At 58.3% G+C, this 57671-nt stretch carries 41 protein-coding genes and 1 riboswitch (1 of these 42 running past the window's edge); of the genes, 15 read left to right on the forward strand and 26 right to left on the reverse strand.

The window, feature by feature from the left end; translation table 11 throughout:
* The 3 genes from VN622_03810 to VN622_03820 all read left to right on the forward strand — a co-directional run.
* Positions 1 to 652 (forward strand): O-antigen ligase family protein (locus tag VN622_03810; protein HWR34982.1); only part of this gene is annotated, 652 nt, incomplete at its 5' end.
* Between the two features lie 140 nt (positions 653 to 792).
* Entirely contained in the window at positions 793 to 2667 is a 1875-nt protein-coding gene (locus VN622_03815; protein ID HWR34983.1) for a nucleoside-diphosphate sugar epimerase/dehydratase, read from the forward strand.
* A gap of 58 nt (positions 2668 to 2725) precedes the next feature.
* Positions 2726 to 3589, forward strand: a complete 864-nt coding sequence (locus tag VN622_03820) for a class I SAM-dependent methyltransferase (GenBank protein ID HWR34984.1) — start codon at positions 2726 to 2728, stop codon at positions 3587 to 3589.
* A 60-nt stretch (positions 3590 to 3649) separates the two neighbouring features.
* On the opposite strand, the gene VN622_03825 is transcribed toward VN622_03820, so the two are convergent.
* Both VN622_03825 and VN622_03830 read right to left on the reverse strand, forming a co-directional pair.
* Positions 3650 to 6778 carry a multidrug efflux RND transporter permease subunit gene (locus VN622_03825; GenBank protein HWR34985.1) on the reverse strand — a complete coding sequence of 1043 codons (3129 nt, stop codon included), beginning with the start codon at positions 6776 to 6778 and terminating at the stop codon, positions 3650 to 3652.
* A gap of 16 nt (positions 6779 to 6794) precedes the next feature.
* On the reverse strand, positions 6795 to 7898 hold the full coding sequence (locus tag VN622_03830; GenBank protein ID HWR34986.1) for an efflux RND transporter periplasmic adaptor subunit: 1104 nt from the start codon (positions 7896 to 7898) through the stop codon (positions 6795 to 6797).
* Positions 7899 to 8192: 294 nt separating this feature from the next.
* Positions 8193 to 8276, forward strand: a riboswitch (cyclic di-GMP riboswitch).
* A gap of 46 nt (positions 8277 to 8322) precedes the next feature.
* Here VN622_03830 and VN622_03835 point away from each other — a divergent pair.
* From VN622_03835 to VN622_03860, 6 genes are all read left to right on the forward strand, one after another.
* Entirely contained in the window at positions 8323 to 9657 is a 1335-nt protein-coding gene (locus VN622_03835) for a S8 family serine peptidase (protein ID HWR34987.1), read from the forward strand.
* A 141-nt stretch (positions 9658 to 9798) separates the two neighbouring features.
* A complete protein-coding gene (locus VN622_03840) occupies positions 9799 to 11841 on the forward strand; it encodes a DMSO/selenate family reductase complex A subunit (GenBank protein ID HWR34988.1) in 2043 nt (680 codons plus the stop codon).
* A complete protein-coding gene (locus VN622_03845) occupies positions 11784 to 12059 on the forward strand; it encodes a molybdopterin dinucleotide binding domain-containing protein (protein HWR34989.1) in 276 nt (91 codons plus the stop codon). The genes VN622_03840 and VN622_03845 overlap by 58 nt, the downstream gene beginning before the upstream one ends.
* Positions 12060 to 12064: 5 nt before the next feature.
* Positions 12065 to 12628, forward strand: coding sequence for a 4Fe-4S dicluster domain-containing protein (locus VN622_03850; GenBank protein HWR34990.1), 564 nt, complete (start codon positions 12065 to 12067; stop codon positions 12626 to 12628).
* Positions 12621 to 13496 (forward strand): DmsC/YnfH family molybdoenzyme membrane anchor subunit, encoded by an 876-nt coding sequence (locus VN622_03855; GenBank protein HWR34991.1) that lies wholly within the window; start codon positions 12621 to 12623, stop codon positions 13494 to 13496. Before VN622_03850 ends, VN622_03855 begins: the two co-directional genes overlap by 8 nt.
* Positions 13497 to 13546: 50 nt before the next feature.
* Positions 13547 to 14176 carry a YkgJ family cysteine cluster protein gene (locus tag VN622_03860; protein HWR34992.1) on the forward strand — a complete coding sequence of 210 codons (630 nt, stop codon included), beginning with the start codon at positions 13547 to 13549 and terminating at the stop codon, positions 14174 to 14176.
* Between the two features lie 27 nt (positions 14177 to 14203).
* On the opposite strand, the gene VN622_03865 is transcribed toward VN622_03860, so the two are convergent.
* The 4 genes from VN622_03865 to VN622_03880 all read right to left on the reverse strand — a co-directional run bounded on the left by VN622_03865 (position 14204) and on the right by VN622_03880 (position 19966).
* A complete protein-coding gene (locus VN622_03865; GenBank protein HWR34993.1) occupies positions 14204 to 15892 on the reverse strand; it encodes a VWA domain-containing protein in 1689 nt (562 codons plus the stop codon).
* A gap of 194 nt (positions 15893 to 16086) precedes the next feature.
* Positions 16087 to 17601 carry a pitrilysin family protein gene (locus VN622_03870; GenBank protein HWR34994.1) on the reverse strand — a complete coding sequence of 505 codons (1515 nt, stop codon included), beginning with the start codon at positions 17599 to 17601 and terminating at the stop codon, positions 16087 to 16089.
* Positions 17601 to 18977, reverse strand: coding sequence for a pitrilysin family protein (locus VN622_03875; GenBank protein HWR34995.1), 1377 nt, complete (start codon positions 18975 to 18977; stop codon positions 17601 to 17603). Before VN622_03875 ends, VN622_03870 begins: the two co-directional genes overlap by 1 nt.
* 167 nt (positions 18978 to 19144) lie before the next feature.
* Complete coding sequence (locus VN622_03880; GenBank protein HWR34996.1) at positions 19145 to 19966, reverse strand: class I SAM-dependent methyltransferase; 822 nt, start codon at positions 19964 to 19966, stop codon at positions 19145 to 19147.
* Between the two features lie 139 nt (positions 19967 to 20105).
* Here VN622_03880 and VN622_03885 point away from each other — a divergent pair, with 139 nt between their 5' ends.
* The gene (locus VN622_03885) at positions 20106 to 20591 is read left to right on the forward strand and encodes a DinB family protein (GenBank protein HWR34997.1); all 486 of its coding nucleotides are present in this window, start codon (positions 20106 to 20108) and stop codon (positions 20589 to 20591) included.
* 62 nt (positions 20592 to 20653) lie between these two features.
* On the opposite strand, the gene VN622_03890 is transcribed toward VN622_03885, so the two are convergent.
* From VN622_03890 to VN622_03900, 3 genes are all read right to left on the reverse strand, one after another.
* A complete protein-coding gene (locus tag VN622_03890) occupies positions 20654 to 21151 on the reverse strand; it encodes a CoA-binding protein (GenBank protein HWR34998.1) in 498 nt (165 codons plus the stop codon).
* A 230-nt stretch (positions 21152 to 21381) separates the two neighbouring features.
* Positions 21382 to 23637, reverse strand: coding sequence for a Tex family protein (locus tag VN622_03895; protein ID HWR34999.1), 2256 nt, complete (start codon positions 23635 to 23637; stop codon positions 21382 to 21384).
* Positions 23638 to 23798: 161 nt separating this feature from the next.
* Positions 23799 to 25007 (reverse strand): ATP-dependent 6-phosphofructokinase, encoded by a 1209-nt coding sequence (locus tag VN622_03900; GenBank protein HWR35000.1) that lies wholly within the window; start codon positions 25005 to 25007, stop codon positions 23799 to 23801.
* Between the two features lie 296 nt (positions 25008 to 25303).
* Between VN622_03900 and VN622_03905 the strand changes: the two genes are divergently transcribed.
* The 4 genes from VN622_03905 (at position 25304) to VN622_03920 (ending at position 29698) form a co-directional block, all read left to right on the forward strand.
* Positions 25304 to 26653: a sensor histidine kinase gene (locus tag VN622_03905; protein HWR35001.1), complete on the forward strand. Its 1350-nt coding sequence runs from the start codon at positions 25304 to 25306 to the stop codon at positions 26651 to 26653.
* Entirely contained in the window at positions 26650 to 27303 is a 654-nt protein-coding gene (locus VN622_03910) for a response regulator transcription factor (GenBank protein HWR35002.1), read from the forward strand. The genes VN622_03905 and VN622_03910 overlap by 4 nt, the downstream gene beginning before the upstream one ends.
* A gap of 140 nt (positions 27304 to 27443) precedes the next feature.
* The gene (gene otsB, locus VN622_03915) at positions 27444 to 28238 is read left to right on the forward strand and encodes a trehalose-phosphatase (protein ID HWR35003.1); all 795 of its coding nucleotides are present in this window, start codon (positions 27444 to 27446) and stop codon (positions 28236 to 28238) included.
* Positions 28235 to 29698: a trehalose-6-phosphate synthase gene (locus VN622_03920; protein ID HWR35004.1), complete on the forward strand. Its 1464-nt coding sequence runs from the start codon at positions 28235 to 28237 to the stop codon at positions 29696 to 29698. Before otsB ends, VN622_03920 begins: the two co-directional genes overlap by 4 nt.
* A 130-nt stretch (positions 29699 to 29828) precedes the next feature.
* Here VN622_03920 and dinB read toward each other — a convergent pair whose 3' ends face one another.
* Both dinB and VN622_03930 read right to left on the reverse strand, forming a co-directional pair.
* Positions 29829 to 31070 carry a DNA polymerase IV gene (gene dinB / locus VN622_03925; GenBank protein HWR35005.1) on the reverse strand — a complete coding sequence of 414 codons (1242 nt, stop codon included), beginning with the start codon at positions 31068 to 31070 and terminating at the stop codon, positions 29829 to 29831.
* A gap of 117 nt (positions 31071 to 31187) precedes the next feature.
* The gene (locus VN622_03930; GenBank protein HWR35006.1) at positions 31188 to 33317 is read right to left on the reverse strand and encodes a S46 family peptidase; all 2130 of its coding nucleotides are present in this window, start codon (positions 33315 to 33317) and stop codon (positions 31188 to 31190) included.
* Positions 33318 to 33568: 251 nt separating this feature from the next.
* Here VN622_03930 and VN622_03935 point away from each other — a divergent pair, with 251 nt between their 5' ends.
* Positions 33569 to 34624 carry an SDR family oxidoreductase gene (locus VN622_03935; protein ID HWR35007.1) on the forward strand — a complete coding sequence of 352 codons (1056 nt, stop codon included), beginning with the start codon at positions 33569 to 33571 and terminating at the stop codon, positions 34622 to 34624.
* Between the two features lie 126 nt (positions 34625 to 34750).
* Here the strand turns inward: VN622_03935 and VN622_03940 are convergent, their stop codons facing one another.
* From VN622_03940 to gatE, 15 genes are all read right to left on the reverse strand, one after another.
* The gene (locus VN622_03940) at positions 34751 to 35761 is read right to left on the reverse strand and encodes a dihydroorotate dehydrogenase-like protein (protein ID HWR35008.1); all 1011 of its coding nucleotides are present in this window, start codon (positions 35759 to 35761) and stop codon (positions 34751 to 34753) included.
* Positions 35758 to 39378 (reverse strand): pyruvate:ferredoxin (flavodoxin) oxidoreductase, encoded by a 3621-nt coding sequence (gene nifJ / locus VN622_03945; protein ID HWR35009.1) that lies wholly within the window; start codon positions 39376 to 39378, stop codon positions 35758 to 35760. The genes VN622_03940 and nifJ overlap by 4 nt, the downstream gene beginning before the upstream one ends.
* Positions 39379 to 39725: 347 nt before the next feature.
* Positions 39726 to 40853, reverse strand: coding sequence for an ABC transporter permease (locus tag VN622_03950; protein HWR35010.1), 1128 nt, complete (start codon positions 40851 to 40853; stop codon positions 39726 to 39728).
* Positions 40854 to 40855: 2 nt separating this feature from the next.
* Positions 40856 to 41989: an ABC transporter permease gene (locus VN622_03955; GenBank protein ID HWR35011.1), complete on the reverse strand. Its 1134-nt coding sequence runs from the start codon at positions 41987 to 41989 to the stop codon at positions 40856 to 40858.
* On the reverse strand, positions 41986 to 42951 hold the full coding sequence (locus VN622_03960) for an ABC transporter ATP-binding protein (GenBank protein ID HWR35012.1): 966 nt from the start codon (positions 42949 to 42951) through the stop codon (positions 41986 to 41988). Before VN622_03960 ends, VN622_03955 begins: the two co-directional genes overlap by 4 nt.
* A 4-nt stretch (positions 42952 to 42955) precedes the next feature.
* The gene (locus VN622_03965) at positions 42956 to 43867 is read right to left on the reverse strand and encodes an ABC transporter ATP-binding protein (protein ID HWR35013.1); all 912 of its coding nucleotides are present in this window, start codon (positions 43865 to 43867) and stop codon (positions 42956 to 42958) included.
* Complete coding sequence (locus tag VN622_03970; GenBank protein HWR35014.1) at positions 43840 to 44871, reverse strand: efflux RND transporter periplasmic adaptor subunit; 1032 nt, start codon at positions 44869 to 44871, stop codon at positions 43840 to 43842. The genes VN622_03965 and VN622_03970 overlap by 28 nt, the downstream gene beginning before the upstream one ends.
* The gene (locus VN622_03975; GenBank protein ID HWR35015.1) at positions 44868 to 45551 is read right to left on the reverse strand and encodes a TetR family transcriptional regulator; all 684 of its coding nucleotides are present in this window, start codon (positions 45549 to 45551) and stop codon (positions 44868 to 44870) included. The genes VN622_03970 and VN622_03975 overlap by 4 nt, the downstream gene beginning before the upstream one ends.
* Positions 45552 to 45685: 134 nt before the next feature.
* A complete protein-coding gene (locus tag VN622_03980; GenBank protein HWR35016.1) occupies positions 45686 to 46249 on the reverse strand; it encodes a hypothetical protein in 564 nt (187 codons plus the stop codon).
* Between the two features lie 105 nt (positions 46250 to 46354).
* Complete coding sequence (locus VN622_03985; protein ID HWR35017.1) at positions 46355 to 48811, reverse strand: protein kinase; 2457 nt, start codon at positions 48809 to 48811, stop codon at positions 46355 to 46357.
* 111 nt (positions 48812 to 48922) lie between these two features.
* On the reverse strand, positions 48923 to 52306 hold the full coding sequence (locus VN622_03990; protein HWR35018.1) for a UvrD-helicase domain-containing protein: 3384 nt from the start codon (positions 52304 to 52306) through the stop codon (positions 48923 to 48925).
* Entirely contained in the window at positions 52296 to 55007 is a 2712-nt protein-coding gene (locus tag VN622_03995; protein ID HWR35019.1) for a PD-(D/E)XK nuclease family protein, read from the reverse strand. Before VN622_03995 ends, VN622_03990 begins: the two co-directional genes overlap by 11 nt.
* A gap of 254 nt (positions 55008 to 55261) precedes the next feature.
* Positions 55262 to 55708, reverse strand: a complete 447-nt coding sequence (locus tag VN622_04000) for an OsmC family peroxiredoxin (GenBank protein HWR35020.1) — start codon at positions 55706 to 55708, stop codon at positions 55262 to 55264.
* 246 nt (positions 55709 to 55954) lie between these two features.
* The gene (gene gatD / locus VN622_04005) at positions 55955 to 57379 is read right to left on the reverse strand and encodes a Glu-tRNA(Gln) amidotransferase subunit GatD (GenBank protein ID HWR35021.1); all 1425 of its coding nucleotides are present in this window, start codon (positions 57377 to 57379) and stop codon (positions 55955 to 55957) included.
* Positions 57376 to 57671, reverse strand: the end of a protein-coding gene (gene gatE, locus VN622_04010) for a Glu-tRNA(Gln) amidotransferase subunit GatE (GenBank protein HWR35022.1). 1624 nt of this gene lie beyond the right edge of the window; the window shows 296 of its 1920 coding nt (coding positions 1625-1920); its start codon lies beyond the right edge, outside the window; the stop codon is at positions 57376 to 57378. Before gatE ends, gatD begins: the two co-directional genes overlap by 4 nt.

Raw genomic sequence — 57671 nt, forward strand, 5'->3', positions numbered from 1 at the left:
CGGAGGCATGGTGGCCTTCGCTTTGCAATGCGTCTTTGTGGCTGTCGTGCTGTTGGTGCGGTCGCGATCCACAGTGCCTGCGCTGACGGTTACTTGCGCACTATTGCTGACAGTGGGCTTAGGTCTATGGCTCTCGTCAGACCAGGTGATTGGACGCCTAACGAGCATTGGCCAGGAAGCCGATTCAGTGAGCCGCCTACAGGTTTCGAAAGACAGCTTGCAAATGGTGAAGCTACACCCGGTGTTAGGCTGGGGCTTGGGAACATTCCCGACCGTCTATCCGCAATATCGGAGCTTCGCGACAGATCTGTTCATGAACGAAGCGCATAACGACGTTGTGCAACTGCTGGTGGAGACAGGCGTGACGGGTCTCTCGCTGGCGCTGATGCTGATGCTGATTGTCTTTCGTGAAGGCATCCGGCAGCTCAATCGGGCCGCTTTCGAAACGTGGCACACCACGGGAGTCGTCGCCGCATTAACGGCCTGCGTCGGCCTGAGCCTTCACAGCCTGTTCGATTTCAATCTGCACATTCCGGCGAATGCGATGTTGTTCTACGTATTGTGCGCGCTTGCGGCATCGAACGGGCGCGAAGAAACGCCAGTCGTCCGCAGGCTTCGCCGAAGCGGAGAAACTGCGATTGTTGAGGTCTAGCAGGACTGGCGTAAGTGGCGGGTGACATTTTTCATAACTGCGTTTTTGTTTTGTGGGCTGAAAGTAATGGACCCAGTTAAATGAACGGTGAGTCCGTCGTAGAAGTTGGTAGATCAGATAACACCATTTTCAAGAATTCTTTGCGACGCGTTTCGCAATTCCTGAATCAATTGCCATCCGGCTTTTACTCGCGCCCGATGCAGTTGGTGATCGATCTGGTTCTTTCGTCGGTGGCAGTCTTTGTCGCATTCCACGTGCGGTTCGAGAATGGTTTAGCGCCCGGCTTCCGATTCACCATGTGGGCGATGATCGTGCTGGTTCCCATCGTGCGATGGGGGTCGATCACTGCTTTAAACGGATACGAAATTCTTTGGCGGTATTTCAGTTTCCGCGACGTGCAGTTGCTCGCATTCGCATGTCTCCCGCCCACCATGCTTCTCCTGCTCATACGCGCAACGCGTCCAGCGAGCTTCCCCATTTCGACGGGCGTGGTCGTGATCGAGTACGCCACATTCCTGTTCATGGCGGCCTCGGCACGGGGAATGCGCCGCCTGGTTTTTGAACTGTCTCGTGGCGACGGCTCCGACCGAAAGCGCGCACTGGTGATAGGCAGCGATGACACCCTTGCGGCTGCACTTCACGATCTGCAACAGAATCCGAACATCTCGATTCTTGGGCTGCTCGCCCCTGAACAACGGCTGCACGGAAAAGTTATCTGTGGCGTAACCGTTCTTGGCGGCCCCGAGCAACTCGCCACGGTGCTGGTGCAACACTCGATCGCGCTGGTGCTGGTGGCGGATGCCAGCATGCCCTGCGTCGGTGAATGTGTTGCGACGGCCGCAGAATGTGGGACTGAGGTGCGGTTGCTGCCCTCGGCTAACAACGTTCTGCGCGGCGACGTGAAGGTTCACGCCAGTCCCAATCCAGAGGTTGTCCTTGCCAAAGCTGCCGGCAAGGGAGAACAGCGCACCGAAGTGATTGAAGCGTTCCGAGGACGTTCCGTGCTCATTACCGGCGCGGGTGGCTCTATCGGGTCCGAGCTGTGTAACCAGGTTTCCGCATTTCCGGTGAAGCGCATCATCCTGCTCGATCAGGATGAGAACTCGATCTTCGAGATTCACGCGGAGTTGCGCCAGCGCAATACCAAAGCTGAATTGGTTCAGGTTGTCGGCGATATCCGAAACACAAGTCAGATGCGCCGCGTCTTCTCAACCTACTCGCCAGACATCGTGCTGCACGCCGCGGCTTACAAGCACGTTCCTCTGATGGAAGTGAACCGTTCGCAGGCGGTGATGAACAACGTTATCGGCACGCGCGAGATCGCGGACCTGGCCATTGAGCTTGGCGTTGAGAGATTCCTGATGATTTCGACCGACAAGGCCGTGCGCCCAACCAGCATCATGGGCGCGACGAAGCGCGTTGCCGAGATACTGGTACACAACCGCGCCGTGCGTCCCGGCTGCAAGACTAAGTTTGCATGCGTGCGCTTTGGCAACGTACTCGGAAGTCGTGGCAGCGTGGTTCCTATTTTTCTTCGGCAGATCGCAGAGGGCCGCCCCGTGACCATCACGCACGAGTTGATGACGCGCTACTTCATGACCATCCCAGAAGCCGTTCAACTCGTACTGCAAGCGGTAACGCTAGCGTTGAGGGGGGAAGTTTATATGCTCGATATGGGCGATCCTGTCGAGATCATGACACTGGCGCGAAAACTGATCCAAGCGGCTGGCCTTCGGCCAGGGATCGATATCCCAATCAACATCACGGGAATTCGTCCCGGCGAAAAATTGCACGAGCAGCTATGGAGCGAAGGCGCCCACGTCACGCCAACCAGTTTCAAACGCGTCTTCCGCGTTGTGTCATCCGCGGTTCCTCCCAAGATCGATGGCGAGTTGGTCGCCTTGGAGCGGCTGGCTTCGGCAGGTGCCGAAGGCGAAATACTCGGCGTACTGAAGCGACTGCCCATCGACTTCCTCCAACAGCATCACACGGCGGTAGCGAGCGCACGCAAATGACAGGCAACTAGCAACGAGTTTGCGTGCGCTCTGAAGTCCACTTTGACATAATGCTCGGGTGAATACTTCGCCGGAATCGAACTGGAATACCTTCGCGCGCGTAAATGCCAGCCAGCGCTGGCGCAAGCCCTCGGCCGCAATGGGAAAGCAAGTAACGGAGACCCTCGTCGCGGAGGCTCGCGTCGAACCAGGGATGGAAGTGCTCGATATCGCCTCGGGTACGGGCGAACCGGCAATCTCGATTGCCACCTTGCTGCAGCAATCGAGCACCCAAGGGTCGCCGGGCCGGGTCGTCGCAACAGACATCTCGCCTGACCCGCTGAAGGTGGCGGAACAGCGTGCCCGCGATCGCGGCCTTACGAATATGGAATTCACTCCCGCCGACGTCCACCAACTGCCGTTCGAAGATGGGCGTTTTGACCGCGTCACCTGCCGACTGGGCGTAATGTTTTTCGCGGACTTGCCGCGCGCGCTTCGAGAGATCCGCCGTGTGCTCAAACCAAACGGCCGCGTTACCCTGCTTGCCTGGGGGCCGCTGGAGCAGCCTTACTTCGGCGTGACAATCGGCGCCATAGTCCGTGCCGCGCCTGGTCTTGCTGTACCCACTTCTGGCGAGAAGATGTTCAAATTCGGAGAGCCTGGAACTCTGACAAAAGCGCTGCGCGAAGCAGGTTTCGGACATGTGGACGAGGTCACGAAGGACGTCCCATGGAATTGGCCGGACACGCCCGAGGAATTCTGGGCGTACTTTCAGGAAGTTACTATTCCATTCAAACCACTCTTCCAGGCCATCCCCCCTGAGCGCCACGACGACGTTCACCGGCAAGTCCTCGCGGCGATTCGCAATGTTTATGACGGACTAGAGGTGAAGTTCAACGCCCGAGTTGTGCTGGCATCCGCGACGCCCAGCCTGCAAGGTTAACAAAAAGATGGGGACGCCGTTCGGCGTCCCCATCTTTTTAGTTCTCGAGTGTTTCGCGTCCTAGTCTCCAGTTTGGGGCGCCGCCTGGAGCGCTGGAACCTTGAACGGCAGCCAACTCCGCACCATGACGTAAAGCACCGGAATGATGAACAGATTGAGGATTGATGACAGAATCATGCCGCCGAAAACGGACGTTCCCACCGAGTGGCGTCCGGCAGCACCGGCACCGGTTGCGAAGACCAGCGGCAGCATGCCGAGGATGAATGCAACCGAGGTCATCAAGATCGGTCGCAGACGAAGGCGGGCTGCTTCGATTGCCGACTCGACCAGTCCCATGCCCTTGGCCTGAAGCTGCTCCGCGAACTCCACAATCAAAATCGCATTCTTACTTGCCAAGCCGATTAGCATCACGAGTCCAACCTGGCAGTAAACATCGTTTTGCAGGCCCCGCATCCATTGTGCTGCGAGAGCTCCCAGCACCGCCATCGGCACCGCCAGCAGAATAATGAACGGCAGCACGAAGCTTTCGTACTGCGCCGAAAGTGTGAGATATACCACGACCAGTCCCAAACCGAACAGAATCATTGACTGGCCTCCCGATTGAATCTCCTCCAGCGAAAGCCCCGTCCACTCGAACGAATAACTGGCTGGCAGCGTTTCTTTTGCTACTTGTTCCATCGCCTGGAGCGCCTGACCTGAGCTGTATCCCTGTGCCGCGCTACCATTGATCTCCGCCGTGCGGAACAGGTTGTAGTGGCTGATGATGCTGGGATTAGTCGTTTCGCGAATGTTAACAACGCTATCCAGCGGCACCATGCGACCGTCGCCCGAACGAACGTAGAATTGCCGCAGATCACGAGGCTGCGCACGAAACTGCTTGTCCGCCTGCACATATACGCGGTAAGAACGATTATTGAAATCGAAATCGTTCACGTACTGCGAGCCCATGTAGATCTGCAGTGCTGACGTGATTTGCGTGAATGGTACGCCGAGGCTCTTCGCCTTCTCGCGATCGATCTCAACCAGAAATTGTGGATCGTTCGCAGTGAAGCTGCTGAACAATCCTGACAGGTCCTTGCGCTGGCGTGCCTTGTTCAGGAACGTTTGCAGCACCCCATCCAATTCTTCCGTTGTGCCGCTTCCAAGCTGTTCGAGTTGGAATTGGAAGCCACCGAAATTGCCTAGACCTTGGATTGGCGGCGGCAAGAACGGAACGACGACCGCTTCCGAAATGCCCATTAACGGGCCGCGAACGGAATCGATGATCGCCTGCGCAGAGTGACTCCTGCCTTTTCGTTCTGCTATATCACGCAAGTTGATGAAGATCAGCGCACGGTTCGGAGCTGCACCGGAAAAGCTATATCCCGGAACCGAGAAGACTCCCGTGATGTCCTTGTTTTCTGCAAGGATCTGGCTGGCACGTGTCGCGACCCGCGTCGTGTAATCCAGCGATGCACCCGGAGGAGCCTGGACCAGCGTAATGAAGTAGCCCTGATCCTCGTCGGGAACGAAGCTGGTGGGCACAGTTCTGTAGACCCAGTAAGTTGCCCCAAGCCCGGCCAGGAATACCAGCACCACCAACACACGCCGTCGCTCCAGGCGATTCAGGATGTTGACATAGGACTGAGTTCCGCGTTCGATCATTCGGTTGATGACGCGAAAAAACGCATGTTGTGGTTTTTCCGTGTGTCGCAGCAGTATTGCCGACAACGCAGGCGTCAGCGTGAGTGCATTAAATGCTGACAGCGCGATGGAGAATGCGATTGTCAGAGCGAACTGCTGGTACATCCTTCCGGTCGTGCCCGGGAATAACGCCACCGGAACAAAGACAGCAATCAGCACGATCGAAGTTGCGATGACCGCGCTGGTCACCTCGCTCATGGCAACACGCGACGCTTCCGCTGCGTCGTGAATGCCTTCGTGAATATGGCGCTCAACGTTCTCAATGACGACGATCGCATCATCGACTACCAGCCCCGTAGCCAACGTGATTCCAAACAGCGTAAGCGTATTGATCGAGAATCCGAATAGCTTGACGAATGCGAATGCGCCGATCAGTGAGACCGGAATCGTGATTGCCGGAATCACCGTGCTACGCCAGCTTTGCAGGAACAGGAAGATGACAAGCACGACGATCACGATTGCTTCGACCAGCGTCTTCAATACCTCGTTGATCGATTCGCTCACTGCTCTCGTCGTGTCAAATGCAACCTGGTACTTCAGTCCCGGCGGGAACTGATGTGAGAGGCGCTCGAGTTCCTGAAGCACTCCTTTATCAACGTCCAACGCGTTGGCGTTAGAGAGTTGCAACACGCCAAGGCCAATTGCCTCGTGGCCGTTGTACGCCAGGTTCGATCCGTAGCTCTCTGCGCCGAGTTCGGCACGGCCCACGTCGCGCAACTGAATCAACGAGCCATCCGGCGCGCGCTTGATGATGATAGCCTCAAATTGCTTCGGGTCCAGCAGTCGCCCGACAGCGCGAACGCTGATCTGGAACGCCTGTCCAGACATGGACGGTGGTTCCCCAACTTGTCCCGCCGCGACCTGTACGTTCTGCTCGCGGAGGGCATCCACAACGTCCTGTGCCGTGAGGTCACGCTTGGCCAATCGGACGGGGTCCAGCCAGAGGCGCATCGCGTATTTGCGTTCGCCAAAGATTAGTACATCGCCGACACCCTTCACCCGCTTAAGCGCGTCCTTCACGTAGACGTCGAGATAGTTGCTGATGAATAAGCTGTCGTACCGGTTCTCGTCCGAATAGAAGCCGGCGGCCAGAACAAACGATCCGGAGTTCTTGTTGATCGACAGCCCTGTTGTCTGCACTTCTGCAGGAAGGCGGCCGAGTGCCGTTGACGCCCTGTTTTGAACATCCACGGCTGCGATATCCAGGTTACGGCTCACATCGAACGTGGCAGTAATCGAGCTTGAGCCATCATTGCCGCTGGTTGAACTCAGGTAGTCCATACCCTCCGCGCCGTTGATGACCTGCTCGAGCACGGTAGTGACGCTGGTTTCGACGGCCCGCGAATTCGCGCCCGTGTAGAAGGCGTTCACCGACACCTGCGGCGGTGCGAGCACCGGGAACTGCGCAATTGGCAAAGTCGGGATCGCCAGCGCTCCGGCGAGAATGATGAGGAGCGAACAAACGGTGGCAAATACCGGGCGTCGTATAAAGAAATTTACGAACATTGGTTTTATATCTCGCTCAGGCTTGTGGCACGACAGCCATGCCGTCTTGCAGCATCTGCGTCCCGCTAATGATTACTTTGTCGCCGGACTTTATTCCGTCCAGAACCACGAAATCGTTGCCGACGATATCGCCGACACGGATCGCCCTCTGCCGGGCGAAGAACTGATCACCCTGCTTTTCCGCTACGAATGCGAATGTCTGTCCGTTAAGCAGGGAGATGGCCGTGACAGGAATCACCGGGCGCTCGAGTTCGCTCCAAACTACCCGCACGTGTACAACCTGGTTGTTGCGGAACAAACGCTTCGCGTTCGGCACCTGGGCTTTCAGGAGAAGCAACTGCGTTTGCGGGTCCACGCGGGGAGAGACGAACGTTACCTTGCTGCGAACGACCGATGCACCGGCATCGTCCACGATATCGACAGGAGTGCCAACTCGGACCTTCGACGAGTTCTCGGACGGGATCGAGACGTAGAGTTCAAGTTCGCCGCCCTTGTCGAGCGTCGTCAGCAGTGTCGAATTCGTCACACGATCGCCAACGCGCACCGGAATATCGCCGATTGTTCCAGAGGCGGGTGCCTTGACGGTGAAATAGCGTAGCTGAACCCGCTGCTCACGCACCGTAGCTCCGAGCGCATCGACGTCGGCCACGGAGGCTTCGTACGCAGTCTGCGCCTGGTCGAGCTCCTGGCGGCTGATCACGCCAGCGGCATGGAGTTTTTTCCTTCGCTCAAGTTCATCGTGGTTGAACGCCAGCGCGGCCAACTTTGACCGCCGCGTCGCTTCCTGCGAATGAACGGTTGCCTGCTGTTTGCGGGGATCAATCTCAAGCAGTGGCTGTCCCGCGCGCACCTCATCGCCAGCGCTGACCAATATCTCCGTGATCTGTCCTTCGACCTCCGGCTGTAGAACCGACGAATTTCGAGACTTCATCGTGCCTATGTACTCGGTGTATTCCGGAACGCGTTGCGCCTTGGCTTCCAGCACTTTAGCTGGACTTGCTGGCGGCGCGGCTTTCGCCTCCGTCGTGCCCTTCTGCGCGCATCCGCCCAACAGCAAGGCGGTCGCGATTATCGCAACCAAAGGCAAATACCCGAAGTCGTTTACGTCACGAATGCGCATCCACTTCTCCCCCACACTCTTTCTATACGTGAACAGTAACAGACAGAACGCACCCCACGTGCGCATGTTGATGAAGCCGGAGTCTTACGTGATGCAATGTATTCAGATTGAAGCTGCTTACCTTCTATGGGTTAGGAGAAGGTGCCCGTCTGCGAACAGTATAGTGCGAAATCCTAAGGATTTCAGTTGAAGTGAGTCGATGCTGGCGTGAGATAACTGATCCATAACCTGTTTTCACATCAGTAACTGCATTGACGTAAGTAGATCCTTGCTTCACAATCCCCACCGCTCAACCGCACGAAAAGGCAAACCACCTGCAGGTGGGGACGCAAAGCCGCGGGTCTCTCCCTCTCCCTGAGAGACAGCCAGGCTGCCGAATGCGGAGTTCCGCTTAACTACTTCAGCAGTCAAGGATCAGGCGACCATGAAAAGGCTTTCTCTTCTTCTTGCCGTAGTCCTGGTGCTTTCGCTTAGCGCATTCAGCGCACAACATATTGTCAGGTTTGCAAACGGAATTCCAACGAACTTCGCTGCTCGTGTGAATGCGCTTGGCGGCACAGTCGTAACCCAACATCCATTGCTCGCCGTCGTTGAGGGACTAAGTCCCGAAGCAGCAGCGACTCTCCGCGGCAGCTTCGGCGTCTCAGAGGTGAACACGGATGCCGAGTTCACACTCGACGCTTCAACCGGCGAAACCACTCAGGCGGACTCTACACCGACGAGTGTGTCCAACCCTGCGACCGCCTTCTTCTACCCCCGTCAGTGGCATATGCGCGCGATCGGCACGCCGTATGCCTGGGCGGCCGGACGCCTCGGCTCGCCCAACGTCACCGTCGCGATCATTGATAGCGGCATCGATTACACCTATCCGGACCTAAACGGCCTGATCGATCTCAGCCGCTCGGTATCGTTCCAGCCCGCTGAGGACGCAGTTGTCGCCGCGACCTTCCCCGGAAAGAATCCCGTCACCGACATCTATTTTCACGGCACGCATGTTGCCCACACCGTGGCGAGCAAGGCTGCTGTCGCGGCGGGTGTCACTTCCAAAGTGACCCTGATCGGCGTGAAGGTGCTTGCTTATAAGCCCTCAACGGGTAGTGCGAGCGGTTTGCTCTCGGCAGTGCTGAACGGTATCCTCTGGGCGGCCGATCACGATGCCGACGTCGCAAACATGAGCCTTGGCGGAGGTTTCAGTAAGGTAGCCGCCGGCCCATACGTCAGCCTGATCAATTCTGTTTTTGCCTATGCATATCGTAAGGGCATGCTGATTGTCGTCTCCGCCGGCAATGAGGCGAGCGACCTCGATCACAATGGTAACTACTACTCCACATACTGCAGTTCGCCGCATGTTGTCTGCGTGGCGGCTACAGGTCCAACATCGTCTGCCGGCACCAATGGTCCATGGGTCAACGTCGACGCGGCCGCGTACTACACGAACTTCGGCCGATCGGCAATCGACATCGCCGCTCCAGGTGGCAACACCGGCGGTTACGTATATCAGGGCTGCTCGCAAACCTCCGTCTACCTTCCCGTCTGCCGGACTGGCACATATGTGATTGGCTCGATGGGGACTTCGATGGCCTCTCCTCTCGTCTCTGGGCTTGCTGCTCTACTCGTCGAAGACATCGGCAAGGACAAGCCCTCGGAAGTGAAGGCGCGCCTGTTGCAGTCTGCCGATGATCTCGGCCAACCCGGTACCGACCCATACTATGGCAAAGGTCGCATCAACGTGCCGCACGCCATCGGCATCTCCTACTAAAACGTAAGCAAGTTGAAGGGGAGGACAGCTTCGCTGTCCTCCTTTTTTCGTTTCCAAGCAGTTGAAGAGACACTGTCACTGCAACAAGTGATATCGGAACACCGAACGAACTGCGGGTGCAGCTAGAATTTGTCTTCGCGAATGAAGACAACGAGTTCCCCGTTACAGACCGAGCGCAAAGCAGGCGACGGCATTGAGGTCGTCCCCGTCTTGTGCAACAACAACTGCGGCGGGCGCTGCCTGTTGAAGGCGCACGTCAAAGACGGCGTCGTACTTCGCATCACGACGGACGACTCACCCGACGTACCCGAGAGCCCGCAACTTCGTTCATGCCTGAAGGGCCGCAGCCTGCGAAACCGCCTTTATGACCCGAATCGGTTGCGCTACCCCATGAAGCGCATTGGGCCCCGCGGCGAGGGAAAGTTTCAGCGAATTTCGTGGGATGAGGCCATCACCACAATCGCCACTCGACTGAGACGCGTGCTCGACCTGCACGGCCCGCATTCCGTTTACATACAGTACGGAACTGGTGATTGTGGCGCTGTTCGAGGTCGCGAGAGCGCACAGCGTCTCATGAATTTGTTGGGCGGCTATCTTGGCTACTACAACAATTACAGCGCCGCCTGCCTGGAGTACACCGCGCCGTTCATCACAGGTCGTCGCGACACCAATTCTTATCAAACACTGCACCACTCGAAACTGATTATCCTGAACGGCTTCAACCCGGCGGACACGGTCTTCGAGACGAATTCCAACTACTATCTCGCGCGCGCGAAAGAAGCAGGCGCAAAGATCGTGGTCATCGATCCCCGCCTGACGGAAACTGCGGCCACATTCGCCGATGAGTGGGTGCCGCTGAAGCCGACCACGGATGCGGCACTCTTCATCGCAATGGCACATGTATTGATCGCTGAGAAACTGTTCGATCAACAGTTCCTCGACAAGTACTGCATCGGTTTCGATGAGGAGCACATGCCGGAGGGCGTGCCTCCGGGGCAGTCTTTCACGAGTTACGTCCTCGGCTTATGCGATGGCACACCAAAGACGCCGGAGTGGGCTGCTCCGATTACCGGTGTCGATGCCGACACGATTCGCAAGCTCGCGCGCGAATACGCCTCCATGAAGCCAGCGCAGTTGCTGCAAGGACTGGGACCGCAACGCCATGCTCACGGCGAGGAATCCGTGCGCGCAGGAATCGCGCTGGCCTGCATGACCGGCAATCTCGGCATACTCGGTGGAGGTTGGGGAGGCGGCGAAGGTGGCACGAGCCTTGCACTTCCCATCGGAAGTCTTCCCACCGGCACCAATCCGGTGAAAGCCACGATCCCGGTCTTCCGTTGGACTGATGCCGTGGTGCGCGGTACCGAGATGACCGAAGAAGATGGCCTGAAAAATGGCCCGCTTCAAAGCAACATCAAATTCATATTCAACCTGGCCAGTAACACGCTGCTCAACCAGCACGCCGACATCAATCGCACGGCCGAGATCCTCAAAGACGAAAGCCTGCTCGAGTGCATCGTGGTGTCAGACCACTTCATGACCCCGAGCGCGAAGTTCGCCGACATCCTGCTGCCCTCCGACAATTCGCTCGAGCGCTGCGACATTGGATTTCCATGGTCCGGCGAAAAGTACATCGTCTTTGGAAACAAGGTTGTCGAACCGCCCTTCGAGTGCAAGCACGATTACTGGTGGCTTAGCCGGGTCGCGGAACGTCTGGGAGTCGGCCAGCAATTCACGGAAGGCAAAACAGAGGAAGACTGGCTCAAACAGATCATCGCCGAAGTCAGAATCGCCGACCCGGAGTTTCCATCGTATGAGGAACTGAGCCGGAGGGGCGTGTATCGCAAACCCCCTGAGGAATATGTCGCGTTCGAAAAAGAGGTTCAGCACCCCGACAAGTATCCGTTCCAGACGCCTTCCGGAAAAGTTGAGATCTTCAGCAAGACGCTGTACGACATGAACAACTCTGCGGTTCCCGGCATTCCCAAGTACATTCCAGCGTGGGACGGACCGCAGGATGATCTGGCCGGCAAATACCCTCTGCAATGCATCGGCCCGCACACCAAGAGGCGAACCCACTCGACCTACGACGAGAGCGCGTGGATGGAAGAGCGGAACCGCAACGAATGTGGATTAGCATCCGGGACGCAGCAACGCGGCGCATCGTCAGCGGCGACAAGGTGAAGGTCTTCAATGATCGCGGAGCTCTTGTCATCCGCGCCCAGGTAAGTCGAAGAATCCGTCCGGGAGTCGTCTCCATTCCTCAAGGAGCGTGGTACGCACCGGACAAGAATGGCGTGTGCCAGCGAGGATGCATCAACGTCCTGACCAGCCAAAAGTCAACGCCGCTGGCGCACGGCAATGCCCAGCACACCATCCTGGTCGAAGTTCAGAAGGCTTAGTGGACATGGAAGTTCGCAGACAAATCGGGTTCTACGTTGATTCCACGAAGTGCATCAATTGCAAGACCTGCGAGGTCGCCTGCAAGGATTTCAACGATGCCCCGGTCGGCCGGAGAATCCGAAAGGTGCGGACCTTCGAGGGCGGCGAGTTTCCCAAAGTGTTTGCGTACAACATCTCAATGTCGTGCAACCACTGCGAAGACCCGCTGTGTGTCAAACACTGCCCCGCCGCGGCGTACACCAAGCGTCCAGGTGACGGCATCGTGGTGCACGATCCTGCGCGCTGCATCGGTTGCCGCTACTGTACGTGGGTGTGTCCCTACGGCGCTCCGCAATTCGATGCCAGCGAGGGCAGAGTTCGAAAATGTAATCTGTGCGTGGACGAGATCGACAGCGGAAACAGTCCTGTATGTGTCATATCCTGCCCGATGCGTGCGATAGAGATTGGTGAGTTGGCGGAGATCGCAACCCGGCCCGGCGCGACGATCAGAATACGGGCGCTGCCTTCTCCTGAACTGACGAGACCATCGTGCCGCTACAAGGTCAGAGCGGAGGCGGCGGATGACTAGTCACGCGAGCAAGAAGGAATGGCCGCTGGTCGTCTTTACTGTCGCGCTGCAGTTCGCCTGTGGACTCTCGATCGCGGCAATGCTGGTGGACTGGAAAGCGAGTCCGTCGGAGGTAGCCCAGTTGCGCCCATTGGCAGTCGCAATTTTCCCCATCGTTGCATTGGGGATGTTGGCCTCATTGCTGCACCTGGGACGGCCACTTCTCGCCGGCCGTGCCCTGCTTAATCTGCGGCGCTCAAAGCTCAGCGTGGAGGTATTGCTGAGCACATTCTTCGCTTGTTCAGCATTGATCTATAGCGGGCTCTGGTTCACTGGTGCAACCCAACCGAGACTCGCAGGGGGCATCGTTACCGCCACACTCGGTCTAGGTGCTGTTGTTTCAAGTGCCATGATCTACATGCTTCCGACGCGGCCGATATGGAATTCAGGCTGGCTGCCGGCTTCGTTTCTCGGAACGACATTGCTGCTGGGTGGGTTGCCTTCTGCTGCGTTGGTTGCCGGAGCGGCAGAAGCAACGCTACTGCGTACTTTCGTGAACGCGACAGTTGCGGGCAGCGCCTTGCTGTTGCTGTCGGCATTCTGGATGCTCAAACACTCATCTCGGCTGCGGGCAGAGCAGAGTGCTTCGGCAGATATCGAAGCGCCACGACCGCTGCTGAATTCGCGGGAGTACCTGTGGCTGGTGCTGTACATTGGTTTCGCGGGAGTCATGCCCGGTGTCATCGCTCTGATGCTCTGGCCTGTTGCGGGTGCGCCTGATCTGCCTGCAATTGCCCTCAGGTTCGCCGCATTACCGTTTGCGATGCTCGGCGTTCTCCTTGGCCGCATGCTCATGTACTCGATCGCGCCGAGGTTCTCCGGGTTTTGAAGCACAGTACGATTGAACCCTGAGACGGCGATCTGCGCTATCCTCTACCCATGCCGTTGTCCCCCGAGCTGGTGTCGCAGGATCGAGCCCTTGTTCAAATCGTAGACTCCGCTCTGGCCGACGCCGCGCGTAGAAGCCGTTCGTGGTTGGTGTGCCGTCCGGGGTGCACTCAGTGCTGCATTGGAGCTTTTGCGATCAACCAACTCGACGCTGTCCGCTTGCGGCAAGGTCTTGCCGACCTCACGAAGCGTGATCCGGAACGCGCCGCGCGTGTCCGCTTGCGGGCTAAAGCAGCGGTGAGCCGGCTTTCGAAGGCCTTCCCCGGCAACCCCCAAACCGGCGTTTTGGCGGGGGACGAGGATTCGCAGGAAAGGTTCGCGGACTTTGCGAATGACGAACCGTGTCCCGTGCTAGATTCAGAAACAGGCACGTGCGACCTGTACGAGGCGCGCCCAATGACTTGCCGCGTATTTGGACCGCCCGTACGCTCTGGAGGCGAGGGCGGATTGGGCGTCTGCGAGTTGTGCTTTCAGGGGGCGAGCGCCGAGGAGATTGCCGCGTGCGAAATGGAAGTCGACCCGAACGACCTCGAGCCCACTCTGCTAAAGCGGGTCGAGAAGGCTACAGGTTTGAGCGGAACAACGATCGTCGCGTTCTGCCTCGGCCTCGAAACTCCATAGCCCGCTGCCGCCGCCGATAGAATCCGATCATTCCACTTTAACCAGCGAGTTGGCTGTGCCCATTCGCCCTGTGTTGTTGTCGCGAACCACGAAGCGAACCAGGTACTCTCCCGGCGCAAGCACCATCACGTTCTTGTAATTGATGCCAGTCTTCTGGATAGTCGCGGCTGCTTCAGGGGTCATGGTACGGTCGACCTTCTGCGCAAACTGGGCTGCGACACTGCCATCCCTGGCGCGCGCAATACCCGCAAATTCCAAATTCAACTTTTTCTGCTGGATGTCTATAACGTTTGCACTCGGGTCAACGTTGATCTCGAAACGAGCGGCTCGTTTATCGCCTGAAGGTTGCGTTGTCGTCCACTGACCGCGGAACGGGATGCCTGAGTCCGAAAGAAGCGAGCTGACAGCCAGCGTAATGTCGCGGCCGCGTGTCTGGCCGGGGTCAGGAATGGGATAAAGAAAACCATCCCGTCCACGTACCGATGTGCCCTTCTCGCTCACTTTCGCCTGTAGCTTGTGCCAGCCATCCTTCGTGTTGGCTCCATCCAGATAGAAGCCGAGCATGTAGTAGTCGCGCGAATCGTCCATCGCGTCCTGGAAGCATCCAGACAGGTCCGTACGTTCGGTGCAGGCTTTGCCGCCTGTGGACCCCGCGAGACGATTGAATGTCGTAATCACATCCTGATTTTCAAACTGCAAGTGTTGCTTCTGCGCGTAACTTGGCGAGTACTTCTGGCTCGGATCCATAGCCTGGAAAGCTGTGTTCACCGTGCCACGTGCATCTACTGGATACAGCGCGATATTCGCGGAGTTGAGTAGATGTGTTGTGTAGGCGTCGAGTGAATTTGCTTCCGATACCTGACCTAAGTCAAACGGACGGCCTTCACGACCAATTGAAGAGAACGGGTACCCGGAACTGACCCACACTACCGATTTGCGCCCCGGCAATCCTGAGAGCGAAAGTGCAACCTGCTGAAGGGCTTCGAGCGAATTGATTCGCGCAGAACGCTGCTGGAAGGCCAGCATTGCTACCTGGCCGTTCTCGACATCCTCGATCTGCTGCAGGAAAGTCTGCAATCTTGCTGCAACATCATCGCTGTTGCCAACCTCAACATTCTCCACTAAAGTGCGCATCTCGCGAGACGTGCCCATGTCGGCATCGCCGTGGAGAGACTGCCCGGAGGGTGCATGAGAGTTCTGCAACGCAGCCGCCACAGCTTTCGGGTCAGTTGTGAAATCCTGGATCGTGCGGACACCCTGCAATTCGATTGCTACCAGGCGGATCGGTTCGCCATTGTCGGCAGCCTGAGAGAGAAACTTCATCAGGCCTTCGTGCACGCGGTTCATGTCCATCGTGCCGGTGTTGATGCGATCGATGGCAATGACGGTGTAGCGCGCGGTCTCGGCACTGCCCTGAAGCTGGTTCGTGAATTCCTTCGGGCCAACAGGAATACGCCGCAGACGCTGCGTCGTAGTACGAATCTCTTCGAACACAGCGATCTTCTGCTCCTTGCCATCCTGCAACAGAGTGAATTTCTCTTTGCTCAAGCCCGCCACGTGTTGGCCCTTGCTCCTCACTTGCACCGGGACCAGCACGAGGTTCGTCTGGGTGCGAAACTTCGCGGCGGCATCGGACGTCTTCTCCTGAGCCACGCTCGGAGTGACCAGCCCTACGATTGCTAGTGAGGAGATGAGAATCTTCGAGACCATCTTCATGTGGTGCCTCTTTTTCTGTTCGTCAGTTGCAATTGCCACAACCGAGGCGAGTCAAGATATCAGCAGCGGCCGAACGGCGTTGGTGCAAGATTGTCGTACGAACAGAGCGTAAATACCAGCAGCAGATTGTCTCTGTGTTACGACCATCAAAAAAGGCCCGACCGTAGAGGCCGGGCCTTGTGCCACGACTGCAATTACTCGAACACTTGCTCGGCAGGAACGACCTTCACGTCGGCGTCTTTCGCCGGAATCGTATAGGCCTGGATCGTCTTGTCTTCCTCCAGCACACTCTGCGGCTTCGGAGAAGTGTAGGTAACCGGCGAAGGCAGGTTCGACAGAATTCCCTTCCGCAGCCCTTCGGCGTCTTCCGTGACGATGGCAATGCGCATAGCGTCTGATTTCAGGTACTTCTTGATGGCGCGGTTCACGTCTTCCAGGGTAAGGCGCGATAGTTGTTCGCGCATGTACTGCGGGAACTCGGGTGTGCCGTAGAAATTACTGTCCAGCGCGTAGCCGAGTTGCGCGTCCTGCGTTTGCGTTAACACGTTTGCGTACTTGCCCAGAAACTCCCGCGTGCTTTCAAACGTCTCCTTCGACATGCCGTTCTTTACCAACTTGTCGTACTCGTAAAGCGCGGCTCTCAGGGTAAATAAACCGTTCTTCGGATCGACCGGACGTATCCATATCTGGAAGATTTGGCTGCGGCGTCCGAGGTTCGGCGCGGGTTCAAATCGATACATTCCCTGCGGGAAGTATTCGACATACGCATAGTCGCCGTAGTTCAGTCCACGTAGTTCTCGAAGTTGCTGATACAGGTAGCTGCTGGAAGAACGATGCTGCCCCAGGTAACTTGCGACCACGGCGAGTGCAGGCCAGTCCTTCTGGCCCCTCACCTGGTCGATTGGGAACCCGAGCGAAATGGCCGTCGAACGCGTCTGCCGTTGCACGATCTGGATCTGCATGCCAGGTTTCTGCGCAGGCGCGGCAGCGTTCACTTTCTGCGCTTTGCCGGCGGGTAGTTTGCGGAAATCGGCGACCACGCGCTGCTCGAACCCTTTCGGGTATGCCCCCGCAAGTCCTACGACCAGTGCCGCTTGTGTGTAGTGCTGCTTGTAGAAGTTCCGCACGTCGTCGAGAGTCAACTTCTCCAGTGTGCTCACGCGGCCCGCGTTGACGTGTCCGTAAGGATGCGTTGGCGGATAGATCATCGTGTACAACACTTCTTTGCCGAGCTCTTCGTCGTTGCTGGAGCGAAGCGTCACTTTCAGGAAATTGACAGCGTCGGTCTTGACGCGCTGAAAGTCGTCTTCACGGAAGCCCGGATCGAGCACCATGTCGCGGATGATGGTGTAGTACCTTTCGAGATTGTCACTGTGCGTGGTGCCGACAAAAACGCTCATCTCCTTGTCGACTTGCGAGTTGAACGACGTTGCCATGGGGTACATGGCCTCGTTGATCTGCGCGTAGGTCATGGTGCGCGAACCGGCATCGGAGAGCATGGCAGCCGTGAGCGATGCCAACCCTTCCTTGCCCTGCGGGTCTGACGCAGATCCCGTGTTGAACAAAAGCCTGAACGTGATCAGCGGCGAACGCGTCGGCAACAGCACTGTCGCGGGGCCTGGCGCAGGTTTGGGCTTAGGGGCAGCATCGGCGGCAAACGCCGTCAAGCAACCTGCAAGTAGTAGAGCGATGCAGTAGCGAATGCTCATTACAGGCCTCCTTTTTCTGACGAGTTCGCTTTCGTGCTCAGCGTAACCACCGTCTGGTTGTGCTCGGTGAAGAACTTGCGAGCCGCTTCGCGAATGTCTTCCGGGCTCACCTGCTCGTAAAGCGCATAACGCCGATTGATCGTCTCCGGCGTACTGCGGAGCGCAATATAAGGAGCCAGCGCACCGGCGATTGCAGAAGAGCTGTCCATCGATAGCGCAAAATCATAGCGCATGCGCGAGCGAGTGGCCGCCAGCCTATCCGCCGGGACCAGCGTCTCGGCAAACTGCTTGTAGGTCGCGAGAATCTGATCGCGCACGTAGTTCACATCTTTCACGTCTTTGACGCGCGCCATTACGGCAAACAGCTCGGGATCGACGCGCATATCCTGCCCGCCATCCATCGTGGCGACCTTCTGTTCCTTCAGCACGAGCTTCTGGTAAAGGTCCGAGTTCTGCCCGAACGCGAGATTCGCCAGCAGATCGAGCGCGGCGGCCTGCTTGTCCGAGTCGGAGTAAGCCGCTCCGCGATACGCGACGACGACCCAGGGGAGCGTCGGAGTCGGCCAGTCTACGTGCCGAACCTGTGGCGACGTTTGCGGAGGCTCGGCAGGTATCTGCGCGACGTAGCTTCCACGCTTCCAGTCGCCATAGTGTTTCTTGGCGAGCGCCAGCACCTGATCGCGCTGCACATCGCCCACGGCAAGCATCGTCACGTATTCCGGACGGTAGTAGCGGTTGTAAAACTCCAGGCTGTAGTCGTACAGATTCGGCATGTCTTCGATGTCTTTGATGTAGCCCATCGTAGTATGCGAATACGTGTGCTTCGTGTACGCAGTCTCACGCAGCACTTCGTAGAGCTTGCTAATCGGATTCGCCGAGTTCTTGTTGTATTCGCCCAATACCGCGCCGGTTTCCGTCTTGTAAGCATCGCGCGAGTACTGCAGGTGCTGGAAGGCATTAGCCTGGACATCCATCATCCTGTCCAGGTCCTCCTTCGAGAACACGGCGTGGTACACCGTACGGTCGTCGGTGGTATACGCATTGCTGGACGCACCGGCTCGCCGCAGCACTTCCTCGGCCTGCTCGGGCGTGTATTTCTTGCTGCCGCGGAACATGAGGTGCTCAAAGAGGTGCGCGAATCCGCTTTTGCCGGGTTCCACTTCGTTGCGCGAACCGGTTTTAACGACCATGTAAAGTGCGACAAGGTTAGGACTATCGGTCGGGACCGTGATGACCCTCATGCCATTCGGCAGGTCATCGATAGAGTATGCGTAGGAGAATACCTTCTTCTCCTGCGGTGCAGCAGGCGAGTCCTGTGCTGCGGCGTACAGGCACAAAACAGCGAGCGCCAGCATCAGGACGGCAAATTTCTTCATTCCCTCCCCCTCTGGCCGGACTGGGCAAACCCGCCCGGCATCACAAAGCAGAATCACGAAAACACCCGTGGCTCACGTGGGAATTCTACTCCAGCAGAGTACCTATAACTCGGTGCTAACGCGAACGAAGCACGTATTCTCTACATTGTGTGCGGCTAATGTTGTTGTTACGGCTCCCGACGTTGCGCCGCTATGATCGAGTACGTCAGTTCTCCGGACGCGTACGCTTCTTGAATGACAGGGATTGCGCACGAGAAGTGGTTGACCTCGCTTGGCAGGAACGGCAGCAGGAAGCGAAACGCCTGCGCGCGCCTTCGGCAAACATCCCAGGTCCGAGCGACGCCGGCGCTCAAGTCCACGGAGCGCGTTGGCACAAGGCCAGCCTCGGTAATAAGCGAGTTGTAATCCTGGCTCGTCAGCAAGGAAGGACATACAAAGTTTTTGGCGACCGCACGCACGCGCAGGCTACACATGGAACCGGTCCAGGCCGCGACCAGAAGTCGGCCTCCCGGTCGCAGACACCGCCCGACTCTAGTGAAGAATCCGGCCTTGTCAGAGAAGTGCTCTGAGGATTCCATGACCCAAACCAGGTCGCAGGTTTCAATGCCGCAGTCGGTTCGTTCCGCATCGGCGACTCGGATTTCGACGACAGATTGCGCACCAGCATTCGTGATCTTCCGGCGTGCGAAGTGCGCCTGCTTTGGACTCAGGGTGAAGCCAGTCACTTGGTATCCGAACCTCGACGCCAAATATAGGCAGGTGCCGCCGTGTCCACAGCCCACGTCCAGCGCAGTTCCGCCTCCAGGCTTCAGCTCGAGAATCTGCGAACAGAAGTCGAGTAACCGAAGCTGCGCCGCCGAGGCCGTCATAGCTCCATCGGCGAACAAACCGTGGTGAATGTGATCACCCCAGAACAGGCGATAGACCCAGGCCATCTGGTCATAATGTCGGCGCACCGATTCGGCATTTATCTCGATGGCTGCCTCCAACGTCTCTCGTTTAGAGGCAAGCCATCCGATTTGCGTCACCTGCTCGACAAGGAAGATTACCGTGCCTGGTCAAAACCCGACGGTCAGGCCCAGACATCTCAGTGTCAACGTCAGGCGCTTCGACTGCGGTGGAGGACTTATGTCAGCTGACATAGACCCGATTCGTAAGGAGATAGCTTTTCAACTCAGAAGCGGCAATGCACATCTCAGCTTTGAAGAGGTGATTGCGGGCTTTCCACCTAAGTTGCGTGGGACTGTGCCCAAAGGACTTCCGTACTCAGCATGGCAACTGCTCGGGCATATTCGCATAACCCAGGAAGATATTCTGAGATTCAGCAGAAATGTGGATGGCGGCTATGTAACGCCAAACTGGCCTCAAAGTTACTGGCCGGAATCGGTTGCGCCACCGAACGACAGTGCCTGGGAGGAGTCCGTCCAACAGGTAATTGCGGACCGCGAGCAGTTCATTCAACTCGTGGAAAAAGGGGATCTGTTCACGCCCTTCCCCTGGGGCGACGGTCAAACTCTTCTACGCGAAGCATTCGTGATCATCGATCACACCGCGTACCACCTGGGCGAAATTGTCGCGGTCCGGCGACTGCTGGGTGCCTGGCCTTCACAATGACAAGCGGCGATCCAAGCGTCGCCACGCGTCGAGAGCACACGCCAGTCGCAGCCATTCAGTTCCTAACGCGGATACGTTCCGACGATCTTCCTGATTAGTCCATGGACTATGTGCGGAAAAGCGGTGTTTGGCAAGAACATCAACGGGCACTCGCCGGCAATAACGCTGATGCCGCGCTCACTACAGAGTGCAACCGCGGCTGGGTGTACCGCTCCAACTCCACCACCACGGTACATCCAGATGTGAGTCACGCCAGCCGCAATGCAATCCGCCACAACCTGTTCGGTCGCGGCCGGGGACGTCAGCACCAGGGCAGCTTTGACTGCGGGCCTTATCTCCTGTACTCGTGCGAAGCACTCATGCCCGCCAAGTTCTCTGACGGCGGGATTGACTGGCACCGCTTCATAGCCCCTGGTCTCGAACTCGCGCACCAGTGTTCGAGTGAAATCCTTCGGGTCTCTGGATAGGCCCACGGCAGCGAAACGACGCTGATTTAGGAACTCCGTGATCTGTGTACTCGTTGCGCGCGCCGGAGCGTCTTTGCTGGATGTTGCGGCCATGAACGACCCTCCTGCTCCAAGTCTCCAACCGGGACACTAAGCACATTCTACTTCTGAATTCACAGTCTGCTATCCCAAAAACGCTAGCGTGACCAAGGGATCTGCTGTATCGCTAACAGCAGATCCTTCGCAGCGCTCAGGACCACCTTGCTCTTTGGACGCTTTGGAACCGGCTTCGAGGTTTCAGCAGCCTGTAAGATACCAGCATGATTCGGCTAGAGCCTACAGTCTCAGCGCACCTTCCACTTCGACGACAGCGCGGCTAGTTTGTCGTCGAGCGAAGCCTTCGGTCTTTCCGGAGGCTTCTGCGGAACCCGCTGCGGAGTACCTTGCAAAGCCTTGATTGAGAGCGCAATCCGCTTCGTTTTCGTATCCGCGCTGAGCACTTTCACCTTCACGATCTGGCCGGCCTTCACCGCCTCCGAAGGATCCTTAATGTAGCGGTTTGAAAGCTCGCTGATGTGAACCAGGCCATCCTGGTGGACGCCGATGTCCACGAAGGCGCCGAACTTGGTGACATTGGTCACCACGCCTTCCAGCACCATGTCCGACTGCACATCGGAAATTTCTCGAACCTGCTCATTGAAGCTCGGCGCCACAAACTTGTCGCGCGGGTCGCGCCCCGGCTTGCGCAGTTCTTCAATGATGTCGTTCAATGTATAGCTTCCGGCGGAGAGCCCGCTGCGATCCAGTTGATCGAGCAGGTGCGGGTTCTTTACCAGGTCCTCGATAGGAACCTTCAGAGACTCGGCAATCTGCTCCACCACCTGGTAGGACTCCGGGTGTACGGCCGTGATGTCGAGCGGGTTGTCGCCATTGCGTATGCGCAGGAAGCCCGCAGCTTGTTCGAACGTCTTCGGACCGATTCCAGGTACTTCTTTCAACTGCACGCGAGAGCGAAAACGCCCGTTTCCGTCGCGGTACTTGACGATGTTGATGGCCGTCCGTTCCGTCACGCCAGCGACATAACGAAGCAGCGTCCACGAGGAGGTGTTCAGATCAACGCCAACACGGTTGACACAACTCTCGATCACCGTTTCAAGAGACTGGTGCAACTGGCGCTGGTCCACATCGTGCTGATACTGGCCGACACCGATTGACTTGGGATCAACCTTGACGAGTTCAGAAAGCGGGTCCTGCAAGCGGCGCGCGATTGAAATCGCGCCGCGAACCGTCAGGTCGAGATCCGGAAATTCCTGCCGCGCAACATCGGAAGCCGAGTACACGCTCGCTCCAGATTCGCTCACCGTCACCGAGAAAATGCCGTCGAGCCGTTGATCGCGCAGGAAATCGCGGACGAAGACATCCGTTTCACGCGAAGCCGTGCCGTTGCCGATTGCGATGGCGCGGACGTTGTGCTGCCGCAGCAGGGACTCCAAGGTCTTTGCCGCGCCCGCCGCTTCCGCCTTGGACCGGTGCAGGTAGATAACGTCGTGCGCAAGAAACTTCCCTGTCTCATCCACCACGGCGATCTTGCAGCCGGTTCTCATGCCGGGATCTATACCTAAGACAGAGATTGGCCCCGCTGGAGGCGCCAGCAGCAGGTGGTGAAGATTCTCACGGAAAACCCCGATGGCGTCTGTGTCCGAACGCTTCTTCAGTTCGAGCCGGATTTCTCCCTGGACAGAGGAGTTCAGCAGGCGTTGCCATGAATCTTCGATGGCGGCTTCGAGGTGCGGTGTCCAGTCGCCGGGAGTGCGCACAATTCGCGCGCGCAACGCGGAAAGTGCTCGCAATGGCTCGAGTTCGATGCCGAAGTAGAGAACGTTTTCGCCCTCACCGCGCCGGATCGCAAGCATCCGGTGCGACGGAATCGTCTTCACCGGCTCGCGATATTCGTAATACATCTTGAATTTTTCCTGCTCGTCGACGGCATCCGTCGCCTTGTGGCTGACGACCGCACCCTCCTCGAACATGATCTGGCGCAGGGCCTTACGAATATCGGCGTCCTCGCTGATCATTTCGGCAACAATGTGCCTTGCGCCTTCGAAAGCCTCTTCAATGCTGTTGACCGCCTTCTCCGCGTTAACGAAGCTCGCGGCAAAAGTCTCCAGCGGGTCGGTCGTTGGCTGCTGCGCCCACAGATAAAGAGCGAGAGGCTCCAGGCCCTTCTCGCGCGCTATTGTCGCTTTGGTACGTCGCTTGGGACGATACGGCAGATAGAGGTCTTCCAGTTCGCTCTTGTCGAACGTGGCATCGATACGCGCCTTAAGTTCGTCCGTAAGCTTCCCTTGCTCGCCGATGGACGCAAGAATCGTCTCGCGTCGCGCAACCAGGTCTCGGAAGTAGCCTAGCTTTTCCTCGATGTCGCGAACCTGTACTTCGTCGACATTTCCGGTCGCCTCCTTGCGATAACGCGCGATAAATGGAACTGTGCCGCCGTCATCAAGCAGCTCGATGACCGCCAGCATGCCGCGCATGGGGATGTTGAGTGTCTGGGCGATATGGCCCAGAATTTCGGGAGATAGAATTTTTCGATCAGTCATGACAGCTCGTGCCCATGTTAACCGGAGTCGCTTTGCGGAATCGGACAGAATAGTGTAGGAGCAGAAAGCAACGCGAGGCAGGACCGATCTGTGGGATCGTCAAGCCTCGCTTGCATATAACTCCTGGGCTGTTTGCTCAGGGTTTGCGCCGCGATTCCGCGCTATACGAGGTCACTCGTCATGATGAAGAGCGGCTTCATTTCGAAGCTCTTGTAATGCGGTCGCAAGCGCTCGGTATTGTAGTGTTCCCTGACGTTGACCAACTTCTTGGAGGCCGTGACAGTTTCAATCGGCAGGTTGTCATACCGGCCATTCTTCAACACCACCACGCGGCCGTGTATCTTGCTCAACACCAGGTCAAGCGCCAGGTTCCCATAGGCCATCGGGACGATCGAGTCGAGGGCATCCGGATCGCCGCCACGCACCAGGTAACCTAGCTTCTGAGTGATACACTCCACGGTCCTGCCGTTGTTGTATTTCGGCGAAAGTTCCTTGAGTTTCGCGGCCACGAGGTCACCGATGCCGCCGAGCTTCTTGTGGCCGTACGCATCCGTGGTCTGCTCGGTGAAGATCATATCGCCGCCCTTGAACATCGCGCCTTCCGAAACCAGGACAACCGAATACCGGCTTGAGTTCTGACGGCGGTCAGCCACCATCAGTTCGGTCAGCTGCTCGATGTCGAATTGGTGCTCCGGAATGACGCAGCGGTTAGCGGCTCCTGCCATCGTCGGCAGCATGGCCGTAAAGCCTGCGTACCGTCCAAACACTTCGAGAACGAGGAAGCGCTCATGCGAACCCGCCGAGGTGCGAAGATCGTTCGCGAGCTGAATCGTGCGGCTTACGCACGTGCTGAACCCAATGCAGTAATCGGTTCCCGGCACGTCGTTGTCCATCGTCTTGGGAATCGCGACTACCTTCACGCCTTCCTGATACAGGCGCACTCCGTAACTCAGCGTGTCATCACCGCCAATCGGAATCAGGTAATCAATCCCGAGCCAATCAAGATTCTTCAGAACCTCGGGAGTCAGGTCGTTGATTTCGGAGTTGTAAGCGCCTTTCAGGTGGTCGGGCACTCTCGACTTGCTTACCTTGCCAGGGTTCGTGCGCGAACTGTGCAGGAACGTGCCACCGGTTCGACCTGCACGGTTGACCAATTCGTCGGAAAGAATCTGGAAGTTATCGCTGTTGTCGTGATCCTTGTCGCGAACAATGTCGACCAGCCCTCCCCATCCGCGCCTGAGCCCGATCACTTGCCAGCCTTCTCGAATCGCCCTGAAGGTGACGGACCGGATTGCCGGGTTCAGCCCGGGCACATCTCCGCCCCCAGTAAGAATTCCGATTACGCCTTTCTTTGCTGTCGTATTCGCCATAAAAGTCCTGTCTATAGAGAGTTGAAAAGACACTGTTACAGAGCAGATCCACATCGGCTCCAAGCGAACGCGTGTCAAGCGATCACCAAAGCACTATGATTTTCTTCGCAATGCCTATCTCAATTGTAAACATCAGAGTGGCTGCGGAGAATTATTTGTCGCCCGAAATTCGCCTTCTACAGCCGCTCAATACACCCCCTAGCCCGCCCGGAGAGACGCAGGTGGCATGTATGCAAGATATGATGGTGATTGACGAGTAGCTCAATCAAGCAGCGTTCGACTTGAGGTAGCCTGACATGCGCTCGCGATCTACTTACATCATCGCGCTCGGGTTTGGGATTCTGGTTACGCTAATCGGGATTCTTGGGATCGGTGCGGTGCGCCGTGCGAAAACCATTTATAGAGAGATGGAGCACACCCAGAACACGTATCTGCGGACAGAATCGTTTCGCCGTGACATCGTGTCGGACATGTACCTCGCAGATATCCTGATTCGAGATTATTTACTGGATCCGTCGCCGCAGAATGTGAGGTCGCATCGTGAGCAATTACTCGTCATTCGCGCTTCTCTGCAGGAGCGATTGGACAAACTCTCGGCTGAACGAGGCCAACCTGCAACTCCAGGACTCATGCGCCTTCAAGATGAAGTTCAGGGCTACTGGGACTCTCTCGACCCAATCTTCGACTGGACACCGAAAGACAAGGCGGAAATGAGCTGGGGCTTTCTTCGCCACAAAGTACTTCCTCGACGGCAGGCGGTGGTCAGTCTTGCGCGCGAGATTGCCAGGGCAAACCGGGAAAATCTGGAACACGAACAGCAACGCATCCGCGATAGCCAGCAGAACCTCCGGCAATTTCTGCTCCGCATGATGGGATTTTCTCTCTGCCTGGGAGTGATCGTGGCAGTTGTCACCACGTTCCGGGTCAGTATCCTCGAGAAGGAACACGAAAGGCAGCGCAAACAGATATTACGCACGGAGGACGATCTCAGAAGGCTGTCGCATCGACTCGTACAGGCGCAGGAGAATGAACGGAAGTCCCTATCGCGCGAGTTACATGACGAGGTTGGTCAGACTTTGACCGCATTGGGAATGGAACTTGCGAATGTAGAGACCGCCGGTAGAACAGGGTTACCTGTCTTGCATAATCGGATCGAAGAAGCGAAACGGCTGAACAGCGAAGCGATGCGCACCGTGCGCGACCTGGCAATGGGTCTTCGTCCATCCATGCTCGACGACTTGGGCTTGGAACCCGCTCTGCAGTGGCAGGGCCGCGAGTTTGCACGACACACGGGTGTACCTGCGAGTGTTGTTGTCCAAGGCGATGTCGAGGCGCTGGATGATGCTCGGCGGACCTGCATCTATCGATTGGTACAGGAAGCACTCACGAACTGTGCTCGTCACGCGGAAGCAACGAAAGTTCGCGTCAGCATTGAACAGCGCGGGAGCGAAATCGAAGTCGAAGTCCAGGATAATGGAATCGGCTTTGCCCCGGATACTGCAGGTGTTCCGGGCGGACTAGGATTGATCGGCATGAAGGAACGGGTTCAATCCGTCGGCGGCAGGCTTAAGATTGCCTCCCGGCAGGGTGAAGGTACAAGTGTGCTCGCCACAATCCCAGTCGACGGTACGGGGGGTGTTGCTTGAAGAAGACACGAATCTTGATCGCCGACGATCACGGGATTGTCAGAAGGGGGCTTCGCCTCCAACTCGAACAGCATGACAATTTTGAAGTGGTCGGTGAAGCGGAAGATGGACGTGAGGCGGCGCGCCTCGCTGAGGAACTCAGCCCGGACGTTGTCATCATGGACGTGGCGATGCCTAACCTGAACGGTATCCAGGCAACGACGCAGATCACGAAGCGCAACCCCAAAACATCCGTAATCATCCTGAGCATGTATTCTGACGAAAGTTATCTAACCAGGGCTCTTGCTGCGGGTGCAAAGGGTTATCTCCTGAAAGACAATGCAGAGGTTGATTTGTACCGGGCTGTTCAGGTCGTCGCCCAAGGGAAACCATTCTTTAGTCCTGTCATCGCGAACACGTTGCTTGAGGATTACATGCGCCAGATGCAGCAGCGTGGACTCGATGACAGTTACGATCTACTCACCGATCGCGAGAAGGAAATTCTTCAGTTGCTCGCAGAGGGCAAGTCCAACAAAGATGTCGCTGTCGATCTGAACCTCAGCACCTATACGGTAGAGACTCATCGCACACGTATCATGCAAAAGCTTGACCTCCATAGCGCAACCGATCTGGTCCTGTATGCTGTGCGAAAGAAGATAATCGTCTTCTAAAGGACGGTCCATCAACAACGTACGGCGTACAGTGCTTTTCCGGCGAAGATACGCCGGAGACGGTATAGCCCGAAGAATCACTCCAGTTCATAGTGAAGCCACGTCGAGGCCGACGCGAAAGCTCTGCACTGGAGATCAACGTGAGTACTGCTGTCACTCGAACTAGTCAGGCGTTGCCGTTCTTCCGCTCCCCGGTTGCACCCCGTCGTGCACTTCTGCTCGACTACGATGGTACCCTCGCCCCCTTCGTCGCCGATCGTCATCAGGCTTATCCGTACCCACACATTACAGAACTGCTAGACGAAATCATGGCGCACTCTAAAACCAGGGTGATCATCGTTTCGGGCCGCCAGGCGTCTGAAATTCCACTGTTGCTCAAAACCGCCCGTCGCCCGGAGGTTTGGGGCTGCCATGGATTGGAGAGGATGCGCACGGATGGGAGCTCTTGGCGATCTCCCTTGGACGGCGCTGTAGAACGTGCGCTGGACGCTGTATTTGCCGATCTATCGAACAGGGGCTTTAGCGAGCTGACCGAAACAAAGCCGGGATGCGTGGCACTCCATTGGAGAGGTCTCAGCGCAAGTCACGCAGAGGCAGCAAAAGCGACAGCCTACAACTGCTTCTCCCGCTACGTCGCCGTTGGGGGATTGCGCATAGAGGAATTCGACCACGGAGTCGAATTGCGCGTTGGGTGCAACAAGGCAAAGGTGGTCAAGACCATCTTGTCTGAATTGGGCGCCGATGCAGCGGTCGCGTATCTCGGTGACGATACTACGGACGAATATGCATTTCGCGCCTTGCACGGCCGAGGCCTCACGGTACTTGTTCGGCCAAGCTACAGGTTTACCGCAGCCCAGTATTGGCTACGTCCTCCGCACGAGGTTGAATGGTTTCTGCGTGACTGGATACAAGCCTGTACGGAGGTACAACCATGAGGGATACGTCGCGCCTGATCGTTGTCTCGAACCGCTTGCCAGTCACAGTATCGTGCTCTGGAGATTTGCGGCCAAGCTCCGGTGGACTCGTTACGGCTCTCGGCCCGCTACTGAAAACGATTCCGTCCACATGGATCGGCTGGACCGGAACAGATTATGCTCCCGGCATCGACAGCCAACTGAACGCAATGGACCACCACCAGCGCAAACTTGTGCCCGTGTATCTCACGGAATACGAAAAAGAAAAGTTCTACCTCGGATTCGCGAACCAGGTCTTATGGCCGCTGTTCCACAATATGCAGACGTTGTGCAACTTCGACGCCAGCTACTGGGACGCTTACCAGGCTGTGACTGAGAAGTTCGCTGATGCGGTGACGGCCAGCGCCATGCCGGACGACCTCGTTTGGGTACACGATTATCACCTAATGCTGCTGGGACGCTCCTTGCGACGCCGTCGCTTGGGATTGCGTCTCGCTTACTTCCATCATGTTCCCTTCCCTGGACCTGATACGTTCGCCACTCTCCCTACCGGAGAGACCATTCTTCGGGCAATGTTGTCCTTCGAACGAATCGGTTTTCAAACAAGTGGCGACCGGCATAATTTCCTTCAATGCCTTCGTAATGCTTTCGGCCGGCGGCTCAGGCTCCTGCGCCGGAGAGAGGAACTCGTGGTGCAGTTCGAGGGTACTTCGACCTCGCTGCTCACCTCCCCTATAGGGATTGACTCGCAGAAATTTGCGACTCTCGCCGGTTCCTCAGAGGTGGCCGTACAGATGCAATCGTTGGATTCGGCCTTCCGCGGCAGCAGAATGATGCTGGGCGTCGATCGGCTTGATTACACCAAGGGAGTGCCCCAGAGACTCTCTGCTTACAAAATGCTGCTCGAGCAGCATCCCGAACTACAGGGCGAACTGGTGCTCCTGCAACTGATTATCCCAAGCAGAGAGGAAGTACCTGAATACGAATCGTTAAGACTGTCAGTCGAGCGGCAGATCAGCGAGATTAATGGCACGTTCGGACGCCCACGATGGACGCCAATCGTGTACATGCATCGGAGTATTCCGTGTGAAGAATTGGTCGCGCTCTACCGATCCGCAACGGCAATGCTGGTAACGTCGCTTAAGGATGGTATGAACTTGGTTGCAAAAGAGTTTTGTGCATCCAAGGTGGACCAATCAGGAGTGCTGGTTCTGAGTAAATTCGCAGGCGCATCGCAGGAACTTTGCAATGGCGCAGTCCTGGTAAATCCGCATGACATTGCCGGATTGGCGCAGTCTTTCTTCACTGCACTCACGATGAGCCGCTCGGAAGTAAGAACAAGAATGGCGGCCATGCAGAAAGCCGTGATGCACAATGACATCTGGCATTGGTGTTCGTCTGCACTAGGAAACAACGTCGGTGGACGCTCGCGGAACTTTACCCCGAGAGCTGCACTGGCCAGCACGGTTGCGGTCGCTTGAGCTTCCGGCTTGACGCGTTGCTTGATCGCCCGTAATTTTCGCTAAGAACACAAGGCTCCCAGCGCGATTCAGCGCCGTGCCGTGGTGCGAGATCGAACTCCAACGCGGCGTGAGCAGCTGCATGATAAAGCTACTCTTTCTTTTTTCCGGGCAGGGACGCCGGAGTCTCCTGCGTGCGCTCGCGGAATTTCGACTTCATTCCGATGGCGAGTGACACGGCGCCATCGCCGAACCTGTCGCGCATGCGGTCGGCTACGTTCAGCGCCTTCGTCCAGCGATCATGCTGGTCATTCGCCAGCAAGTCAGGCTGCGCCTCGCCTTGTTCGAACGACGAAGTCTGCACGCCCAACAAACGTACTGTGCCGCCATTCCAGTTGCCTCGAAATAGCTCACGCACGGCCTCGAAGATTTCGGTATCGACCTGCGTAGTCCGGCGCAGCGTGTGGGCGCGCGTTATGGTCTTGAAGTCCGTATAGCGAAGCTTGAGTTGCACCGTTCGGGCATGAAGGCCGTGTTCACGCAACCGCCGGCACACCATCTCCGACAGCTTAGCCAGCATCGATTCCAACCTGCGCTCATCCGACGTATCTTCGTCGAACGTGTGTTCATGGCTGACGGACTTCGGGTCCTCCTGTTCGCCGACTTCTCCCGCGAACCACGCGCCTGCATCGAAGCCCCGCGCCTTCTCTCCGAGCGCGACCGCCCAGTCGCCCAGAGTATCGCGCAACGTTGCGTCGCTCATCGCCGCGAGCTGCCCAATCTGCCGAATTCCGAGCGCAATCAACCTCTCCTCTGTAACCTTACCGACACCGGGGATCTTGCGTACGTCCAGGCGCGAGAGAAAACTCGCCTCCTCGCCCCGCGGTATCCAGAGCACGCCATTCGGCTTCGCCTGGTCGGAACACACTTTGGCAACCATGCGCGATGTGGCGATGCCTATCGAGCAGTTCAGCCCAGTGTTGCGCTTCATCGCTTCGTGCAGTTGATGCGCGGCCCGAAGCGGCGGACCGTGCAAGCGTTCCGTGCCGGTCATGTCGAGATACGCCTCGTCGATCGACGCCATCTGCAGCGCTGGCGTGAACCCATAAAGTACGTCATGAACCTTCTCGGAGTACACGCGATAACGTTCAGGATGCCCGTCGAGAAACACGGCCTGCGGACACAGCTTTGCGGCCGTGCGCAGCGGCATCGCCGAGTGCACCCCGAATTTCCTTGCCGCATAAGACGCTGCCGCCACTACGCCGCGTTCGTTCGCCTTGCCGCCAACAACCACGGGCTTTCCTTTCAGCGAAGGATCGTAAAGCTCCTCGACCGATACGAAGAAGGCGTCCATATCGACATGGAAATACGTTTTAGCTGGAATTTCCGGCATTTCGATTACTGCGATTCTAGCCCACAGGATGTGACCTGGCGCACACGCGCTGCATCGGTCGCGAAAACGAAAGGCTGGAGAAGTCGCCTTCCCCAGCCTCTTGCTGCGTTCGCTGCTTTACTTCTTTGTAGCTGCCTTCGCTTTAGCTGCCGGAACTACTTGCGAAGCCTTAGCGGTGCCGCCCGTCAGTTCGTCCGCGAGTTCGGTCGCATTGTAGATCGTCCGCAGCGACTCGATAATTGACCGCGAATCGACGTGGACGGCGCGGCCCTGCCGGTCGTCAAAGACGTAGTTCCACGGTAGCGACTGGATGTTGCCGTCGAAGATAATGCCGACGACTTCGCCGGCCTTGTTTACCGTTGGGGAACCGGAGTTGCCGCCAATGATGTCGGCCGTCGAAACGAAGTTGAAAGGCGTGTTGAGTTTCAGCTTTGGCTTTGCATCGATCCACGACTTCGGCAACTCGTAAGGATCCTTGTTGCCGTGCTTCGCCGCGTGTTCGTATGCTCCGCCCATTGTGGTGGCGGACGGGATATGCTTGCCATCGGCGTCATAGCCCTTCACCGCACCATAACTCAGGCGAAGCGTGAATGTCGCATCCGGGTACATACTGGTTCCCCGCTCGGCGAAAAGGGCCTTCGCAATGAGCGCATAATTCTGCCGCAGCACGGCGTCTACCTCGTCGTCCATGCGCTTGCGAATCGCGCGTGCAGCGGGATCGATCTTCCGCATGAGAACGATCAGCGGGTCAGTGCTGGCCTCTATGGCCTTGATGCCGCCGGTGTAAAGCTGCTTGCGCACATTCACCTGGTCGAGCTTTGTATTTGCGATGGCTTCGCTTGCAACCTGCTCCGGCGTGCGGCCGCTCAAAACGCTCTTCACGACCTCGTTGTCGGCTCCGAGACGGGCACGCATTTCGGTGAGCGAGTCGGTAAAGGTGAGCGTCTCAAGGTCCTTATGGATCGGCGCGGTAGAAAACAATTCCTGCTCGAGGGACGCCAAGTTCGACTCGCGATATTCTCGCAACCGCAGAGCATTCGGCTTCTCGCGTTCTTCGGCAACACGCACCAGGTTGCGAGCGATGCCGTTCAGTTGGCCACGGAATCCGCCGCGATTCTCCAGGAAGGTCGACGGCAGGAAAAGCTCACGCTGCACCTTAACTGCCTGCTCGATCGCCGGCCATGCGGTGCCAAACTCCGCCTTCTTCTTGGGATCGGCTTCCACCGAGCTTCGCAGCTTCTGTTCTTCCGAGGCCTTCTTGGCCATCAACTGCTTGTCCAGCAGGCCCTTGTACTGACCGTCCTGCGCCTTAAACGAATTCTCCAGACCGAAGATGTCTTCGCGAGCGATGCGCGCATTCTCTTCCGACTTGGCCGCAAATGCGTGCAGAACGCCGATTCGCCGCTTCAGGGATTCAAGCGTGAAGGGGAGTCGCACGTCGCGCGTGTACTCCAGTTGCGCAAGCGTATTCATGCGCTCGGTCCGCCCAGGATGCCCGGAGACAAAGATTAGATCGTTTTCCTTCACGCCGGTGTTCGACCACCTTAAGTAGTTCTTCAACTGTACGGGCTTGTCGTTCTCGTATATACGGAAGAACGCGACATCCAGGTCGTAACGCGGAAACTCGAAGTTGTCCGGATCTCCGCCGAAGAACGCGATTGGGAACTCAGGCGCGAACACTACGCGAACATCTGTGTACTTCTTGTACTTGTAGAGGTGGTACATGCCGCCTGCATACAGCGTCACGACGTCACAGCGCTGGCCTGTCTTCTTTGAGCAGTCGGCCTCCAATTGCGACATTAATGCACGCTGGGCCTGCCCGGCTTCTGCCGGGGTCATGCCCTTTTTCGCGGCGCCCTGCACCTGGTCCGTTACGTCCTCGATGCCTTCCAGAACGTTCAACTCTAGATCGGGACACTTCAGCTCTTCCGCGCCGGTGCGCGCGTAGAAGCCCTGCTTCATGTAGTCCTTTTCCTTGGTCGCCACACCCTGCAGGCAATCGGCGCCAACGTGGTGGTTGGTGAAGGCAAGGCCGTTCGCGGAAACGAATGAACCCGAGCCACCATTGTTGAAGCGCACCGAACCAAGCTGCAGGTGATCCAGCCATTGCTGCGTCGGCTCAAAGCCGTAGCGCGCCTTGATCTTGTCTTTCGGCGCACGGTTGAACAACCACATACCCTCATCCGCAATGGCGCCCGTAGCCAGCAGACATAGCAGGGCCGTCAATAACAGAAATCTTTTCCTCATCGTGATTGCGCTCCACGGAGCGGAAGGAAATGCTCCCTCTACGCTCCACCGGTCAGTCCGGGCGAAACATCATATTCTCTTAGACGACAGGAAGCCAAATCCGATAGGAGCCACAAGCGGATCAACCCCCGAATCGGTCGCGCGAGTAGCTGTCGTGAAAGTCCAACGACTGGCTGGCATCGACACGTGTGCGGCTTGCATCCTCTAAGAAAGAGGCTGCTGAAACAAAGTCAACGTTTCAGCAGCACAGCATGAAGGATAATTCGCTAAACGGAGCCGCCATGAGCGCATCGGAGATCGTCGTTATTACCGGTGCTTCCGCTGGAGTGGGACGCGCAACCGCCCAGGCATTCGCTCGCCGTAAGGCTAACGTCGCCCTTATAGCCCGCGGCAGCGAGGGACTCGAGGGCGCTCGCCGCGATGTCGAGTCCCTGGGTGGACGTGCGCTGGTGCTGCCGGCCGACGTTGCCAACGCAGATCAGGTCGAAGCCGCAGCCGAGCGCGTGCAGCGCGAGTGGGGACGCATCGACATCTGGGTGAATAACGCCATGGCCTCCGTCTTCTCAGCGGTGAAAGAAATGACAGCGGCCGAGTTCCGGCGCGTGACCGAGGTCACGTATCTTGGATACGTGCACGGCACGCTTGCGGCGCTTAAGCGAATGCTGCCGCGTAATCGCGGAACCATCGTGCAGGTCGGCAGCGCCCTCGCATATCGCAGCATCCCGCTGCAGTCAGCATATTGTGCCGCCAAGCACGCTATTATCGGCTTCACGGACTCTTTGCGCTGCGAACTCATCCACGACCACAGCGACCTGCATCTGACAGTCGTGCACTTGCCGGCCCTCAACACGCCACAGTTTAACTGGGTGAAGAGCCGGTTACCTCGAAAGCCGCAGCCGGTGCCGCCCATCTATCAACCCGAAGTCGCGGCCGAAGCTATCTATTTCGCCGCACATCACAAGCGTCGTGAAATGTACGTCAGTCTGCCAACATTCATGGCGATCTGGGGACAGAAGTTTATCCCCGGTCTGCTCGATCACTACCTTGGCAGAACCGGCTACGAGTCGCAGCAATACGACGGAGCGGCCGACCCGAACCGGCTCGACAATCTTTGGGAGCCTGTACCTCGCGATTATGGCGCGCACGGCGACTTCGATGCGCGAGCATCGTATAGCAGTTATGAACTGTTGTTGAGCAGAAATCGTTGGCTGGCGGCACTAGCGATACTTGGAACGGCTGCGGCTGCCTTCAAGGCTTTGCGACGCCCTGAGCCGAGCATAGCCGATATCATGCGCAAGGCCGCGTGATTCGCGACTGGTCTGTTGCTGAGTTTGTCCGGAAAGGAAAATTGGAGCGAGCCGGGAGACTCGCTCCATTGAAAGGTCCTGGTTCACGCTTCGCACAGCCGACCCTTCGTTGTCGGCGGCACGAAGCTATCGAACCGGAAGACCTGCAGAATAACTGCTGAGTACCTTCATGTAGTTCGCGCGCTCAAACGCAGCCGGATGCGCGACGTTCTTCTGGCTCATGCTTCCCTGCATCTGCGCTATGGAGTCGTACTCGTGTTCTTCGAGCCAGCCTCCCAGGTTCGTTCGCAGCGTGGACACGTACTCGATGCCGTGCTCCAACAGCGCTGAGGTCGTCATCGCCACCTTGGCGCCCGCCATGATCGACTTCACGATGTCTTCCGCCGTATGTACACCGCCCGTGATCGCCATATCAGCCTTGATCTTGCCGAACAGAATGGCTACCCAGTGCAAGCGCAGCTTCAACTCGTTGGACCGGCTGAGCACTAGATTCGGAACGACCTCTAACGCGTCTAGATCGAAATCAGGCTGATAGAAGCGGTTGAACAGTACCAGCGCATCCGCACCAGCTTTGTCGAATCTCTGAGCCATGTTGCCCATCGCGCTGAAGAACGGCCCGATCTTAACCGCGACCGGAATCTTCAGCGTGGACTTAACCGCCGCTACGAGTTCGACGTACATGTTCTCTACGTCGGCACTCGCCATGGCGGGGTCAGTCGGCAGGAAGTAAATGTTCAGTTCGACGGCATCGGCGCCCGCCTGCTCCATGTCTTTGGCGTAGCGAACCCATCCGCCCTTGGAGACACCGTTCAGGCTGGCGATGACCGGAATCTTCACCGCCGACTTCGCCTTACGGATGTGCTCGAGGTAGGCGTCTGGACCGAGGTTGTACGTCTGCATATCCGGGAAGTAGCTTTGCGACTCCGCGGAGACATCGGCACTGTTCCACAGAAACCGGTCGAGTTCGTTGCTCTCGATGTTGATCTGTTCTTCGAAGAGCGAGTGCAGCACGACGGCGCCCGCACCCGCATCTTCCATTTTCCGAATGTTCGCTACGTCCTTGCACAGAGGGCCGGCCGAAACGACGATCGGGTTATTCAGTTGCAATCCGAGGTACTTCGTTCTCAGGTCGGTCATTTTGCCGCTCCCTTGCTCAGCGAGGCCGCAGTTTCCTGCTTGGCTTCGGTTGTTTCCGTAGTGGCTCCGTCGAACTTCTGCGTCGCCAGGTACTCGTACTGCTTCCAACGACTCTTCACATCCTGTTGCGCTTCCTTCAGTAGCTCAGCGGCTCCTTCAGGATTGCTCTGGCGCAACATCGTGTAGCGAGTTTCGTTGTAGATGTACTTGTCAAGTTCGATGCTTGGAGCCTTCGAATCAAGCTGGAATGGGTTCTTGCCCTGTTCCGCGAGTGCCGGGTTGTAACGGAACATCGGCCAGTGACCGGACTGAACTGCAAGCTTCTGCTGGTCGAGTCCGTGCACGAGGTCGTATCCGTGAGCGATGCAGTGGCTGTACGCGATGATGAGCGACGGCCCGTCGTACGCCTCGGCTTCAAGGAAAGCCTTCAGCGTCTGCATATCGCTGGAGCCCATCGCGACCCGTGCTACGTACGCCGGATAGTTCATCGCGATCATTGCCAGGTCCTTCTTCGGACGCGGCTTGCCGCCAGCAGCGAACTTTGCGACTGCGCCACGCGGTGTGGACTTCGACATCTGGCCACCGGTGTTCGAGTAAACCTCGGTATCCAGCACCAGGATGTTCACGTTCCGGCCGCTGGCCAGCACGTGATCCAAGCCGCCGTAACCGATGTCGTACGCCCAACCGTCGCCGCCGACGATCCACACGGCTTTCTTGACCAGTGCGTCGGCCAAGCTGAGCAGGTCGCGGCCTTCCGCCGTCTTGACGCCGGCCAGCTTCTTCTTCAGTTCAGCAACACGTTCACGCTGCGCCTTGATGCCAGTCTCGTTCGACTGGTCGGCCGCAAGGATCGCCTTGACGAGTTCTTCGCCAAGTTGCGCGGCCATGCGGACCACCAGTTCGCGCGCGTACTCGGTCTGCTTGTCGAGTGACAGGCGGATTCCAAGACCGAACTCGGCGTTGTCTTCAAACAGCGAGTTCGACCACGCGATGCCACGTCCGTCATTGTTGGCCGTGTAGGGTGTGGTCGGCAGATTCGCGCCGTAAATCGACGAACAGCCAGTCGCATTCGCGACCACCGTGCGATCTCCGAACAATTGCGTCATCAGCTTGATGTACGGCGTTTCGCCGCAACCAGAGCAGGCGCCGGAGAACTCGAATAGCGGCTGCAGGAGTTGAACGTCCTTGATCTGGCTCATGCTGATCTGGCGACGGTCAATCTCGGGGATATTGAGGAAGAATTCCCAGTTTCGCGCTTCGTCTTCGCGGATCGGAGGCTGCGCGGCCATGTTGATGGCCTTGTGCTTCGTCTCCGTCTTGGACTTCGCCGGGCACGCTTCAATGCAGAGTGCGCAACCGGTGCAATCTTCCGGCGCGACTTGCAGCGTGTACTTCGATTCCGCAAAGTTCTTCCACTTCGCGGGAACCGACTTGAAGCCTTCGGGAGCATCCTTCAGCACGTCGCTCTCGTACACCTTTGCACGGATGACCGCGTGCGGGCATACCAGGACGCACTTGCCGCACTGAATGCAGAGCGTTTCATCCCACACCGGAATCTCCAGTGCGATGTTGCGCTTCTCCCACTGCGCCGTCCCCGTCGGGTACGTGCCGTCGATCGGCATCGCGCTTACCGGAAGTAGATCGCCGTCACCGCTGATAATCGGCGCAAGCACCTTCTGCACAAATTCTGGCGCCGCTGCCGGCACCGCCGGACGCACCTCAAAGGTGCTGCTAACCGTTGCCGGAATCTTTACTTCAAACAGGTTTTCGAGCGTGGAGTCAACGGCCGCAAAATTCTTCTGCACCACGGATTCGCCGCGCTTGCCGTAAGTCTTCTTAATGGCCTTCTTGATTGCGTCGATTGCTTCGTCGCGAGGCAACACGCCGCTGATGGCGAAGAAGCAGGTCTGCATGATGGTGTTGATGCGTCCACCCATGCCGGTTTCGCGCGCGACCTTGTAGCCATCGATCACGAAGAGCTTTAGCTTCTTTCCGATAATCTGCTGCTGGACGGTGCGCGGCAGCTTGTCCCAAACCTCATCCGGCCCGTAGGGGGAATTGAGAAGGAACGTAGCTCCATCTTCGGCCGGCTTCAGCATGTCAACGCGCTCAAGGAACGTGAACTGGTGGCAAGCCAGGAAGTTCGCACGCGTGATGAGATAGCTGGAGCGAATCGGACGAGGTCCGAAGCGCAAGTGCGAAGTCGTCAGCGAACCGGACTTCTTCGAGTCATAGACGAAGTAGCCCTGCGCGTAATTGTCCGTATCTTCGCCGATGATCTTGATCGAGTTCTTGTTCGCGCCGACCGTGCCGTCTGCACCAAGTCCGTAGAACAGCGCGCGGACCGTACCCGGGTCCTCGGTCGAGAAGTTCGGATCGTAGTCGATGCTGGTGTGCGTGACGTCGTCCACGATGCCAACAGTGAAGTGGTTCTTGCTCTGCTTCGCCGCAAGCTGGTCAAACACGCCCTTCACCATTGCCGGAGTGAATTCCTTCGAGGACAGGCCGTAGCGGCCGCCAATGATCTTCGGCATAGCCTTCATCGGCAGAGTGCCGGAACTGAACGCTTCGCTCAGGGCCGTCACCACGTCCATATAAAGAGGCTCGCCCGTGGAGCCCGGCTCCTTGGTGCGATCCAGCACGGCAATCGATTTCACCGTGGCCGGCAGCGCCTTCAGGAAGTGCTCAATCGAGAACGGACGATACAGGCGGACCTTCAACAGGCCGATTTTCTCGCCCTTGCTGACCAGGTACTCCACTGCTTCCTGCGCCACTTCGGCGCCGGAGCCCATGATAATGATGACTCGCTCGGCATCGGGTGCGCCCATGTAATCGAACAGCCTGTACTGGCGGCCGGTGATGGCGGCGAACTTGTCCATCGCGTTCTGCACGATGGTCGGGATAGCGAGATAAAAGGGATTTACGGTCTCGCGCGCCTGGAAATACACGTCAGGATTCTGCGCAGTGCCGCGAATGAACGGACGATCCGGCGAGAGCGCGCGGGCACGATGCGCCTGCACCAGTTCATCGCTGATCATCGCTTTCAGATCGTCAATCTTGAGTTGCTCCACCTTCGCAACTTCGTGCGAGGTGCGGAAGCCGTCAAAGAAATGCAGGAACGGAATGCGCGATTCGAGCGTCGCGGCTTGCGCGATCAGCGCTGTATCCATCACTTCCTGTACGGAATTCGAGGCGAGCAGCGCCCAGCCAGTCTGGCGAACAGCCATCACATCCTGATGGTCGCCGAAGATCGAGAGCGCCTGTGCGGCCAGGGAGCGCGCGGCCACATGCATCACCGTTGGGGTGAGTTCGCCTGCGATCTTGTACATGTTGGGGATCATGAGCAGCAGGCCCTGTGCCGACGTGAACGTCGTCGCGAGTGAACCGGCTTGCAGCGCTCCGTGCAATGCGCCCGACGCTCCGCCCTCGCTCTGCATTTCAACTACGCTGGGGATGGTGCCCCAGATATTTGGCTGGCCGTCTGAGGACCACTGGTCTGACCACTCGCCCATCGGCGACGAAGGAGTGATCGGATAAATTGCAATGACTTCGTTGACCTTATGCGCAACGTAAGCCGCTGCTTCATTTCCGTCGATTGTGACCTTTGTTCTATTCATTGGATGAGTCCATTCTCTCTAGCATACGAAAACGGTTCTAGTCGCTGTACCGCCAAGCGTGCCACGGCTTGGGGTTAAGATCGGTTTTCAATCTTTCCCTAACCTCAACTTGGCGGCAACCTTCTCCCGGAAAAGTCTCTTCTGCTACGGCTGCCCGTCCGGAGTCCCCGGCAGGCTTGGCTGCCGGGGTGGTCGTGGGCAGGGTGAAACTGCGCAAATCACACGACCGCAAGCAGATAGAGCATGTTCTGATTAGACTTCCCGGCATCTCAAATCGCTGTGATTGACGTCACAACCGAAGGTGACCCATGACAGCGCGTCACCAGGTTTTGTGCGGTTTCACAGGCTTAGGCGAGAGTCTTGCGGAAGCGCGCCGCCGCGAGCGCGAAGGTAGCGACACCCATAATCGCCAGCGCCATGAACTGCGGCCACAACACCGCCAGTCCCGTCCCCTTCAGGAACAGCGCGCGGATCACAACCAGATAATAGCGGAGCGGATTGATGTAGGTGAGCCACTGCACCGGATCGGGCATGTTGGCGATGGGGAACATGAACCCCGATAACAGGACTGCCGGGAAGTAGAACAGGAAGGTGCTCATCATCGCCTGTTGCTGTGTCTGGCTCACGGTCGAGATCAACAGCCCGATTCCAAGTGTCGTCGTAAGATACAGCAGAGTCGCCACGAGCAGCAGGAGCAGGCTTCCGCGCAGAGGAATCTGGAACCAGAGCACGCCTGCTATTGCTACGAGCGCCGCATCCACAAGACTGATGATCGCAAAAGGCGCGGTTTTTCCGAGAATAAACTCCATCGGGCGAATGGGCGTCACGATGATCTGCTCCATCGTGCCGATCTCCTTTTCGCGCACGATAGCCAGGCTGGTCAGCAGGAACGTGATGAGCATCACGATGATGGCGATCACGCCGGGTACATAGAAATTGCGGCTCTCCAGGTTCTCATTGAACCAGGCTCTCCGCGCCACCTCCACGCGCCCCGGCGTCTTGCGCTGTCCGGCCAGTTGCATCCGCTTCAGCAGCACGCGTTGAGAAAACTGGTCCGCAATCGCGCCCGAATAGTTCAGGACGATGTTCGCGGTGTTCGAATCCGTGCCATCCACCAGGAGTTGCAGGTCGGCGGTCTTCCCCGCGCGCACGTCTGCCCCAAGTCCTTTGTTCATCCGGAGCACAACTTGCGCCTGTCCACGGTCCAGCATCTCCAAGGCGTCCGCGTCGCGCGAGACGGTCGCCACCTGCTCAAAGTAACCGGACTGCATGAAGCGGCTCGCAATCTCTCGACTCTCCACACTGTTGTCCAGGTCGAAAAGCGCGACCGAGATGTGGCGAACGTCGGTCGTCACCGCATACCCGATTATCAGCACCTGCATCAACGGAAGAATGAAGATAATGCGCAGCATTTTCGGATCGCGAAATGCCTGCAGGAACTCCTTGATCAGCATGTGCTTGATACGTTCCAGCATGGCTAGACCAACCTCTTCCTGAACTTCACATTTGCCAGCGCAAACATCACGACGGCGAACGCACCCAGCAGCGCTATCTCCGCGGCCAACACCTGCACCCCAACACCCTTCAGGTAAATGCCTTTGATGATCGACACGAAATATCGCGCCGGAATGAGATGGGTGAGCACCTGGATTGGCACCGGCATGTTGGCGATAGAGAACATGAAACCAGAGAGCAGGAACGACGGCACGAATGTCACCACCATTGCCGTCTGGCTTGCCAGCAATTGTTTCTTTGCGGCAATCGAAATCAACATGCCCAGCGAGAGCACTCCAACAAGAAACACGGCCGACACCGAAAACAGCAGTAAGACGCTGCCGCGCAGCGGCACGTGGAAGAGCACCTCACCCATGCCTACAGCCAGGACCACGTCCAACATGCCAAGCGCAAAGTAGGGCAGTAGCTTGCCGGTAATAAGTTCCACGCCGCGTATAGGGGTCGCGATCAGTTGTTCCATCGTGCCCGTCTCCCACTCGCGCGCAACCGTCAGGGACGTGAGCAATGCGGCAATCACCATCATGATCACCGCTATCAGGCCGGGGATGATGTAGTTCTTCGATTCCAGATCGGTGTTGAACCAGACGCGAGGCCGCACATCCAGCGGCGCGCGCGGAGGAGTCAGTCCCGCTCGTTTCAGCTTCTGCACGGTTGCTTGCCGCGAGAATGCCTGCGTTGCCATCTCTGCGTACCCGAGCGCAAGCACTGCCGTATTCGAGTCAGTTGCGTCTGTTATCACTTGCACCTGCACCGTACGCCCGGCTTCGAACTGCTGAGAGAAATCGCGAGGAATGACCAGACCGGCCAGGGCCTCTCCGGAATCGATTGCCGCTTCAACGTCGCGAGCGGTGTCCGCGTATCCGAGCAGCGAGAAATATCGCGAGCCGGTGAAGTTGCTGACCAGTTCGCGGCTCTGAGAAGTCTGGCTCTGGTCCCACACGATCAGCGGCACGTTATCCACGTCGAGGGTAAGCGCGTACCCGAATAGCAGGAGCATTAACATCGGAATCGCGATAGCCACCGCCAGGCTTCGCGGATCTCTCCGTATGTGCAGGAATTCCTTTCTCGACACCGCCAGCACGCGTTGCAGCTTCATCGCCCAACCTCCTGCTGCGTACTTTCTGCCCTGTCTCGCGCTTCGATCAGCGACACGAAAACGTCTTCGAGCGATGGAACGATCGGTTCCACACGCGAGGGGCGGTACTCGTGCGCCTCAAGGTACGCGCGAACCGCCTCCGCCGCGCCAGCCGATGCCGCCACTACGTGCAGCGCGTTCCCGAACATCGCGACTTCACGCACTTCGGGCAGCCGTTCGAGCTCGAACATCGCATCCTGCGCCCGATCACAGCTCACCTCCAGGACGGTGTCGCTCATCATGTCTGTCTTGAGTGCGTGCGGCGCGCCGCTCGCAATCAGCTCGCCGCGGTAGATGAGCCCTATGCGATCGCAGTATTCAGCTTCTTCCATGTAATGCGTGGTAACGAAAACCGTTACGCCCTGCCCGGAAAGTTGATAGATAAGCTCCCAGAACTGACGCCGGCTGATGGGGTCTACTCCTGAGGTCGGCTCGTCGAGAAAGACAATCGGCGGTTCGTGGATGATCGCGCAGCCCAGTGCGAGCCGTTGTTTCCATCCGCCAGATAGGATGCCGGTGCGCGAATCCCTATGCTGCTGGAGCCCGGCCATCTCGATCACCCACTCTTTACGCTGGGCGCGCCGGTCTTTCGGAATTCGATAAATCCCGGCATAGAAGTCAATGTTCTCCTCCACCGTCAGATCCTCGTAGAGCGAGAACTTCTGGCTCATGTAGCCGATATGCCGCTTGATATCCTCCGACTGTTTGCGAATGTCGAAGCCGGCCACGGTGCCTTCCCCCGCCGTTGGGGCGAGAATCCCGCAGAGCATACGGATTGTCGTCGATTTCCCCGCGCCATTCGGACCGAGGAATCCGAAGATCTCTCCGCGACTAACCTCAAAGCTGACACGGTTCACCGCGACGAAGTTTCCAAAGCGTCGCTCCAGCCCTCGCACGACTACGGCTTGTTCGTTTGCACTCATCGCTTCAACTCAGTACCGAAATGAATACGTCTTCCAGGCTCGGCTCGATCGGCCGCACATCGATATCCGCGTAGCCCGCACCCCCAAGTAGGTTTGAAGCGGCCACGGTCGTTGAGTCAGGCTGCCGCGTGAGCAGGTGTATGCGATTCCCGAAGAGGCCGACGGAGATATCCGGAATCTGTTCGCGCAGCAGCTTCGCCGCCGCACGCACATTCGTCGTCCGCACTTGCAGAATTGTTCCCTTCAGCAGCCCTTTGACTTCCGCAGGCGTGCCGCACGCCAGCAGCTTGCCCTGGTGCACCATGGCTATTCGGTGGCAGCGTTCGGCCTCGTCCAGATACGCCGTGGAGACGAAGATCGTCACGCGTTCGCGCAACAGTTGATACAGGATTCGCCAGAAGTCTCTCCTGGATACCGGATCGACGCCGTTCGTCGGCTCATCCAGCAGCAGAACCTTCGGCGTGTGAATCAGCGCGCAAGCCAGGCCAAGTTTCTGCTTCATGCCTCCAGACAGATTCCCTGCCTGTCGTTTTCGGAACGGCGTGAGATTGCTGAACGCCAGCAGTTGCGAGACCCTCTCCTCGCGTCCGCGCCGCGGAACCGAAAACAGGTCAGCATAGAAATGTATGTTCTCTTCCACCGTCAAGTCAGCGTACAGACCGAACTTCTGGCTCATGTAGCTGATCTGTTCTTTGAGAGCTTCGTTGTTGCGCACGATGTGCTTGTCCATCACCCAGGCATCGCCTGAGGTTGGCTCGAGAATTCCAGCCAACAGCCGCATCGTCGTCGTTTTGCCTGCGCCGTCGGGACCGACCAGTCCGAAGATCTCGCCCTCCGCCACATCGAGCGTCAGCGAATCCACGGCCGTGACCTTCTCGAAGCATCGCGTCAGCGAGTCGAGCCGGATTGCCTGCATGGCTCCTGTCCTCCACCGACCTGCACGACCGCATCGGCCGGCATACCGGGCTTCAACTCCAACTCCGGATTGGCAATGTCCACCTTGATCCGATAGACAAGCTTTACACGCTCCTTCTGTGTCTGCACCATCTTCGGAGTGAACTCCGCCTGCGAAGAAATGAACGTCACGCGCCCTGAGTACTGCTTTCCGAGAAACGTATCGCTCGTTACACAGACTGGCTGTCCAAGCTTCACCCGTCCCAGGTCCGTCTCCGGAACATATCCGCGCATCCACACGTCGCTAAGTTGCGCCGTCGTTACGATCGGCGTACCCGGCGAAACGTATTCGCCCGGCTCGATGTTCTCCGACAGCACTATGCCGTTCACCGGAGAAATCAGCTTCGCGTAGCCCAGGCGCGTATCCGCCATGGCCAACGACTGTCGGGCACGCTCCAAACGAGATCGTGCTTGCGCAATCTTCTCGCGACGAGGCCCCTGCCGCAGCAACTCCAAACGCTCCTGTGCCTCGCGGACTCTTGCGGTCGCCACTTCGTGAGCAGTCACCGCCGCGTCCCACTGCTGGTGCGAGATCAGATCCTTTTCGTGCAACTTGCGAAGGCGCTCGCGATCCGTGCGCAGGCGTAGCTCTTCGGCCTGCACCAGACCCAGGTTCGCCTCCCCCTGCTTGATTTCTTCCGGACGCGATCCCGCCTCCAACTCCGCCAGTTCTTCGCGTGCGGTTTGCACATCGGCACGCCTCGCCGCCGCCTCTTCACTCAGCTCGGCGCTGTCCAGCACGGCCACTAGCTGGCCCTCGCGCACCGCATCGCCTTCGCGAACCAGCCGTTGCTCGACGCGTCCCGGAATTTTGAAGCTCAGTTCCGCGTCGCGTACCTCGATGTTGCCGGACAGGTGCAGGACGTTCGCTTGATCGGTCCGAGCCGCCCGGCCCCACACGCGATACGCAACACTCGCGGCCGCCGCGATAACCACAACGACGATGACTACGATTCGTTTTTTCATTTCGTGCTCCTTGCGACGTTGCGCTTGCGGGCACTCGGCTTCCCACTCTTGACGGGAGCAGCCGCTCCCTCCCAGAACAGGTGAAATGCATCATCTAGACGTTGCTGGAAGCTGGCATCGGGTGTCAGGCTCCACAGCAGCAGCGTTCCGAAGAAGACCTGCTGCACCATCCGCGCCATCTCCAGGGCATCGACGTCGGGGCGCAGTTCGCCGCGTTCCTTCGCGATCGCCAACAACTCGGCGAGTCGTTCACGCCCTCGTGCCAATCTATCCAGCATTACGTCCCGGACCGCTGGCGAGGAGAGCAGCGAAGTAATCAGGCTACGCGCCAGGTCGGGACTATGCGCTGGCTGCTCGGCCAATTCATGCAAGAGATGTCGTCCGATGTCGCGCACAGGAGTCTTGACCGACGCTCTCGCAAGCGCGACCGCCGCCTCCACCTTTCCGCGCTGCGCGTCGGCGAAGAAGGTCAAGATGTGCTCTTTGCTGGGAAAGTAGTTGAAGAATGTTCCCTTGCCGACGTCCGCGGCCTCCGTGATATCTTCCACCGTAGTGCCGTTGAAGCCTCGTTCCGAAAAGAGTTGAATCGCCTCACGGAACAGGCGATCGCGCGTCTCGGCCCGGCGGCGCTCGCGCCTTCCCCCAAGTTCAACACCTTCGCTGACGTGTTTAACTTTCATGCTTCGCATGACCTCTACTCACTTATGACTTTGAGTCATAAGTGAACCACAGTCTGTGATAGAAGTCACGCTGTGACAAGGGTATTTCAATGAAGGCCATTGCAGGGCCGATTGGAAGCGGGTGCGGGACAGAACTAAGCCATGCGTATAGGGTCGGCATGCTGCAAGTGGACGTTGGGCTCATCCTCTTCGGCGACAACGCCCTTGGGTAGCACGCCACCGTTGTACTCCAGGAGCCTGTTCTTCCATTTCAGGAAGTCGGTAATGCGCTGCGGCTCGATTCGGACTTCCACGCGCCGCAGGCTGGCGAGCAACAGGTTCATCTCATTCATCAGCCCAGCCGGTTCCCGCAGATTCTTCCTGGACTTTTTCACCACGCTGACTTTGCGCGCATGGCATTCGAGCAGTCCCCATCCCTGCGGGAGTTCGCCGGGCGACAGCAGTCCGCGGGGCGCCAGGTAGAACCGCTCGCAGCCGACGGCCGTTCCCGAATCCGTGCGGAACGGCTTGTTGCGGTCGGCAAGGAAGTCGGCGCGGGAAACCTTGCACTCGATCATCACCGAGTGGCTCTTCCCTTTCCATCCGATGGCGTCCGGCACCTCGCCGCTTGAGCAAGCCTGCTCGGAGAGTACGATCCCGCAACGGTAGCTGCCGCGCAGCCACTCCACCGCCTTTTCAACCAACTGCTCATGAGTCATAACAGGTCCGCTGCTTCGGTTGTATCGCACTTCGCAAGCAGGGCGCTAGTTACATTCGAGAGACGGCTCAATGAGCGGGAGGGTCAAAACCATGTGGCGGGGTGATTACTCTCCGGCCGTGGCACGCCGGAACCGGTCCTGACATTCTTTGCCTGCCGTAAGCAGCGCTTCGTATTCAGGCCGGTTGCGCAGACCTCGAAGCGCAGGATCCTTCTCAAGCGCCTGGGCCGAGCAATAGTTCTGCTGGATAGCGCTCTTCAACAGCCTGACGGCAACATCCATCTGGCCGCAGTAGGCCATGATGGCGCCCTGGTGATAGCGGAACTCGGCGTCCCGTTGCGCCATCAGCGCCGTCTCGGAGTCCAGCACAAGCTTGTTCATCTCAGATGCAGGACGGTCTTCCAGGCACGCGAGCAGAATCCGCCCAAACCAGGTTGCGTGATTGCTCATGTTGCGAGCGGCCTCACGCGCCGCGTCCGTCTGGCCGTCCCGCAGCAATACCGCCGGCTTCACGTTGCTGGACCACTCGGACCCCGCGTCCAGGTTCAGGTAGTCGAGGGCGCGTTCGTTCTGGCCCAATTCGAAAAATGCAAAAGCGCACGACCGCAACAGGTAGCTGCCCGGATCCAGTTGCAGCGAGCGATCGCATTCGCGCGTTGCCTCATCCAGCAGGCCTGCGTAGCGCAGGACGTAAGCCAGCGTGAAGTGCGCCTGCGAATTATCGGGACGCCGCTTCACCAACTCGTGAGCGTGCTTATATGCTTCGGCGACCTCGCCTCGCTCGGCGCGTGCGCGAGCCAGGTGCCCGGACGCGACCACGTAGTTCGGGTCCAGCGTCACCGCGCGCGCATATGCGGCGCTGGCACGGTCAAAGGCGCGCTCGCCACCACCTCCGTACTGCGAGTCGTAGTAATACCGCAACCCGAGTGCATCCCAGGTAGGCGCATAACCAGGGTCAAGACCGACGGAGCGTTCCAGCATGGCGATGGCTTCCCGGTTCGGCTCCGGATCGTGCGGCACGGCGGCACTCCGCAGGTAAAGATCGTAGGCCTCAGAATTCTTGGGTTTGGTCGCGGTCTCAATGCTGCTTGCGCGACCAGCCAGCACAGGGATCAGTCCTTGCCGCAGGTCCATGGCAAGTTGTTTCTGCATGAGAATCAGGTCATTTGCCGGAGCTGTCATACTGCCCTGCCACAGCAAACGATTCGTCCGCACGTCGATAGCCTCCACCGTGATCGTCAACTTCGCGCCCTGGCGCACGTAATGGCCTGTAACGATGGTGCTGACGCGCAACTCCTTCCCTGCCTGTTGCGGGTCGGTGATGCCGATATACCTTCGGGTGGAAGACACGGGACGTACTTCGAGCGACGGCGTGTACGTCAGGATTGTCGAAATCTCATCCGCGAGCGCCACGCGCAGGTAGTCGCTGGAAATGTCCCCCGGGGCCATGCTCTGGAATGGCAACACCGCCACGCTCGGGCTGACGGAAGTGAACGGCAGCCGTCCATGCTTCGCCCACCACACGGCCGTGACCGTCAGGAGCATAACCATCACGGCGGCAATCGCGAGTGCGATGTACGTGGTTCTAGCGCTTGCCCGCCGAAACACGCGCGCATGTTCCGCCAGTTTGGAGAGGCGTCCAACAGGCGCGCTCTGGGCGGCATACGCGTGTCGCTTCAACTCCTGTAAATCATGCTCGAGGTCGATTGCACTCTGGTAGCGCTTGTCACGATCCTTCTCAAGCGCCTTGCCGGTTACGGCTTCGAACTCCGGTGGTAGCGCGGAGTTCAGTGTGAGAGGCGATACGGGCTTCTTCTCCAGGATAGCCGCCAGCGTGAGGACGTTGTTGTTCTCTGTGAACGGACGCTTTCCCGTGGCCATCTCGTAAAGCACCACACCGCAGGAGAACAGGTCTGAGCGCGGGTCGAGTTCCTCGTTGCGCACCTGTTCAGGCGACATGTAGGACGATGTCCCGGCAATGACGCCCATCGACGTGAGTCCTTCTTCGTTGGCGTCGTTCGAATCACTCGATACTGGCTCGCCGGAGGGGCCGACGGGCTCTCGCACAAATTGCGGCGCCGAAACCTGTGGTGCCGCGAGTTTTGCCAAGCCGAAGTCGAGGATCTTTGCTTGTCCGCGTTGGGTTACGAAGATGTTTCCTGGCTTAATATCGCGATGGATAATGCCCTGCGCGTGCGCTGCCTGTAGCGCACCAGCGATCTGGATGCCGAGTTCAATCAGTTCGTCATTCGGTAGCGGCTCGCCATGGATATGCTGGGTCAAGCTCTCGCCTTCCAGCAACTCCATTACCAGGTAAGGACGCCCTTTGTGCTCGGCAATGTCGTAGATGGCACAGATGTTCGGATGGCTAAGCAGCGAGGTGGTGCGAGCTTCGCGCTGGAAACGTTCCAGCGCACGCGCGTCGCTGGCCAACGACTCAGGCAGGAATTTCAGCGCGACGCGGCGTCCAAGGCGGGAGTCTTCAGCCTCATACACGACTCCCATGCCACCGCCTCCCAGCTTCTTCAGGATGCGATAGTGGGAAACCGATTGGCCTATCAATGTAGAGGCCCCCTTGTCCCGTAGGGCGTATGTTAGGCCTCAGCGTCCGACGCGGTCAAACGTTCTCCCTTTTGCCTGCCTGATTACGCCAGCCGTGCGCTGGGCCAATCTTCATACTGAGGGCTCCCAGTCGAGCCAGGCATTCATGAGTGGGAAATACAGCCCGACCCTTACGGCGCGACCATCCAGCTTCTTCAGGAATACGGCATATTGCTGCAACTGCGCCTCGTAGCGCACGCGCTCATTCGCCAGGAAGGCGTCCCGCGTGCTCTCGTCGTGCCAGCCGGTTTTGTAATCGATGATCCAGCGCACGCCGTGCTCGTCAACAAAGGTGCGGTCCAGTTTCAGGTGGTACACCTTGCTTCCGTCCGTGCCAATGAGCGCAAACTCATTTTCCGCTGCGAGGTGCTTGTCGAGAATCCAGCGCCCGCGCTTGTCGGTGATGGCGTTCGCCAGCGCGCGCTCGGCGCGCTGCACGCATTCTTCCAGATACTCAGCAGGAACACCGCGGTTCGCCAGCGCGGAACGCAGCACAGAATTGTGCGAAGCGAGTCGCGCCTGTGTCCAGGCTTCCAGCCCGTCCTCTGCGATGCGCTGCAACATCGCGTGGACCACGGTGCCTACGTGACGCATGCGGTCGCTGACCCAGTCGTACGAAATCTCTTCTCCGCCGGTCGCCGTCTCCCACTCGGCGCCTTGCTGCCAGTCGAGGCCAGCCGGCGCGGTCGGCAGGCTCCATCCATCGGCCAGGCGGCGGAACGCCCCGCCAGTCTCTTCGCTGCCTGCCTGCAAGGTCGCAACCACCTGCGAATCTTCTTTATAGGCCAGGAATGCCGGCCGCGCCGCGTCCCAAAGAACGTGCAGCAAGGAACCTGCGATCGGCCCTTGATCTGGATCGGTTCTTAGTTCGCTCGCAGTGCAGGGCAGATGTCCTAACAGGTGCAACTCGCTCCGGGCGCGTGTCGCTGCCACATAGAGCAGCCGTCGAACTTCGTTGTTTTCTCGCTCCGCTTCGCGCTTTTGTAGGAATTCGTAAATTCGATCCTTCTTCTCATTCGCCTTGGGCGTGATCGGCGCGACGAACAACTCCGGCCCCTTCGGCCCAGCGCTCTCTTCCCACAGCAACAACTGGGTGTCCTGCTTGTGCGGTCCCCGCCCAAGTTGCGGCAGGATGACGACATCGAATTCCAGGCCCTTTGCCTTGTGGATGGTCATCAGTTGCACAGAGCCGTCCGACTTCACGTCCGGCTGCGCATACAGTTCCCGCACGCTTGACGCGAGAAGGCCGAAATCCACATCTCCGCCGCAATCAAGCTTTTCGAGCAACGCAAAATACTGGCTGGCGTCTTCCAGTTCCGTTTCGTTCGCGCACATCGCTCCGCCGAGCGATATCCAGGTAGCCTCGACCCAGCGCCGCAACGGCATCCGCCCGCGCTGCTCCAGCGCAGTTGCGAGAATTGCACGCACGCGAGCAACACGATCGCGTCCGGAAACACTGACGTCATCGCAATTCCCCTGCATCAACTGCCACACCGTTGCGTACGGTTGCCCATTACAAAGGGCGTAGAGGTCGTTCAGGTCGAGTCCGCACCAGGGCGCGCGAAGGACGCTAAGCCACGCCACACGATCAGCAAGATGCAGCAGTGCACGCGTCAGCGACAGCAGATCCGTGATCGTTGGACGCTCAGACAGACGGTCGATCTCCACTGCACGAAAGCGCACTCCGCGCCTTTGCAATGCCGGAACGATGTACCGCAGGTGTTCTCTCGCCCGTACCAACACGGCGACTCTGCCCGGTTTGCCTGAACCCGTCGACGCCAACGATTGCTCGACCAACTCTGCCACGTGTTCCGCTTCGCGCTTGCCGGAATCTTTCCCAAAGAACGGATGGACGACTACCGCAGGATCAGCGCCCTTTGCGAGCACGGCGTGAGAGGCTCTGTACGTCACCGCTCCGGCCTCGATATTTTCCGCGCCCGCAAGCAGCTTCGAGAATGTCTCATTCACCCACTCGACGACGCCCTTTTGCGAGCGGAAGTTCGCTTCCAGTTGCGCGCGCTCCAACGGCACGGTCGAGATCTGCGCGTTCTGCGCACGCAGGAATAGCCCTACGTCCGCCTGTCTGAACCGGTAGATCGACTGCATCGGATCGCCGACGAGGAACAACGTCCGCGTTCCATCCTGCGGCCAATCGCGCGTTAATGCCTCCAGCAGTTTCACCTGGGTGACGTTCGTATCCTGGAACTCATCGACCAGCAGATGTTCGATCGTGTAACCAAGAGCAATTTCCGGAGAGTGCTGCTCCAGGGCTCCTAAAGCCGCCTGTCCAACTTCGGCGAAGTCCACCGTCTGCTCGCGTTCGAAGATGGCGCGTAACTGCTGCACCGCCTCCGGCAGTAATACGAAGATCGTCTTCAGCATCTCCCACTGAGAGTCTTCGAATTTGCACGGCGGCAGCATCCGCACCGCATATAGCTTTTCGTCCAGACCCGGAACGGCTTGCAGCACAGAAATGATCTGCTTGCCCAATAGCTGCTCCGCGGTTTTTGCCGGCAGCCCAACACTCGCGTTGACCTCCCGCCAATGAAAGTCCTTCCCCGCGGTCACGAATACGTTCGCCATCGCCAGCCAGAACTCGTATTGATCCGCGCTGCATCCGGGCAATGTCTTCAGCGTGCGACACGCCGCTATGGCGTGCCCCGGCTTCTTCTCATGCATGTATCGCGCTGCCGAACGCAGCACGCTGACAAGGTCTTCGCGAACCTCCGCCGGAATCATGGATTGCAACTCCGCCAGGTGCTGGCAGATTACGCGCGACAGGTTCGCTTCCACTTCCTCCCGCAGAGTGTCCACATTGAAGTCGCGCATGTGGCGCATCCACTGATCGCGGCGCTTCAGCATGTTCGCAATCAGCAACTCCAACTGGCGCACGTCATTGTCGAGATGCATGAGCGCATCCCGCACCGCATGACCCACATCGTCGGTGCCGCCCAACCGGACTACCGTCGCATGTGCCGCGCGCGCATACAGGTCGCGAGCGTCTTCCGTTATGCCGGAGAGCGCACCCAGCTTCGCCGTCCATGGCATCCGCTGCACCAGCCCGTGGCAGAGCGAATCGATGGTTACGATGCGCAGGCGCTCCGGGTTCTCCAGCACTCCCCAGCCCAGCTCCGCGCCCTGCGCCAACACCTTCTCCGCAAGCTCCCTGGTGGCGCGCTCGTGCTCCTTGCGAGTGGGTGCGTTCGCGGCCGCGTCGCGTAGCGCCTTCAGCACGCGTGCGCGCATTTCGCCCGCCGCCTTCTTGGTGAACGTAATCGCGACGACGCTCTCCGGCGATGCCACCTGCGCCAGCAGCACAAGGTAACGCTGAATCAGCAACTCGGTTTTGCCGGAGCCTGCCGGAGCCTGCACAATGAATGAGTACGCGGCATTGAGCACGCGCTCGCGAACCAGTGCGTCTGGCGCAACGAAGGACGGCATTGTGCTACTGGCCATCGTCGTCATCTCCCGGCTGCCCGGCGTCTTGACCTTCGAGTTGGCTTACGCGGCAGAGCGCATCCAGTTGGCAGTTGCGACAGGTCTGCTCACCTTTTTTCGGAGCAACAACGGCGCGCCCGTCTCTGAACTCCTGCCCCAGCCCTTCCAGCGCCTGCTTCCATTGCACGAGCAGCGCTTCCAGACTGTAGGTTTCGCCGCTCGCCTTCGACTTATAAGCGACATTCACGCTTGGCAGCACACCGTCTTGCGCGGCGATTCCTTTGAAGCGCACCTTCTTGCTTTGCACTTCCACGAACGCCACGGCTGCCGGCTCGCCCTCCATATGAGTCGCGTAGATCGGCAACTGCGGCTCGTCCAGGCGCTCGCCTATCCATGACGACGGACCGGCGCTACCTGTCTTGTAATCAAGCAGGACTCGTCCAAATCCTTTCACGTGATCGATGCGATCGATTTTGACGTCGAACGTTACGCCGCCGACCGTGACCGTGTTCTTCCACTCCGTTTGCTCGACCTTGAATTCTGGCCGCAGCCTCTCGACGGCAAGTAGCTTGGCGATGATCGCGCACACGCGCTGATGTTCCAACTCCGCGACGTTACGCTCCCATTCGCTACCCGTGCCCACATGGGATTCGCGCAGTGCTTCCGTGACGCACTCCGCAAGCAGCGCCTGTTCACCTTCCGCGCTAAGCTGAAGTAACGCTTCTCTGTCGCGCAATCGCTTCCACACTTTTTCCAGCGCTATGTGCAACACCTTCCCGCGCGCGCGCGGATCGAGTCCCGGCTGCGGTGACTCCAGCGGTTCGGCCGCAAGCCTGAACTGTGCAAACGCACGGAACGGGCACGCCGCCTGCGTTGCGAAAATAGCCGTGCCGCCGCGTATCGATCCATCTTGCAGCGGCGGACCTTGCGTATCGCTCATCTCATCCAGCTCTGCCGAGGAGGCGGCCATGGCGCCAATCCACGTTTCGCCGCGGCGTGTGAGCAGTGTTCCAATATCCACTGCCGGAAAACTCGACAACAACGCGCTTGCCCGCAGTTCATTCTCGCCATCGGTCATCGCGTGGCTGAAGACTACGTGCTCCGCCGAAGTGCGGAAGCGCTCCGTCGCTCGCGCCGCAAACTGTAACTGCTCATCGGCGGAAGCTCCGGGTATCGACAACTTGCGCTGTACTGCAAGTGGCAGGAACGGGTTGGGGTGCGACGCCGGGGGCCACGCGCCCTCGTCCAGTCCGGTCACCCACAATCGGTCGAAGGTAGATCCTGCGGCTTCCAGCGTTCCCATCACCTGGATGGGAGCGCCTCTGTTTTCAGGTTGGAAGATTTGGTCAGCTACCATCACTTGCAGGCGTTGCAGCAGATCGACTCGCGAGAGCTGCCGCTCAACAACATCGAGCGACGCGAACTCGGACAGCAACTCCACCCACGCTCTCATCGCCTGGTGCTCCGCGCTGCTCAGGGAGCGGTCTCCCGGCCAGCCAGCGGCCTTCAATAAGCCCGGCACATGACGACTGAACTGGCTGGGGGCGAGCGATGGCGAAAGCGAATTTGCGGCAGCTTTCAAGGCACTCAACTGCGCCCGCAACGCCGGAGAGTCCGACGGCTTGCCAATCGCGTTGGTGGCGCAACGAAGCACGCCATCCAGCGAAACCTCGAAGCGCCCCTCGGCGCGCAATCTCGCATCCAGCAATGCGCGAGAGTGGCACTCGCTGAGGCCGCCTCGCAGAAACTGCGAGCGCAATAATCGGCTCACCTCTTCCACCGGCAACGCACCTAGCGCGAAGCGCAGGATCGCCAGCGCGGTTGAGACCAGAGGAGTCTTCGCCAGCGAATCGCCCAGGGAAATGTCGAAGACGGGGCGCGACTGGCCATGCGTGATGGCCAGCGCCGCAGGCTGAAGCGTCTCCAGTAAAATTCGCTCAACCCTGGCTCTGCGATCTGTCAGGTCCGGAACTACGATCCCTATGCTTTGTACGCCTGCCTCGACCGACTCGCGCGCCCACATCGCGGCCGCCGAGAACTCCTCGTCGCCGTCACTCACCGACGTACACACTGCCAACTTTGTTCCCGCAACCAGATCGTTAAATTGCCATCGCGCACCGTTGCCAACGCAGGCGGCAAGCACTCGCTCCTGTTGCGGCGTAAGGCGATCGAAGCCGACCAGAAGAATTTCTCGCGGAACCTGCAACTCGCCGTTCTTCGCCGCCTCGCAAAGCGCATCCGGAAGTCGCGCCGTGTCCTGCCACCGGTTGCGGTGACAGCGCTTCGCGAACTCCGCCATCCACTGCCAGAACGCGGACGTATCCACGCTCGTCGCAAATAGCGCCCGCTCGCGCGGCACATCGAAAGCATGGACGTAGGTCCACGCCTGCTTCGCGGCCTTCGCGGTGGCACGCAATTGCGTACCCTTCACATCGCGTTCGCAGGCTCGAATTGCCTGTTCCCACAGCAGCAGTTCCTGCGCTTCACTCAGCAGCGCCGGCGCACCTTCCGCAGCGGACAGCACATGCCCGTTCCACAACTGGTGCAGCCATCCAGTCCACGGCACAATCACCGGACTCTTCCACACTTCGGAGGTTCGCCGATGCCGATTGTCATACGCGACGCGAAGATTGCGGCTCGCGCGAGTATTCCCCGTCAGAATGAGCACGCCACGTTCAGCGGCGGCCAAAAGCTCGTCTTGTGTTATCGCAATTTTCATGTGGCGTGAACAGAGCTGGTCATCATAGCGCGAAACAGCGAAGCTAATACCGCCCGCGCACACTGCCTGCGCAATATTTCATTGACACCCGGCTCATTCGCACGACTCTCGGGACGGCTGAAGGCTGGCATCAACATCGATTTGTCGTGTAAGGAGGAACGGACAGGGATCGGAGCACGCTGCAGCATGACTGCGGCCATCGCGGCTTCAGCGCGCTCCCTTGTATCTATCATCGGAAAAGTACGTGTGCCACGCTACGCATTCGTATGGATGAAAACTGGTTCCAGCTTCGAATCCACTGACACATCAATGTTCAACGCACGCGAAATCGGGCACTTCTCCGTTGCTGCTGCAATCGCTTTATTGAACTGACCTGGATCGACTTCTGGTACCTGCACGCTCAATTTCACGTGCGCCTTGGTTATCGTCCAGCGCTGGTCCACTTCGTTCAGCGTGAGCGTTGCTTCCGCCCTTACACTTTCGGAACGCAGACCAAGTCGCGCCAATTCCTGCGACACCATCATGGTGATGCACGACGACAGCGCAGCCGCCAGCATCTCCGAAGGGCTCGTGCACGGCTCACTTCCGAAACTCGATCCGAATGCGTAGAGTGCCTTTTGTATGACTCCGCTCGACGTAGTTACCTGGCCTTCGCCGGCACCTGGTCCACCGCGCCAGATTGCAGTTGCAGTACGTTCCATAAGTCCTCCTCATTATGAGGTCACTCAGGTCTGGTTAGAAAAGAGCGATACTTAGCCACTGAAGTATGGACGCGGGCGTTCAGACCCGGCCCTAATGTGAATGGCTGCGTAAGTACATGCCACAAAACATGTACTTACACAGCCACGTGATTCTATGCTCGTTCCCGTTCGAAGCGGCACAAATTTAGTCAGGAGTCCGCGCTCACGATTTCAGCAATTCGAACGTTCGAACTGGGACCATCCGCTCTACTTCCAATGCTTACGCGTGAATGCTTCCACTTCCGGCAACCCACCCTGCAAGATCAGGTAGCCGTTATGGGGCTCACGCGACGTGATTTCATGATTCACCGGCGTGAGCATCAACTCCCGAATACGCTTTTTATCGTCCGTCTGCCCCAGCACCCAGCCCAGCTTCATGTAAGCCGTTTCCGGAAGCATGTTGTCCATGGGAATAATGCCAAGGTCGAGCAGATCGCGGCCGGTGTCATACACATACATCTGCGCGAATCCCCACAAGGTCTGCACGGTCATCACCACCGTCATTCCCCGCTCAATCGCTCGGCGGACCGCCGGGTAAAGGGGCTTGTTGATGTGGCCAAGTCCCGTGCCTGCGATTACAAGTCCTCGATACCCCAGATCCGTCAGTCCCTCGATGATGTCGGGATTGAAGTTGGGATAGTAGTACTGGATCGTCACCTTGTCTTCGAAGACCGGATTGATGATCGGCACGCGAGTCTTGTCGCGGCGCAGGAAATCCTGCGTGATGTACTTGAAGTACTCGCCTTCTTCGTTCTTCGCCGTGTGTACCATGGCAAGCGGAGTGTCGCCAACCGTCCGAAACGTTGAGCGATAGCTGGAGTGCATTTTGCGGCAGCGTGTTCCACGATGCAGCAGGTCATAGTTGTCGGACGTCGGTCCGAACATGCACAACATCACTTCCGCGATTTCGCACTCGGCTGCCGTACGGACAGCGTTCATCAAGTTCAGCGCCGCATCGCTCGATGGTCTATCCGAGCTGCGTTGGCTGCCGACGATTACGATCGGCACCGGCGAGTTCTGCACCATGAAGCTCAGGATTGCTCCCGTGTGCGCCATTGTGTCCGTGCCGTGGCCCACGACGATTCCATCCGCGCCGTTCACGATCTCCTCACCGATGGCCTTGGCCAGGGGAATGTACTGCTCTGGGCCCATGTTCTCGCTGAAGACGCCGAACAACTTCTTCGTCGTCAGGTTTGCAATGTCCGCCAGTTCAGGAACCGCGCCGTACAACTCGCCCGGCGTGAATGCCGGAATCACCGCACCCGTCCGGTAGTCCAACCGGCTCGCGATGGTTCCGCCGGTACCGAGAAGCACCACGTTCTTTTTTCGCGCGTCATAGGGGAAGGCCTTCTCTGGAATCTTGTAAGTCGCCTTCTTGTAGCCAATCTCCCGCGCTTCCGTAATGCGGTTCACAGCCAGACCAACGTTGTACCCGGTGAAGAGCTTGATGACGATGTGCTTGTCGTCGCAGGTTTCGCTGCGGGGCAGAATTACTCCGCGGAAATCCGATCCTGCGTCGTTCTTCACATCGACTTCGCTCCACACTCCAATTTCGAATTTCTCCAGCAGCAGCTTTGCCGCTCCGCGATAACCCTGGAAGCGATCTGTGCGTTCATTCAGAGGAATACTCACAGCATCACCTCCTCAACCTGCTGGCGAAGGAACTGTGCCACATCCTTTGCTGGCGCTTTTCCGTTGACCATACGCATCGCGCGCCCGGCCAGGAAACGCAAGCGCTTCGCAGCCGAGTCATCGCCGTTCGCCGTGAACCCTTCCATCGTCAGCGGCTCCAGCATCTTCGTCCATTCGTCCTCACCGCGCAGATTTATGCCCGCTGCCTCGCAGGCTCGTGATGCGTCCAGCCCGGGTTCCAGCGCCATCTTCGCCGCCACGTTCCTGATTGCCTCTCGCGGTATCCTGCCAT

The organism is Clostridia bacterium (assembly GCA_035561135.1).
GTDB lineage: Bacteria > Acidobacteriota > Terriglobia > Terriglobales > Acidobacteriaceae > DATMYA01.

Excerpts from the sequence above, each read along its gene's own strand:
- VN622_03990 (HWR35018.1), bottom strand. The coding sequence starts at position 52,306 with ATGGCCAGTAGCACAATGCCGTCCTTCGTTGCGCCAGACGCACTGGTT.
- VN622_03960 (HWR35012.1), bottom strand. The coding sequence starts at position 42,951 with ATGAGTGCAAACGAACAAGCCGTAGTCGTGCGAGGGCTGGAGCGACGC.
- VN622_04000 (HWR35020.1), bottom strand. The coding sequence starts at position 55,708 with ATGGAACGTACTGCAACTGCAATCTGGCGCGGTGGACCAGGTGCCGGC.
- nifJ (HWR35009.1), bottom strand. The coding sequence starts at position 39,378 with ATGAATAGAACAAAGGTCACAATCGACGGAAATGAAGCAGCGGCTTAC.
- VN622_03845 (HWR34989.1), top strand. The coding sequence starts at position 11,784 with ATGTGGATTAGCATCCGGGACGCAGCAACGCGGCGCATCGTCAGCGGC.
- VN622_03965 (HWR35013.1), bottom strand. The coding sequence starts at position 43,867 with ATGCAGGCAATCCGGCTCGACTCGCTGACGCGATGCTTCGAGAAGGTC.
- VN622_03935 (HWR35007.1), top strand. The coding sequence starts at position 33,569 with ATGAAGGATAATTCGCTAAACGGAGCCGCCATGAGCGCATCGGAGATC.
- VN622_03970 (HWR35014.1), bottom strand. The coding sequence starts at position 44,871 with ATGAAAAAACGAATCGTAGTCATCGTCGTTGTGGTTATCGCGGCGGCC.
- VN622_03885 (HWR34997.1), top strand. The coding sequence starts at position 20,106 with ATGTCAGCTGACATAGACCCGATTCGTAAGGAGATAGCTTTTCAACTC.
- VN622_03825 (HWR34985.1), bottom strand. The coding sequence starts at position 6,778 with ATGTTCGTAAATTTCTTTATACGACGCCCGGTATTTGCCACCGTTTGT.
- VN622_03940 (HWR35008.1), bottom strand. The coding sequence starts at position 35,761 with ATGACCGACCTGAGAACGAAGTACCTCGGATTGCAACTGAATAACCCG.
- dinB (HWR35005.1), bottom strand. The coding sequence starts at position 31,070 with ATGCCGGAAATTCCAGCTAAAACGTATTTCCATGTCGATATGGACGCC.
- VN622_03875 (HWR34995.1), bottom strand. The coding sequence starts at position 18,977 with ATGAAGAAATTTGCCGTCCTGATGCTGGCGCTCGCTGTTTTGTGCCTG.
- VN622_03850 (HWR34990.1), top strand. The coding sequence starts at position 12,065 with ATGGAAGTTCGCAGACAAATCGGGTTCTACGTTGATTCCACGAAGTGC.
- VN622_03905 (HWR35001.1), top strand. The coding sequence starts at position 25,304 with ATGCGCTCGCGATCTACTTACATCATCGCGCTCGGGTTTGGGATTCTG.
- VN622_03835 (HWR34987.1), top strand. The coding sequence starts at position 8,323 with ATGAAAAGGCTTTCTCTTCTTCTTGCCGTAGTCCTGGTGCTTTCGCTT.
- VN622_03870 (HWR34994.1), bottom strand. The coding sequence starts at position 17,601 with ATGAGCATTCGCTACTGCATCGCTCTACTACTTGCAGGTTGCTTGACG.
- VN622_03865 (HWR34993.1), bottom strand. The coding sequence starts at position 15,892 with ATGAAGATGGTCTCGAAGATTCTCATCTCCTCACTAGCAATCGTAGGG.
- VN622_03895 (HWR34999.1), bottom strand. The coding sequence starts at position 23,637 with ATGACTGATCGAAAAATTCTATCTCCCGAAATTCTGGGCCATATCGCC.
- VN622_03830 (HWR34986.1), bottom strand. The coding sequence starts at position 7,898 with ATGCGCATTCGTGACGTAAACGACTTCGGGTATTTGCCTTTGGTTGCG.
- VN622_03920 (HWR35004.1), top strand. The coding sequence starts at position 28,235 with ATGAGGGATACGTCGCGCCTGATCGTTGTCTCGAACCGCTTGCCAGTC.
- VN622_03980 (HWR35016.1), bottom strand. The coding sequence starts at position 46,249 with ATGACTCATGAGCAGTTGGTTGAAAAGGCGGTGGAGTGGCTGCGCGGC.
- VN622_03950 (HWR35010.1), bottom strand. The coding sequence starts at position 40,853 with ATGCTGGAACGTATCAAGCACATGCTGATCAAGGAGTTCCTGCAGGCA.
- VN622_03840 (HWR34988.1), top strand. The coding sequence starts at position 9,799 with ATGAAGACAACGAGTTCCCCGTTACAGACCGAGCGCAAAGCAGGCGAC.
- VN622_03955 (HWR35011.1), bottom strand. The coding sequence starts at position 41,989 with ATGAAGCTGCAACGCGTGCTGGCGGTGTCGAGAAAGGAATTCCTGCAC.
- VN622_03855 (HWR34991.1), top strand. The coding sequence starts at position 12,621 with ATGACTAGTCACGCGAGCAAGAAGGAATGGCCGCTGGTCGTCTTTACT.
- VN622_03900 (HWR35000.1), bottom strand. The coding sequence starts at position 25,007 with ATGGCGAATACGACAGCAAAGAAAGGCGTAATCGGAATTCTTACTGGG.
- VN622_03890 (HWR34998.1), bottom strand. The coding sequence starts at position 21,151 with ATGGCCGCAACATCCAGCAAAGACGCTCCGGCGCGCGCAACGAGTACA.
- VN622_03975 (HWR35015.1), bottom strand. The coding sequence starts at position 45,551 with ATGAAAGTTAAACACGTCAGCGAAGGTGTTGAACTTGGGGGAAGGCGC.
- VN622_03930 (HWR35006.1), bottom strand. The coding sequence starts at position 33,317 with ATGAGGAAAAGATTTCTGTTATTGACGGCCCTGCTATGTCTGCTGGCT.
- VN622_03995 (HWR35019.1), bottom strand. The coding sequence starts at position 55,007 with ATGAAAATTGCGATAACACAAGACGAGCTTTTGGCCGCCGCTGAACGT.
- VN622_03860 (HWR34992.1), top strand. The coding sequence starts at position 13,547 with ATGCCGTTGTCCCCCGAGCTGGTGTCGCAGGATCGAGCCCTTGTTCAA.